Below are 56,709 nucleotides of genomic sequence, written 5' to 3' on the forward strand. Positions count from 1 at the left end.
ACTTACCTGTGTAAGCTCCTACGGTCTCGCTCAGTTGCCGCCTTCCTACAACGCGAAATCTATAGAGTATTCACTCAAATGTTTCACGCTGTAGATGCGTTGGCTTCCTTCACTCGCCGCAGTCACTTACCTATGTAAGCTCCTACGGTCACGATGTAAGCTTACAGTCTCGCTGCGCTCGCCACGTTTCTACAACACCAAATCTATAATGTATAAACCAATAGTAATGGATTAACTAATAGCTATTTTTCTGCGATTTACTCGTCTTGGGTCATTATCTGGAACAGCTCTTCGTCACTTTGCGCACCGCGCAGGCGACGGCATACCGCTTTGTCGGCCAGCTTTTTGGCGACCAAAGAGAGGGTATGTAAATGGGTTTTACATTGATCTGCGGGAACCAGCAAGGCAAAAAGCAGGTCAACCGGCTGATTATCGATAGCGTCGAAAGCGATAGGCTGGTCGAGCTGGATAAATACGCCGACGGCGCGCAGGGTGTCCTCTTCAAGTTTTCCATGAGGGATTGCAATCCCGGCGCCAATTCCGGTGCTGCCCATGCGTTCACGGGTCAAAAGAGCATCGAAAATCACCTGCTGTGACAGGCCAAGCTGGTTGGCTGCCAGTTCGCTAATGATTTCCAGCGCGCGTTTTTTGCTGGCGCAGTGGACGTTGCTTTTCGTGCATTCGGCGTTTAAGACCGAAGTCAGATGCAGTGCGGTATCGTTAATCATCTCATTTTCACTTTGGCGTCTGCCTTAAAGATTTAACGGCTCGCTTTTTACCTTTCGCGCCTGAAATAGTGAATTTCATTAACGTCGAGTAAAAGAACGAGCCGATATAAAAGTCTTTAGGATCAGTGCTGTTTCAGTTTGTCTTTATGTTTGTTCAATTGTCGAGCCAGTTTATCAACCAGCCCATCTATGGCGGCGTACATGTCCTGATGCTCCGAGGTTGCATGCAACTCTCCTCCGTTCACGTGTAGCGTGGCTTCGGCCACCTGCTGCACTCTTTCGACACTCAATATTATGTAAACCTGATTGATCCGGTCAAAGTAATGCTCAAGTTTGGCAAACTTTTCGGTCAAAAATGCTCTCAGGGGTTCAGTAATATCTACGTGATGTCCGGTAATGTTGAGTTGCATAATGTCTTCCTTCTCTGTTGAGGTCAAACCAACTGTTTGCGCTGGTTTGAAGGCGGGATTGACAAAGACTCTCGGTATTTTGCTACAGTGCGTCGCGCCACCATAATGCCTTGATCCGATAGCATAGTGGCTAACTTGCTGTCGCTCAGAGGTTTGACGGGGTTTTCCGCCGCGATTAATTTCCTCACCAGTGCCCGGATAGCCGTGGATGAAGCTTCACCGCCGCTGTCCGTACTCACATGACTGGAGAAGAAATACTTAAGTTCGAAAATGCCCCGTGGGCTGTGCAGAAACTTCTGCGTGGTCACGCGGGAAATCGTCGATTCGTGCATATCCACGGCGCTGGCGATATCGGCCAGTACCATAGGTTTCATATACTCTTCACCGAGATCAAAGAATGCCTGCTGCTGTTCAACAATACAACGCGTGACCTTTAATAAGGTCTCATTGCGACTTTCCAGACTTTTAATCAACCACTTGGCTTCCTGCAGATTACTGCGGATAAACTGTCCGTCGCTATCATTACGCACTGAATTTCCCATCGCAGCATACTGCTGGTTGATCTTCAGGCGTGGAATGCTGTCAGAATTCAGTTCAACCGTCCAGACTTTACCCACTTTTCGCACCAGAACGTCGGGGATCACGTATTCGGATTCGCCGGTATTGATGGACTGGCCAGGTCGGGGATCCAAGGACTGAATCAGCTGCATCGCTCCCTTAAGTGTATCTTCTTTTAAGCGAGTTGAACGCATAAGTGCGCGAAAATCGTGATTGGCGAGCAGATCGAGGTGTTCGCTGACAATCAGGCGCGCATCAGATAAACAGGGAGTTTCGGGAAGATATTGGGAAAGCTGGATGAGCAGGCAGTCGCGCAGATCTTTCGCAGCGACGCCGACGGGGTCGAAACGCTGCACGCGCTTGAGCACGGCCTCGACCTCGTCCATGTTGACCTCTTCATCGCCAATACTTTCGAGAATATCGTCGAGAGAAATCGTCAGATAACCGGTGTCATCGACGGCGTCGACGATAGAGGTAGCGATTGCGCGATCGGTTTCGGTAAACGGCGTGAGCTCAACCTGCCACATCAGATAATCTTGCAGCGTCTGGGTGGTCTCGCCCTGATAAATCGGCAGTTCGTCATCGCTGTAATCATTGCCCGTGCCGGACGGCGTGCCTGCGGTGTAAATTTCATCCCAGGTGGCGTCGAGCGGCAGCTCTTCGGGCATATCTTTCTGCTCGAGCGCTTCGCGGGTGTCTAGCGCTTCGTTTTCGGTGGCTTCTTTGGCGTCTATTTCATCGTGCAGATCGGATTGCTCCAGCAGCGGATTGCTTTCCAGTGCCAATTGTATTTCTTGCTGGAGTTCAAGCGTGGACAGCTGCAGCAGGCGAATTGCCTGCTGGAGTTGCGGTGTCATTGCCAGTTGTTGGCTGAGCCTGAGTTGCAAACCTTGCTTCATATCTTGATTTCAATTCCGTTACGACAAATTAGCGGAGTATCTACTTTTGAAGACCGAAAGCCTCAATTAAAGACGGAAAGCCTCGCCTAGATAGACGCGTTTAACCTGTTCATTTTGCATGACTTCTTCTGGCGTGCCGTGGGCAATCATGTGCCCCTGACTCACGATGTAGGCGCGTTCGCAGACGTCGAGCGTTTCGCGCACGTTGTGGTCGGTAATCAGTACGCCGAGGCCGCTGTCGCGCAGATGCTCGATGATCTTCTTGATGTCGATAACCGAAATCGGGTCGACACCGGCAAACGGTTCATCCAGAAGGATAAATTTCGGATTGGCCGCCAGCGCACGGGCTATCTCCACACGACGGCGCTCACCGCCGGACAGCGACTGCCCGAGGTTGTCGCGCAGGTGCGAGATGTGGAACTCTTCCATTAGCTCGTTGGCGCGGGCCACGCGCTGCTCTTTATTGAGATCGTCACGGATCTCCAGCACGGCCATGAGATTGTTGTAAACGCTCAAACGACGGAAGATGGAGGCTTCCTGCGGCAAATAACCAATGCCGCGACGCGCGCGAGTATGCAGCGGCAGCAGGCTGATGTCTTCATCATCCACAATAATGCGGCCCGCGTCGCGCTGCACGATACCGACGACCATGTAAAACGTTGTGGTTTTACCTGCGCCGTTTGGACCCAAAAGTCCGACGATTTCACCTGACTTGACTGACAGGCTCACGTCTTCGACCACTTTACGGCCCTTGTAGGCTTTAGCCAGATTTTCTGCGATTAACGTTGCCATAGATTATCAGTTACTCTTTTTCTGACCTGCAGCCGCAGGGGTCTTTTGCTGTAGCTGGGAAGGCACCAGCACGGTGGTCACTCGGCTACCTTTGTCGCTGTAAGCCTGCATCTGCTGCTGCTGCACCAGATAAGTAATACGGTCGCCTTTCACGTTGCTGTCGAGCTGCTCGAGATAGGCATCGCCTGTCAGCGTAACCAAGTCCTTCTCAACTTCATAGCGGACTTTTAATGCGTGGCCTTTCAGCGGCTTGCCGTTATCCTGCATCTGCTGGAAGGTGACCGGATTACCAAAGCCTTCAACGATCTCTTTTCCGGACACGCCGTTCGGACGAACAATGGTCGCGCGATCGGCGTGCACCAGAATACTGCCCTGCTTGAGCACCACGTTGCCGGTCAGGGTCACGGTGTTGGTGTTGATGTCCACCGCCTGATTGTCGGACGTAATGGTCATCGGTTTGGTGGTGTCATCTTTCAATGCCAGCGCCGGAAGACTTACCGCGAACAGCGCGCTGGTGATCAGAAGGTTACGGAGATTATTTTTGGTTTTGAATTTCATAATTTGTATTTACCTTTTCGATCAGCTGTGCGGTTTTGTTTCTCAGATTACCACGCATTTTCATGCCATTAGAGGTAAAACCGGTGCCATAAATGTAGACTTCATCGTCTGAGGCTACGTCCTGTGTGACCAGATTAACCTGGGCATTGTCTGTCTTGATTCTTTGCAGCTGCGACGTGGTTGGCGTCAAACTGTCAACCTGCACATGACCATAGAGATAGAGCATCTTGTCATTGGTCAGCTTGGCGCGATCGGAGCGAATGGTCCAGGTCGCGACGCTGGTTTGCGGGTCATACATGGTGACCACCGGATTGGTAAACCAGGTCAGCAGGTCGGTGGTGTAATACTTCACCTCTTCCGACACCAGCTTGTAATTCAGCTTGCCGGTTGGGTCATAGACTACCGTTACCGTGTGCTGGCTCTGATAAGTGGGATCCTGGGTATTCACGGCGGCGTCCGGCGCGGCGTCGGGCGTGTCGGAGATTGTCCAGCCGATCAGGACCAGTACCACTAAACCCAATAACAGTGTTATCCAAAGCTTGGTTTTATTCATATCGACAGCCCTTTGGCGTCCTCCAGCTTGCCCTGCGCCAGCAGAATCAGGTCGCAAATTTCGCGAACCGCGCCGCGTCCGCCTGCAATGCGCGTCACGTAATCTGCCTTCGGCAACAGAATCGGATGGGCGTCCTGCACGGCGACGGAAAGCCCGACTTGCTCCATCACCGGCCAGTCAATCAGGTCATCGCCAATATACGCGACCTGCTCAGGCTGAAGAGACAGTGTATCTAACAGTTCGCGGAAGGCCAAAAGCTTATCGGACTGACCCTGATAAAGATGGCGGATGCCCAGAGTTTCGGCACGATCTTCCAATAATTTAGCCTTGCGCCCCGTAATAATGGCCACTTCAATGTCTGAAGTCAGCAGGCAGCGAATGCCGTAACCGTCGCGAACGTTGAAGCTTTTTAACTCTTCGCCATGATTGCCCATAAAAATCAGGCCATCGGACATGACGCCATCAACGTCGCAAATCAGCAAGCGGACAGCGTTGGCTCGCGCCAGTACATCCTGACTGACGGGACCATAACAGGTATCCACGTTAGCTGCGCTATTACTCATTCCATAAATTCCTTCATTTAAGGCTAAATGTTGTTGCGTCAAGCTGGCTTAAACCACACCGGCTCGCAGCATGTCATGCATATGCACGACACCCATTAACTGATCGCCGTCGGCCACCATCACGCAGGTAATGTGTTTGTCCTGCATCAAATTCAGGGCATCGACGGCCAGCAGAGAAGGGCGAACGCGCACGCCGCCGGTGGTCATGACATCGGTAATTTTAGCGTCGTTGATGTTAACGCCCATATCAAAGATACGGCGTAAATCGCCATCGGTAAAAATGCCTTCGATTTTCATCAGGTCATTGGTGATGACGGTCATGCCGAGATTCTTGCGGGTAATTTCCAGCAGCGCGTCACGCAATGAGGCGTCGCGACTGACCTGCGGGATTTCGCTGCCGGTGTGCATGATATCGCTGACGCGCAGCAGAAGCTTGCGACCCAGTGCGCCGCCCGGATGAGACATGGCAAAATCTTCGGGCGTAAAACCGCGAGCTTCGAGCAGCGCGACGGCCAGCGCATCGCCCATCACCATCACCGCTGTGGTGCTTGACGTTGGCGCGAGGCCCAGCGGGCAGGCTTCTTTCGGCACTTTCACGCAAATATGGACGTCGGCGGCCTTGCCCATCGAGCTGTCAGGATTGGCGGTCAGGCAAATCAGGCGCATATCCAGACGTTTAAGCACGGGAATCAACGCCAGAATTTCGTGCGATTCGCCGGAGTTGGAAATCAGGATCACGATATCCTGCTTCGACACCATGCCCAAATCGCCGTGGCTGGCTTCACCCGGATGCACGAAGAAAGCCGGCGTGCCGGTGCTGGCAAAGGTCGCGGCCATTTTGCGGCCCACGTGGCCCGATTTCCCCATGCCCATCACGATAATCTTGCCGGTGCAGTTGAACATCATTTCGCAGGCGCGGCTAAAATCATGATTTATGTACTGATCGAGCTGTTCCAGACCTTCTCGCTCAGTCTGCAATACCTGCTTGCCGACTTCGATGAAGTTAAAATTTTGGTTCTCAAATGATGTCATCGTCAATTCCTGTGACTTTGTCCGAACTGCGCACGTTGGGCACAGATTCTCTATTCTCTGGATTCTATCAGATCTGCCGGGCCGCGGATCTACAGCGCGGCGCTACCAGGCACCAGAAACAGCACCGCCAGATAGGCAATAAATCCGCATAAAAGCAGGGCGCCTGCGAGATGGCCAATCCGGTGTTTGCGCATGAGGCACAGTCCGGAGAGCACGACGCTGACCACCAGCATCACCCAATAGTCCCGATGAAAGGCGTCGGGATTGAAACTGCCGGGCGCTACCAGCGCGGGAAGGCCGAGCACCAGACACATATTAAAGATGTTCGCGCCGATAATATTGCCGAGAGCGATGTCATCTTCGCCTTTAATCGCGCCCGCTATGAAGGTTGCCAACTCTGGCAAGCTGGTGCCGATAGCGACGACGGTCAGGCCGATAACCAGCTCGCTGACCCCAAAATAACGCGCAATCACGGAGGCGTTGTCGACAATCATATTCGACGCCAGCGGCATGATAATAAACCCCAGCGCCAGCCACAAAAATGCTACTGTGTTGCTGCCGTCCTGCGGTAATTCGGCCATCTGCTCGCTGGTGAGCGTGTCCTGGCCCTTTTGCTGCGACTGTTTGGCGATTCTGACCATAAACAGTAAAAACAGCGCGGCGGCGGCTATCAGTATCACGCCATCCCATCGGTTAAGCTCGCTATCGCTTAACAAAAAGCCGCACAGCACGGTCACCATCAACATTAGCGGCAGTTCGCGGCGCAGGATATCAGAACGCACGGAAAGTGGATGAATTAGCGCAGCGCCACCTAGAATCAAAAGAATATTAGTGATATTCGAGCCAATCACGTTGCCGACGGCCAAATCCAGCTGACCATTCATGGCCGCCGTGGTCGACACCACCAGCTCCGGCAGGGAAATTCCCACGCCAACGATCGTCATACCAATAACAAGTGGGGGAATGCCCACCGAGCTTGCCAAAACGGAAGCGCCGTACACCAGACGATCGGCGGCATAAACAAGCAGAAATAAGCCGACTATCATTAGTACGCTAGCGAGAAGCATGGAAAATCCTTTAATGGGTATAATGCAATGTTCGTAAGTCTGGCAAGGAACCAAAATGAGTTTGATCAATCAGACTTCAGGCAAAGGGCCCGAGCCGATTAAAGAGGGTTCCATAATAGCGATTACCTTGGCTTCTGACTTTCTGTTTTGACACTTTTATTGCTGTCATTTCTGCCTTTAATTCGGCATGTGGCCACAGCAGCTCAATTTTGACCGTCTGGGGCTTAAAAGTAAATCAATGGCAACTTTGGTAACGTAATCGCGGTAAGTTTTTGTAAAATGTTGGGTGTTAGCTGTCTTGTTTAGGTCAAATTATCCTGTTTAGGTAAAAGTTATACGAAGGCGATTACCCTTAAAGAGGATTTTGAGGTGTGTTCGCCCAGAGGAAGAGACAAATGAGTCAGAGCGAAACGAATCTGGTGGAGATTAAAGGCATGAGTTTCATGCGCGGCGATCGTCCCATTTTCGAAGAGATAAACATGACCGTACCGAAAGGCAAAGTCACCGCCATTATGGGGCCTTCCGGTATCGGCAAAACGACCCTGCTGCGACTCATCGGCGGCCAGTTGGCGCCTGACAGCGGGGAAATCTGGTTCGATGGCGAAAACATTCCGACCCTGTCTCGCGGCAAGCTGTACGAAACGCGCAAGAAAATGAGCATGCTGTTTCAGTCTGGCGCGCTGTTTACCGATCTTACCGTTTTTGAAAACGTGGCGTTTCCGCTTCGCGAGCACAGCAAGCTGCCTGAAGAACTCCTGCGCACCACGGTCTTGATGAAACTCGAAGCTGTCGGGCTGCGCGGCGCGGCCGAGCTGATGCCGGCGGAGCTTTCTGGCGGCATGGCGCGTCGTGTGGCACTGGCGCGCGCGATTGCGCTTGACCCCGAACTCATCATGTTTGATGAGCCGTTTGTCGGCCAGGATCCCATCACCATGGGCGTCTTGGTCAAGCTTATCGACGAGCTAAATCACGCGCTGGGCGTTACCTGTATCGTCGTTTCGCACGATGTACCGGAAGTTCTCAGCATCGCCGACTATGCTTATATCGTTGCCGCTCAGCACGTTATCGCTGAAGGAACCACCGAAGAACTGCGCAGCAACCCGGATCCACGTGTTCGCCAGTTCCTCGATGGTATCGCCGATGGACCGGTGCCTTTCCGTTTCCCTGCCGGTGATTACCAGGCCGAGCTGCTTGGATGATGGAGTAGTAAATCAATGTTAATTAGGGCGTTAGCGTCATTGGGTCGCAGCGGATTAGCGACCTGTGCGTCATTTGGACGTGCAGGACAGCTGTTGTTCCGCGCGCTGGTTGGACGACCGCAGTTCGCCAAACAGTGGCCATTATTAATCAAACAGTTGTACAGCGTCGGCGTATTATCGCTGATGATCATCGTGGTGTCGGGCCTGTTTATCGGCATGGTGCTCGGTTTGCAGGGCTACATCGTGCTCACCACTTACAGTGCGGAAGCCAGTCTGGGCATGATGGTCGCGCTCTCTCTGCTTCGCGAACTGGGTCCCGTGGTCACCGCGTTGCTGTTCGCCGGACGCGCCGGTTCTGCCTTGACCGCAGAAATCGGGCTGATGAAGGCCACCGAGCAAATCTCGAGTCTGGAAATGATGGCAATCGACCCGCTGCGTCGCGTGGTTGCTCCCCGTTTTTGGGCCGGTCTTATCAGCATGCCGCTGCTGACGATCATTTTCGTCGCGGTAGGTATCTGGGGCGGATCGCTGGTTGGGGTCAACTGGAAAGGTATCGACAGCGGTTATTTCTGGTCGGCGATGCAAAACGCCATAGAATGGCGTCAGGATTTGCTTAACTGCCTGATTAAAAGCGTTGTTTTTGCTATCACCGTGACCTGGATAGCGCTTTTCAATGGTTATGATGCCATCCCGACTTCGGAAGGGATTAGCCGGGCAACGACCCGTACCGTGGTGCATGCGTCACTGGCGGTGTTGGGATTGGATTTTGTGCTGACAGCACTGATGTTTGGGAATTGAGCCATGCAAAGTAAAAAGAGTGAAGTGTGGGTCGGCGCATTTATGCTGATCGCGTTGTGTGCGGTGATCTTTATCTGCCTGAAAGTGGCCGATATCCGCTCGTTCGGTTCCGCGCCGACTTACCGTATTTATGCCGATTTTGACAATATTGGCGGACTGAAAGCCGATTCTCCTATCAAGATTGGCGGCGTCGTGATTGGTAGAGTCAACAGCATTACGCTGGATAAAAACTATACTCCTCGCGTGGCGATGGATATCGACCAGAAGTACAACGACATTCCAGACACCAGCTCGCTGGCGGTGCGTACTTCGGGCCTGTTGGGCGAGCAGTATCTGGCGCTGAATATCGGTTTCCAGGATCCTGACATGGGCACGACTATCCTTAAAGAGGGCGGCACGTTGCAGGACACCAAATCGGCGATGGTGCTTGAAGACCTGATTGGCCAGTTCCTGTACAAGAGCGGCGGCAAAGATGACGCGTCGAAATCTGGCGATGCTGCGGCCACGCCAGACGAGGTCACGAGTCCTGATGCGGCGTCGACCGATGCAGAACAGCCTTCCGCTTCACCCTCTTCTGCGGCTCCACAATCTTCTGATCAACAAAACAAGCCTGCTCAAGCGTCTCCATCTGCTCCAGCGGCGCAAGGTAATTAAGAGGACTTTTCTATGTTTAAACGTTTAATGGTGGTTGCGTTACTGATGATTGCTCCGCTGGCGGCCAATGCGGCAGCCACGGTGGATAAAACCAATCCTTACAGCGTGATGAACGCTGCGGCAGACGCGACGTTCACTCGCTTGAAAGCTGACCAGCCGAAAATCAAGCAGGATCCTAACTACCTGCGCACCATCGTGCGTGAAGAGCTGCTGCCTTATGTGCAGATCAAATACGCGGGCGCGCTGGTTCTCGGCCGCTACTACAACTCTGCGACCCCTGCGCAGCGCGAAGCCTATTTCAGCGCCTTCAGCGCCTATTTGCAGCAGGCTTACGGTCAGGCTCTGGCGCTTTATACCAACCAGAACTATCAGGTTCAGCCACAGCAGACTATCGCTTCCGGCACTGACATCGTGGCAATCCGCGTGACCATCGTCGATCAGGGCGGTCGTCCGCCGGTACGTCTCGATTTCCAATGGCGTAAAAATAGCCGCACCGGTGAATGGCAGGCGTATGACATGATTGCCGAAGGCGTCAGCATGATCACCACCAAGCAAAACGAGTGGGCAGGTATTCTGCGTCAGCAGGGCATTGATGGCCTGACTGCGCGTCTGAAATCCGCCGCGGCACAGCCAATTACGCTTCAGCAGAACAATAAATGAGTAACGGACTGCACTTTGAATCATTGCAGCAATGCCTGATCCTCAGTGGCTGCCTCGACCGTGAAACGCTGCTCCCTTTGTGGGAGCAGCGCGAAAGTCTGCTTCAAGGTGTGACCTGCATTGACGTGGCGCAGCTTGAGCGCGTCGACTCATCCGGGCTGGCGCTGCTGGTCCACCTGCGTGATTTCGCGGGCCGACGCGGCATCGAGCTGCAAATCTCCGGGATCACCGATCGTCTGCGCACGTTGGTCGAGCTTTACAATCTCAAGGGAATAATTCCTCTGGATTCGGACAGTTAGCGCTACACGAACCCGCGTTTTTCTGCGATAAATCACTAGTCAAAACAGGGCCCCTGTCTGAAACTCTCAAACAGGGGCTTTTTGATGGTTTAAGAGTTGGCCGGATCCCTATAATATGTTCGGCTATTACTTCCCATACGATTAAACAGGTTTTATGGAAACTAGCGAAATTAAAGACGTGCTGATGGCCGCACTGGCCCTCGATGAAGCACACGTAACCGGCGACGGCAGTCATTTTCAGGCTATCGTGGTAGGCGCAATGTTTGACGGCATGAGCCGTGTTAAAAAACAGCAAACCGTGTACGCCCCGCTGATGGAATACATCGCCGACAACCGCATCCACGCCCTTTCTATCAAGGCTTATACCCCTGAAGAGTGGCAGCGCGATCGCAAACTCAACGGTTTTTGAGAATGACGGGCACGCACTGCGGCCGGTTATTTAGCTTTACCTAAAGCATATTGATTACAGATAAGAGAGCAATAATGGATAAGTTTCGTGTACAGGGCGGAACCCGCCTGAGTGGAGAAGTCACGATCTCGGGTGCGAAAAATGCCGCGCTGCCTATTTTGTTCGCCGCATTGCTCGCTGAAGAACCGGTTGAACTGCAGAACGTCCCGCATTTAAAAGATATCGACACCACCATCAAACTTCTGAGCCAGCTCGGCACCAAAATCGAGCGCAACGGGTCTGTTTGGGTCGACGCAAGCGGCGTTAACGAATTCCGCGCGCCTTACGATTTGGTGAAAACCATGCGTGCCTCTATCTGGGCGCTGGGTCCGCTGGTGGCACGTTTTGGCCGTGGCGAAGTTTCCCTGCCGGGCGGCTGCGCAATCGGCGCACGTCCCGTTGACCTGCACATCACGGGTCTTGAGCAGCTTGGCGCGAAAATCGTGCTGGAAGAAGGCTACGTCAAGGCAACCGTCGATGGCCGCCTGAAAGGCGCGCACATCGTGATGGACAAGGTTAGCGTTGGTGCGACCGTCACCATCATGAGCGCGGCGACGTTGGCAGAAGGCACCACGATTATCGAAAACGCGGCGCGTGAGCCGGAAATCGCGGATACCGCGGCCTTCCTGAATGCGATCGGCGCGAAAATCACTGGCGCAGGCACCGACAAAATCACCATCGAAGGCGTTCAACGTCTCGGCGGCGGCGTGCACCGCGTGGTGCCTGACCGTATCGAAACCGGCACCTTCCTGGTAGCGGCGGCGATTTCAGGTGGCAAAGTTATTTGTCGCGAAACTCGTCCTGATACGCTGGATGCCGTACTGGCAAAACTGCGCGAAGCGGGTGCCGATATCGAAACCGGCGAAGACTGGATCAGCCTGGACATGCACGGCAAACGCGCGAAAGCCGTAACCCTGCGTACTGCGCCGCATCCGGGCTTCCCGACCGATATGCAGGCACAGTTCAGCCTGCTGAATCTGGTCGCAGAAGGCACCGGTGTTATCACCGAAACCATCTTCGAAAACCGCTTCATGCACATTCCCGAGCTGATCCGCATGGGCGCGCACGCTGAAATCGAAAGTCATACCCTGATTTGTCACGGCGTTGAAAAACTCTCTGGCGCACAGGTTATGGCAACCGACCTGCGCGCATCGGCAAGCCTTGTGCTGGCCGGTTGTATCGCAGAAGGCGTCACCATCGTTGACCGTATTTATCACATCGATCGCGGCTACGAGCGCATCGAAGATAAACTGCGTCTGCTGGGTGCAAAAATCGAAAGAGTCAGCGGCGCAGAGTAACGCCTCGCCTGACTTTACAAGATGTCTGCTCGATATAGACGCCTTGTAAAACAATAAAAAAAGCCGGAAGGGGAAACCTAACCGGCTTTTTTATTTTCTATTTATTATTTTTATAAATTTTTAATAGTTATATTTTCTAGATAATAATTCATCGGCTGAATATATGGGTCACTAACAGTTTGTCCTAAAAGTAACGATAAGCATCGCCTGCGCGAAAATGCAGTGTTAATGTCGGATGGTTTACTTATTGTCACAGTTAATTATTTTTATTTATTAAAGTTTTATTAAACTGGCATGATATTAATCAAAATATAAAAATGGTGATTAAATGGAATTTATTATTAGCAGCGTGGCCGATCATGATGAAGAACAAACGATTATTAGTAATCTGTGGGAATATAACTCCCATGTAACGCCCGTTGATATCCAACCCTTACGCATTATTGTAAAAAATGAACGTAAAGAAATAATAGGCGGCGTAATAGCCAGAACATGGTGGGGAGGATTAGATATTCAATATCTCTGGGTCGCACAGGCGCATCGTAAAATGGGGATAGGTAAAAAACTGATGCAGTCTGTCCAGCAGGAAGCCTTAACGAGATGCTGCCACATGGCTTACGTAGACACGTTCAGCTTTCAGGCGCTAGGCTTCTACCAACGCCTTGGCTTTAGCAAATACGGAGAACTCGCAGGCTTTGCACACCGCCACACGCGATACTATCTATCAAAATCCTTAACCATCGACGCCTCTTTATTATCACCATTACAAGATCATAATAATGATGGGAAATGATCACGACGTTATTGAAAATATTTAGGGTTAGATGAATTCACGCCATTTTACTTTTTCGATAAATCTTCCTGAAAATAAAAGGTTAAGGTGCTAAATCTATCGCCAAGAAAGAAAGGTTAGCCATAAGCGGTATTAATTATCAAAAGGCATTCAATTCATTTAACCAATAGGTTATCCATGAGCATAATTGAAAATTATCCAACGAGTCGAGTGCCTGCAAATGCAAGACTCTCTTTTTTAAGCGTGACATTAGTGCATGCCGGTATGTTGACCGCTTTGGATCAATTCATGCTGGGCGCGGTACTTGGGCACTCAATGACACTGATTGACGCTTTTTTGGCTATTTTTGCAGGCAGCCTTATCTTTGGCGTGGTGACTTTTGCGATAGGCTTCGCCGGTATGAAAGAGGGGCTTTCCAGCAGCCGTCAACTCGCTGGTCGCGGCGAGCCTTTGCTATGGGTTTGTCGGCTTATTAATCAAAAAAAACGCCGGTAGGATTGCTCCCTCCGGCGTTTAATTTGTCTAGATAGACGGCGTTTTACAAAATCGTTCAGGCAATGAATATCAAAATCAGTGCTCAGGGTATTCCTGGATCGTGACTTGCAGGCTGATTTTCTTGCCGTCGCGATTGATAATCACCGGGATTACCGAGCCCGGACGGATTTCTGCGACCTGGTCCATCGTTTCGATTGCTGAAACGGCCGGCTTGTTATTCACGCTGATAATCACGTCTTTAACCTGAATACCGGCATTGGCCGCCGGACCGTTTGCCGTGACCTCGTTGACCACGATGCCTTGCAGGTGATCGACGTTGGCGGTTGGGCCGTGCAGAGGCGAAACTTCGCGGCCTGCAATGCCGATGTATCCGCGGATCACGCGCCCGTCGCGAATCAGCTTGCCCATGACCTTGGTCGCCAACGCGGTAGGGATAGCAAAACCGATGCCCTCTGGTGCCGGACCATCTTTATTCTGGTCAAACGACAGCGTGTTAATGCCGACCAGCTCGCCGAGCGAGTTAACCAGCGCGCCGCCCGAGTTACCCTGATTAATGGCCGCGTCGGTTTGCAGGAAGTTCTGACGGCCCGAAGGGCTGAGGCCGATACGTCCGGTGGCGCTGATAATGCCCTGCGTCACGGTCTGGCCGATGTTAAACGGGTTACCAATCGCCATCACCACGTCGCCGACGTGTGGCGAACGTTTGGCGTTAATAGGAATGACGGGCAGGTTGGTGGCATCGATTTTCAGCACCGCCAAATCGGTCAGGCTGTCGGAGCCGACCAGCAGCGCGTCGGACACGCGGCCATCCTGCAACGCGACGATAATCTGGTCGGCGTTATTAATGACGTGCTTGTTGGTAAGAATATAACCTTTGTCATTCATGATCACACCCGAACCCAGGGTGCGGATCTGCAATTCGTTTTGGCTCGAATCGCCCATATTACGGTTATAAACGTTGACCACGGCAGGCGCAGCGCGGCGAACTCCCTCGTTATAACTGGCGGGTTGTTCACTTGGCTGAGTAAAGTCGTGTTCGAAAATAGGTTCGACGATGTTTTTGCGCAGCGTCGGGACGGCCACCAGCAGGATGGCAGCAACGACAATACCGATGAGTGCGGATCTCAATAACTTAACAAACATGGGTTTATAAGGGTCGCTAGAAAATGTGCAAGCAGGATAGCATGAGTTTTTAGACGTAGCTTGCGCTACGTCTATTCTCGGAATGAATTGTTATGGCATCAGAAGGTACAGGCTTTGCCCTTTGCGCATCACGCTAAGCGCGATAAGGTCCGGTTTAGACTCCAGAATTTTACGCAAGGCGTCGAGATTATCGATAGGTGCGCGGTTCACACCGACAATAATGTCGCCCTGTTGTAATCCGACCTGATCCGCCGGCGAGCCTTTCACCACTTCGTCAACCTGCACGCCTTTACCGGTTTTGGCATCGACATTACTTAGCGTAACGCCGGTCAGCGCAGGGTTGATTTTGTCGAGCGCGACGGCCACGTCAGGACTGGCGCCCAGCGTAACGTCAACGTCCATCGCCTTGCCTTCGCGCAGCACGCCGAGTTTCATCACTACGCCCGGACCCGCAGTACCAACCTTGGCACGCAGCTCGGCGAAGCTGCTTAATGGCTTGCCGTCGAGGCTTATTACCACGTCGCCCGATTTAATCCCCGCTTTGGCGGCGGCAGAATCAGGCAACACTTCGTTGACGAACGCGCCGCGCTGACTGTCGAGCTTAAAGGCCTTCGCCAGCTCTGGCGTCATTTCGCTGCCGCGAATGCCCAGCAGGCCGCGTTTAACCTGACCCGATTCAATCAGCTGCTTGCTCAGGTTTTTCGCCATATTAATCGGAATGGCAAAACCGATACCCATGCTGCCGCCCTGCGAGGAGAGGATGGCCGTGTTAATGCCGACCAGCTCGCCCTGCAAGTTCAGCAGCGCGCCGCCGGAGTTGCCGCGGTTAATGGAAGCATCGGTTTGAATAAAGTTTTCCAGCCCTTCGAGATTCAGGCCGCTGCGTCCGAGCGCCGAGATAATGCCCGAGGTGACGGTCTGGCCGAGGCCGAACGGATTGCCCACCGCGACGGCGAAATCGCCTACGCGCAGCTTGTCGGAGTCGGCAAACGGGATTTGCGTCAGGTTCTTGGCATCTTTTAGCTGGATAATCGCGATGTCGGACTGATCGTCCTTGCCAATCAGCTTGGCCTCATATTCGCGACCATCGTTAATTTGTACGGTAATTTTGTCGGCATTGTTCACCACGTGATTGTTGGTCATCACGTAGCCTTTGGCGGCGTCGATAATCACGCCTGAACCCAAGCCTTCAAACGGCTGGCCGTCCTGCTTTTGCGTCGGCGCGTCGGGGCCGAAGAAGAATTTAAACTCTGGCGGCACCTGATCCGCCGGCGGCTGCGTGCCTGAAACGCGCACGCCTACCACACCCGGCAACACTTTTTGCAGCATGGGCGCCAGGCTTGGCAAGGCTTGTCCTTCAACGGCGACAGGCAGCGCGGCGCTGGCTACCTGAAAGGAAGAGAGGCTTAATCCAAGGCTGACAGCCAGTACGCTGAGTAAAAATGACGTTTTTTTCATTGGGGTCACTCTCTTTGTTGAATCGAGAACTTAAACCAGATGACAGGCCGGGCTGCGGGCCGAAGGAAGAGCCAGTGACGGATGCCACTGGCTTGAGACGCTTTATTTGCGGCGTGGACGATCTCCGCCGCGCAGCAGGCCTGACGCGCCGTCGGAATAGTCACGCGGCATTTCAACCGGAGCCTGATCGTTATCGGCTTCGGAACCGGTCAAACGGTAGTTGAACGGGTTATCCTGCATAGGCATGTCAGGTAACAGGTTGTTGGAGCTTTTCGCCATGTGCTGATAAAGCTGGCGGTAATCCGTCGCCATGTTATCAAGCAGCTCGGCGCTACGGGCAAAATGCCCGGTCAGTTCCTGGCGATACTCCTCCAGCTCTGCCTTGCTCTTGTCTATCTCATTTTGCATCACTTGCTGATCGCGTAATTTACGATTGCCAAAGCGCATCGCTACCGCACCGATGACGATACCGACCACTAATCCAATGAGCGCATACTCCCAGGTCATAATAACTCCTATTATTGACAACGTTGTCCTGTAGGGCTTTTTGGCGTAACTTTCTCACCAATCTTTTTAAACAAAACTTTTACATGGCAAGCTTTACGTCAAACAGAACACCACTATAACCGTTAACCTTGTGTTAGTGGAATCCTGAGGCAACTTTCGTACCCACGGGTAAGCGAGCTTCTTGCCGGAAGTGCGGTAAATGCCGCGAAATAGTGGAAAAATCTGCGTTAAACGTCATGAAAACTCCGCCATGAATCACTGAAAATATTTTTTCTCAGGGACGTCGTTATGCATACAACTACACCACTCACGGCTTATCAGACTGCACTTGATGCAGGAGAGTTCCAACCTGATGCCGTGCAAAAACAGGCGGTCACGCGTCTTGATGCTATTTATCACGATTTGATCGCCAAAAAACCAGCGGTATTGCCTGAAAGCGGCGGTTGGTTAGGACGTTTGTTCAAGAAGAGTTCGGCCAAGACCGCCGAGCGTCCGGTGCAGGGCCTCTACATGTGGGGCGGCGTGGGGCGTGGGAAAACCTGGCTGATGGACATGTTTTATCACAGCCTGCCCGGCGACCGTAAAATGCGCCTGCACTTTCACCGCTTTATGCTGCGCGTTCATGAAGAGCTGACGCAGCTGCAGGGCCAGTCCGATCCGCTCGAAGTGATCGCCGATCGTTTCAAGCAGGAGACCGACGTGCTGTGCTTCGACGAGTTTTTCGTCTCCGATATTACCGATGCAATGCTGCTCGCCACGCTGTTGCAGGCGCTGTTTGCACGCGGGATCACGCTGGTCGCCACCTCGAATATTCCGCCCGACAATCTCTATCGCAACGGCTTGCAGCGCGCACGCTTCCTGCCTGCGATCGCGCTTATCAATCAATATTGCGACGTGATGAATGTCGATGCGGGTATCGATTATCGTCTGCGCACCTTAACGCAGGCGAATCTGTGGTTAACGCCGGAAGCGGGGCAGACGGCGAAAGATCTCGACCCGGCGATGCAGCAGATGTTTGGCAAGCTGGCGGGGAAGACGGGCGACAAAGCGCCGGTATTGCAGATTAATCATCGTCCGCTGCAGGCGATTGCCTCGGCGGAAGGCGTACTGGCGGTGGAGTTCCACACGCTGTGCGAAGAGGCGCGCAGCCAGCTCGACTATATTGCGCTGTCCAAAATCTATCACAGCGTGCTGCTGCACAATGTGCCGGTGATGAAGGCGGATCAGGAAAACGCCGCGCGTCGTTTTCTGGCGCTGGTGGATGAATTCTACGAGCGTCACGTCAAGCTGGTTATCTCCGCGCAGGCGCCGATGTATGAAATTTATCGCGGCGACAGGCTGAAATTTGAATACCAGCGTTGTCTTTCGCGCTTGCAGGAGATGCAGAGCGAAGAGTATCTTGCGCGCGAGCATTTGCCGTAACGTTTGCCATGACATTTGCCAAAAACGGGCAATCTGTACTGCAAATAGGATTTTTAGTCCGTAATCAGTGAATGTGTGGCGGCAAACCGCTGTATAGCGACTGTACAAAAGCTGCGCGATTGCTGCGCAGCGTCGCGATAGGGCGTGCGGGAAGAAAATCTTCACTTTTTTCGAAAAAGGGTTCGATTTTTTTTGGGGACTTCTCTATAATCTTGCGACCCCACGTTACAACAAAGTTTTTTTCCCGAAACTTTATAGTGCCGGCAATGGCTATTCGAAGGGGTAGGTTTGCTGGACTGATGGTCGTGTGAACCTCCAATACTATTTTTGTAAACTGTGTTTGAAAAAATGTAGTTTATAAAAACATATAGGCGTTTGGGTGTTCGCCAACGTGTAACTTAAATTGGGTAAGCTTTTAATGAAAACTTTTACAGCTAAACCGGAAACAGTACAGCGTGACTGGTTCGTAGTTGACGCAAACGGTAAGACCTTGGGTCGCCTGGCTACTGAGCTGGCTCGCCGTCTGCGTGGCAAGCATAAAGCGGAATACACTCCGCACGTTGATACTGGTGATTACATCATCGTTCTGAACGCAGAAAAAGTTGCTGTAACCGGCAAAAAGCGTACAGACAAGATTTATTACCATCACACTGGCCACATCGGTGGTATCAAACAAGCGACCTTTGAAGAGATGATTGCTCGCCGTCCTGAGCGTGTGATTGAGCTCGCGGTTAAAGGCATGCTGCCGAAGGGTCCGTTGGGTCGTGCAATGTACCGTAAACTGAAAGTTTACGCGGGCAATGAGCACACTCATGCGGCACAGCAACCGCAAGTTCTTGACATTTAATCGGGATTATAGGCAATGGCTGAAAATCAATACTACGGCACTGGTCGCCGCAAAAGCTCTGCTGCTCGCGTTTTCATCAAACCGGGTAGTGGTAACATCGTAATTAACCAGCGTAGCCTGGAACAGTACTTTGGTCGTGAAACTGCCCGCATGGTAGTTCGTCAACCTCTGGAACTGGTCGACATGGTTGAGAAATTTGACCTGTACATCACTGTTAAAGGTGGTGGTATTTCTGGTCAAGCTGGTGCTATCCGTCACGGTATCACCCGTGCACTGATGGAATATGACGAAAATCTGCGTGGCGAACTGCGTAAAGCAGGCTTCGTTACTCGCGATGCTCGTCAGGTTGAACGTAAGAAAGTCGGTCTGCGTAAAGCACGTCGTCGTCCTCAGTTCTCCAAGCGTTAATTTGCCTCCTGCTTCGGCAGTGGTATGGAACTTCGGTTTCATCCTGGCACAACGCAACAAAAACCCGGTCTTGTACCGGGTTTTTTTTCGCCTGTAGCTCGGTGAAATAAAAAACGTGTCCTGTTAAAACGGAAAATTTTGGCGCAAAGGCCTTGTTTTCTGCCGCAAATTGCCCCCTGAAACACATTTCAACCTTAAATCGCATCCTTCATCCCCCCAGAAGCAGCAAAATCTGGTAAACTATCACACACTTTTGCGCCTGTTCGCCAAGCAGTGAACCTTGCTGAACTTGCTGGCTATGTTCCCCCGCTTTGGCTTATCTACGAAACTGTGGGTTACAGGTGAGATGTGCCCGAACTACGATGGGCATGATTATTCAGGATAGCAGCCTGATAGTGGCTATTCGCAGTATAATTCTAGATAAACTTGGAGGTTTTCATGGCTGTCGCTGCCAACAAACGTTCGGTAATGACGCTGTTTTCTGGCCCGACCGACATTTTTAGCCATCAAGTACGTATCGTACTGGCGGAAAAAGGTGTCAGTGTCGAGATAGAGCAGGTAGAAATGGGTAACCTGCCACAGGATCTTATTGACCTCAACCCGTACCGCACTGTGCCTACGCTGGTCGATCGTGAGCTGACCCTTTTCGAATCCCGCATCATCATGGAATACCTTGATGAGCGTTTCCCGCACCCACCTCTGATGCCGGTTTATCCGGTAGCCCGTGGTGAAAGCCGTCTGATGATGCACCGCATCGAAAACGACTGGTATTCGCTGCTGACTAAAATCGAGCAGGGTTCTGCCGCAGAAGCTGACGCCGCGCGCAAGCAGCTGCGTGAAGAACTGCTGGCTATCGCGCCAATCTTCTCCTACATGCCTTACTTCAAAAGCGAAGAGTTCAGCCTGGTCGATTGCTACCTGGCTCCGCTGCTGTGGCGCTTGACTGAACTGGGTATCGAGCTGTCAGGTGCGGGCTCCAAAGAGCTGAAAGGTTACATGCAGCGCGTCTTCGAACGTGATGCATTCCTGGCGTCTCTGACTGAGCCAGAGCGCGAAATGCGTCTGAACGGTGCTCGGGGTTAAGTTATGGAGATGACTGACATGTCTCCTCGCCGTCCCTTCCTGCTGCGTGCGTTTTACGACTGGCTGCTCGACAACCAGCTGACGCCGCATCTGGTCGTCGACGTGACCCAGCCGGGCGTTAGCGTGCCAATGGAGTTCGCGCGTGACGGTCAAATCGTGCTTAATATTGCGCCGCGTGCGGTAGGCAGTCTTGAGCTCGGTAATGCCGACGTGCGATTCAACGCGCGCTTCGGTGGCATTCCGCGCGAAGTCTTCGTGCCGATGGCCGCCGTGCTGGCTATTTATGCCCGTGAAAACGGCGCAGGCACCATGTTCGAACCTGAGCCGGGTCTTGACGGTGAAGCTGCCTTCGAAGCGCTTGAAGAGCAGAATCCTGAACCGACCATGTCAGTGATTGACGGCGATCTGCCCGACCACGCTGAAGACGGTGATGACGACGAACCGCCAACGCCGCCACGCGGTGGGCGTCCGTCACTGCGCGTCGTGAAGTAAATTCACCCCTACATCTGGGGCGTTTCCTTCATCCCACATGTAGACGTTGCAGGCATTGATGTTGCAAACGTAACGTTGCAGACATAAAAAAAGAGACCGCATTGCGGTCTCTTTTCACATCTGGCGTTTAAGCAAGCCTGTTTGAGGGCTTAAACTTCCATTGAGGGGCTTAAACTTCCAGGAAGCACATAATGCCGTCTGCGGCTTTACGTCCTTCGGCAATCGCGGTCACAACCAAGTCCGAACCGCGCACCGCATCGCCACCGGCGAAGATTTTCGGGTTGCTGGTCTGGAACGCGTTGTCTTTGCTTTCCGGCGCAACAATACGGCCCTGATTGTCCAGCTCGACGTCGTGAGCGGCCAACCATTCCATCTTGTGCGGACGGAAACCAAACGCCATGACCACGGCATCGGCGTCCATTACGTGCTCGGAACCCGGCACGATTTCTGCGCGACGACGGCCCGCGGCATCAGGTGCGCCCAGCTCGGTACGCGCCATACGCACGCCTTTCACGCGCCCTGAATCGTTCAGCTCGATGCTCAGCGGTTGCAGGTTGAATTTGAAATCCACACCTTCTTCGCGCGCATTCTTCACTTCACGACGTGAGCCCGGCATGTTCTCTTCGTCACGACGATAAGCACAGGTTACCGCGCTCGCGCCCTGACGAATGGAAGTGCGCACGCAGTCCATCGCGGTATCACCGCCGCCCAGCACCACGACACGTTTGTGTTCCATGGTGATGTAAGGCTCGTCCTGCTGCGCTTCGAAGCCCATCAGCTGCTTGGTGTTGGCAATCAGGAACGGCAGGGCATCGTACACGCCCGGCGCTTCTTCGTTTTCCAAACCACCGCGCATTGACTGATAGGTGCCCACGCCGAGGAATACGGCGTCATATTCGGCCAGCAGCGCGTCCATGGTCACATCTTTACCGACTTCGGTATTGAGTTGGAACTCGATACCCATTTCGGTGAAGATTTCGCGACGCTTGGTCATCACGGATTTTTCCAGCTTAAAGGAAGGAATGCCGAAGGTCAGCAGGCCACCGATTTCTGGATGACGGTCAAACACCACCGCTTTCACGCCGTTACGGGTCAGCACGTCGGCACAGGCCAAACCTGCCGGGCCCGCGCCGATAATCGCCACGCGCTTGCCGGTAGGGTGGACGTGGGACATGTTCGGACGCCAGCCCATTTCGATCGCTTTATCATTGATATAGCGCTCGATGTTACCGATGGTGACAGCACCGAATTCGTCGTTCAGCGTACAGGAACCTTCGCACAGGCGATCCTGCGGGCAAACGCGCCCACAGACTTCCGGCAGACTGTTGGTCTGGTGCGCCAAATCAGCGGCTTCCATAATACGCCCTTCGTTGGCCAGCTTCAGCCAGTTCGGGATGTAGTTATGGACCGGACATTTCCATTCGCAATACGGGTTACCACAGGACAGACAACGGTCTGCCTGTGACGCAGCCTGAGTGGCCGAGAACGGCTCGTAAATTTCTACAAACTCAATTTTACGGATCTTCAGCGGCTTCTTTGGCGGATCAACGCGCTGTAAGTCGACAAATTGATAAACGTTTTGACTCATCTTAACCTCTTACTGCGCTTGTACCCGCAGCTCGGCTGCGGAACGACTACGGTGACCCAACAATGCTTTAACATCACTGGACTTCGGTTTAACCAGGGCAAATTTAGGCGCCCACAAAGGCCAGTTCGCCAAAATCTCTTCACCACGGGTCGACGCGGTCAACTGTACGTGTTCGGTAATCAATCCACGCAGATGCTCTTCATGAATCGCTAAATCTGCCACCTCGAGCACTTCGACCAGCTCAGGGTTGACGCGCTTGCGGAACTCGCCGTCTTCGTCGAGCACGTAGGCGAAACCGCCGGTCATGCCTGCGCCGAAGTTGACGCCGGTGCGACCCAGAACACAAACGATGCCGCCGGTCATGTATTCACAGCCGTTGTCGCCGATGCCTTCAACCACGGTGATAGCCCCAGAGTTACGCACCGCGAAACGCTCGCCCGCACGGCCCGCAGCAAACATCTTGCCGCCGGTTGCGCCGTAGAGGCAGGTGTTGCCTGCGATCACGGCTTCGTGGCTGCGATATGCCGAACCGATTGGCGGACGAATCGCAATTCGGCCACCGGCCATTCCTTTACCGACGTAGTCGTTGGCATCGCCGGTCAGCATCAAGTCGACGCCGCCTGCGTTCCACACGCCGAAGCTCTGGCCTGCGGTGCCGTTAAAGTTGATACGCACCGGATCGGCTGACATGCCCTGATCGCCATGCTTCTCGGCAATCGCACCCGACAACAGCGCGCCGACGGAGCGGTCGGTGTTGCGGATATCGAAGTAAAACGCCTTGCTCTGCTTCGATTCGATATGTGGCGCGGCCTGCTCCAGAATATCTTTGTTCAGCTGACCCTTATCGAACGACGGGTTGCTCTCGGTGCAGTAAACGGCTTTGCCCGGATGTGGCGTAGCAGTAACCAGCAGCGGAGAGAGATCCAGCTTGTTCTGTTTCGCCGTGAAACCGTCGAGCTCGACCAGCAGATCGGTTCTGCCAATCAGGTCGGTCAACTGACGAATACCCAACTCGGCCATGATCTCGCGCGTTTCCTGCGTGATGAACTTGAAGTAGTTGGTCACGCGCTCCGGCAAACCGTGGTAGTGGTTGCGACGCAGCTTTTCGTCTTGGGTTGCAACACCGGTTGCGCAGTTGTTCAGGTGGCAAATACGCAGGTATTTACAACCCAGCGCGACCATTGGACCCGTACCGAAACCAAAGCTTTCCGCACCCAGAATCGCGGCTTTAATAATGTCGACGCCGGTTTTCAGACCGCCATCCACCTGCAGACGAATCTTGTGACGCAGGCCGTTGGCAACCAGCGCCTGCTGTGTTTCAACCAGACCCAATTCCCACGGGCTGCCGGCGTATTTCACGGAGGTCAGCGGGCTTGCGCCGGTGCCGCCGTCGTAGCCGGAAATGGTGATCAGGTCGGCATAGGCTTTCGCCACGCCGGTTGCGATGGTGCCAACGCCCGGTTCGGAGACCAGCTTGACGGAAATCATCGCCTTCGGATTCACCTGTTTCAGGTCGAAAATCAGCTGCGCCAAGTCTTCGATTGAATAGATGTCGTGGTGCGGCGGAGGTGAAATCAGCGTCACGCCCGGCACGGAATAACGCAGCTTGGCGATGTACGGCGTCACTTTGTCACCCGGCAGCTGGCCGCCTTCGCCCGGTTTTGCACCTTGCGCGACTTTAATCTGAATAACGTCGGCGTTGACCAGATACGCTGGCGTCACGCCAAAGCGGCCAGAAGCAACCTGCTTGATACGCGACACTTTATTGGTGCCGTAACGCGCAGGATCTTCACCGCCTTCGCCGGAGTTCGAACGTCCGCCGATGCTGTTCATCGCTTCGGCCAGAGATTCGTGTGCCTCCGGGCTCAATGCGCCGATAGACATCGCCGCCGAGTCGAAACGGGTAAACAGGCCTTCGGCTGGCTCAACCTGATCGACAGGAATTGGCTCGCCGTTCGGGGTGATTTTCAGCATGTCGCGCAGCATGGAAGCAGGGCGCTCGTTCACCAGTTTGGCGTACTTCTGGTAATCGGCATAATCGCCGCTGTTCACTGCCGCCTGAAGGGTTTGCACCACATCAGGGTTGTAGGCGTGATATTCGCCGTCGTGCATGTATTTCAGCAGGCCGCCGTTGTCCAGCGTCTTGCGTTTCAGCCAGGCGCGTTTGGACAGGTTTTGCAGATCCTGCTGGAAGTCGCTGTAGCTTGCGCCACCAATGCGGCTCACCACGCCCGGGAAGCAGACGTTGCTCAACGTTTTATGCAAACCGACGGCTTCGAACAAGCGGGCGCAGCGGTAAGAGGCAATAGTCGAGATGCCCATTTTGGACATGATCTTGTACAGGCCTTTGTTGATGCCGTTACGGTAGTTCAGCATCACTTCGCGGTAATCTTTGTCGATGACGCGCGCGTCGACCAGTTTGGCCAGCGTTTCGTAGGCCAGATACGGGTAAACGGCGGTTGCACCGAAGCCCAGCAGCACGGCAAAGTGGTGCGGGTCGCGGGCGCTGGCGGTTTCAACGATGATGTTGGCGTCGCAACGCAGGCTCTTCTCGACCAGACGATATTGCAGCGCTCCGACCGCCATTGGCGCAGGCAGCGGCAAACGGTTTGGCGCGATATTGCGGTCAGACAGCACCAGCAACACGGCGCCTTCACGCACTTTGCGCTCGCCTTCGTCACACAGCTGCTGAACGAACTGCTCCATATCCATCTCGGACGGATCGAAAGTCAGGTCCAGCGTCTCGGCGCGATAGTGCTTGCTGTCGAGCGTGGTCAGCTGGGTAAAGTCGGAGTAGAGCAAAATCGGCGATTTAAAGCTCAGACGGTGTGCCTGACCTTCGGCTTCACAGAACACGTTCATTTCACGGCCAATGCTGGTCGCCAGTGACATCACGTGGGCTTCGCGCAGCGGATCGATTGGCGGGTTGGTGACCTGCGCAAACTGCTGGCGGAAGTAGTCATAAATGATGCGCGGACGGCTGGAAAGCACGGCAAACGGGGTATCGTCGCCCATTGAACCGACCGCCTCCTGACCGTTTTCACCCAGCACGCGGATGATCTGATCCAGCTCTTCGCTGCTGTAGCCAAACTGCTTCTGATAGGTTTCGAGCAGCGTGTCATCGAGCTCGCGCTGTCCAACCTGATCGGCCGGCAAGTCTTCGAACGGCACCAGACGCTGAACGTTTTTCTCCATCCACTCTCTGTAAGGGTGGCGGCTTTTCAGATCGTTATCCGTTTCGCCAGAGTGGTGAATCTTGCCGCTGCGGGTGTCGATAACCATCAGCTCGCCCGGACCGACGCGGCCTTTTTCGACCACTTCATCAGGCTGGTAATCCCAGATCCCGACTTCGGACGCGCAGGTGATCAGCTTGTCTTTGGTAATGACGTAGCGCGCAGGGCGCAGGCCGTTACGGTCAAGGTTACAGGCAGCGTAACGACCATCGGACATGACGATGCCCGCCGGGCCGTCCCACGGCTCCATGTGCATGGAGTTAAAGTCGAAGAACGAACGCAGGTCCTGATCCATGTCCGGGTTCTGCTGCCAGGCCGGTGGTACCAGCAAACGCATGGCGCGCAGCAGGTCCATACCGCCCGCCAGGAACAGCTCGAGCATGTTGTCCAGCGAGCTGGAGTCGGAACCGGTTTCGTTCACAAACGGTGAAGCATCCTGCAGATCGGGGATCAGCGGGGTCTTGAATTTGTAGGCACGTGCGCGCGCCCACTGGCGGTTACCGGTGATGGTGTTGATTTCACCGTTGTGCGCCAGATAGCGGAACGGCTGCGCCAGCGGCCAGCGTGGCACGGTGTTGGTAGAGAAGCGCTGGTGGAACAGGCAAATGGCCGATTCCAGACGCAGGTCTGCCAGATCCAGATAAAAACGTGGCAAATCTATCGGCATACACAGGCCTTTATAGATGTTTACCGCGTTGGAGAAGCTACAGACGTAGAACTCTTTATCCGGGTTTTCACACTCGCTGATGCGTTTTTCAATGCGGCGGCGCGCCATATACAGGCGGCGCTCCATATCACGCGGACGCCAACCGGCAGGCGCGTTGATAAAAATCTGTTCGATGCGCGGCATGGAGGAGAGCGCAATCTCACCGAGAACGTCAGGATTGGTCGGAACTTCACGCCAGCCGACAACGGACAGCGTTTCGTTCAGGATCTCCTCTTCGATGATGCGGCGGCTTTCAGCGGCCAGCTGTTCATCTTTATTGAGGAAAATCATGCCTACCGCATAGTTTTTCGCCAGGCGCCAGTTGCGCTCTTCAGCGACCATACGGAAGAAACGGTCAGGTTTTTGCAACGACAGACCGCAACCGTCGCCCGTCTTGCCGTCAGCAAGAATGGCACCACGGTGTTGCATACGCGCCAATCCGTGAATGGCCGTACGAACAACTTTATGGCTAGGTTCGCCTTCAATATGGGCTATCAGGCCAAAACCACAGTTGTCCTTCTCATGGGATGCATCATACAACATAACGGGAACCTCCCCAGGCTCTGCGAGACTCTCACACCTACTGCGAGGAGGCGATTCACGAGGATTCAGCATTTGACGCACTCTTATGGTGCGATTGTTGGCTGACATCCTCCGTCGGTCGCCCCTCTCGTGACGGTTCTCACAAGTGGAAAATGACTTGTTTTAATGAGGGAGTCTTCAATTACTGCATAAATATGACGAGTTGTTCGCTCATCGATTTTTAACTGATAAAGAGTGCTTCCAGCGGACTTCCAACTTAGCGAGAAAGCGGATGTAGGTCAAATATCCATTGGCTCACTGTCATAAAGGGCATTTTTCTATTTAATTTACTGATAAATATAATAAAAATGCTTTTTTAGAAGCCATATTAACTGTGTGGAGCACTGTGTGAAGTGTGAGCTGTCTCACTGTACCGTAAGCTCAATAACTGTGCACCGTGCTAGGGAGAGGGGGTTTGCCAGCGTTTTATGCTGGGAAAATCGGCGGAGGGATGCTTTATTACTGTTTTTAATCATCCCGTAATAATGTGCTAATAGAGGCCGGATAATAAGAAATATTCATAGTGTAAGGAATGACTTTATTTGCAGTAATACTGAATAGTTATTCTTTCTATTTGGGGTGGCGGATAAGTATTGCTAATAAGGAAGAGAGAAAAGTCTTTACAGGCTTGGCCTTGGCGATTCAAGGCGGGGCGCTATTTATAATCCGCCGTCTGTTATTAGTCAATAAACACCATTTAAGTGCGCGACGGCAGAGATTGCCCCATTACTGCGCGCGGGCGAAAAATTGCCGCGTAAAAGCTCATCCGTAGCGGAATTGCGGTATCATTTCGCTCTACTTTATTCCAAACAGATTTGGCGTATCGACGAATTCTTTTCAAGGAAAGGCTATGAAGCAAATCAGATTACTTGCCCAGTACTACGTTGACCTGATGGTTAAACTCGGGCTGGTGCGTTTCTCGCTGTTGCTGGCTTCGGCGCTGGTGGTGCTGGCGATGATCGTGCAGATGGCCGTGACCATGCTGCTGCGCGGGCAGGTAGAGAGTATCGACGTGGTAAGGTCGATATTTTTCGGTCTGATTATCACCCCTTGGGCGGTCTATTTCCTGTCAGTGGTGGTCGAGCAGTTGGAGGAGTCGCGCCAGCGCCTGACACGGCTGGTCGACAAACTTGAAGAGATGCGTCATCGCGATTTAACCTTGAACGAGCAGCTGACCGAAAATATTTCCCAACTTAATCAGGAAATTACCGATCGTATTAAAGCTGAAGAGGCGCGTCTGGCGGTGGTCGACAAGCTGAAACTCGAGATGCATCATCGCGAACAGGCGCAAATCGAGCTGAGCCAGCAGTCTGCGCTGCTGCGTTCCTTCCTCGATGCGTCACCCGATCTGGTCTATTACCGTAATGAAGACAAAGAGTTTTCAGGCTGCAACCGCGCCATGGAGCTGCTGACCGGCCTAAGCGAAAAACAGCTCATTGGCCTGACGCCAAATGACGTCTACTCCCCCGATATTGCAGAGAAAGTCATCGAAACCGATGAAAAAGTCTTCCGCCACAACGTTGCATTAACTTACGAGCAGTGGCTGGTTTATCCCGACGGTCGCAAAGCCTGCTTCGAGCTGCGCAAAGTACCTTTCTACGACAGAATCGGTAAACGCCACGGGCTGATGGGTTTTGGCCGCGATATTACCGAGCGTAAGCGCTATCAGGACGCGCTCGAGAATGCTAGCCGTGAGAAGACCACCTTTATTTCAACGATCAGCCACGAGCTGCGTACGCCGCTTAATGGCATTGTGGGCCTGAGCCGTATTCTGCTCGATACCGATTTAAACGACGAACAGCATAATTATCTCAAGACCATTCACGTCAGCGCCATTACCTTGGGCAATATCTTCAACGACATCATCGAGATGGACAAACTCGAGCGTCGCAAGGTGCAGCTCGACAACAATCCGCTGAATTTCACCGATTTCCTCTCCGAGCTTGAGAATCTGACCGGCCTGCTGGTGCAGCCGAAAGGGTTGAAATTCGTGATGCAGCCTGACATTCCGCTGCCGCACACCATCATTACCGACGGCACGCGCCTGCGCCAAATTCTGTGGAATCTGATTGGCAACGCCGTGAAATTTACCCATAAGGGCGAAATCGTGGTGCGCGTTCATCACGACGAGGGCGATCGTCTATGCTTCGAAGTGCAGGATTCCGGCATGGGAATTCCGCAGGACGAGCAGGATAAAATCTTCGCCATGTATTATCAGGTGAAGGATCAGAACGGCGGTAAACCGGCGACCGGTACCGGCATCGGGTTGGCCGTGTCGAAACGGCTGGCGCAAAGCATGGGCGGCGACATTCTGGTGAGCAGCGAGCTGGGCAAAGGGTCCTGTTTCACCCTGACCGTGGCGGCACCGTCGCTGGACGAGCCTGAAAAAGAGCTCGACGAAGACGAAATCATGCCGCTGCCCGCGCTGAATATTCTGCTGGTGGAAGATATCGAGCTTAACGTGATTGTCGCCCGTTCGGTGCTGGAGAAGCTGGGCAGCAGCGTTGAGGTGGCGATGACCGGCCACGAGGCGTTGGAGATGTTTGACCCTTACGAGTTTGATCTGGTGCTGCTGGATATTCAGCTGCCGGATATGACGGGGCTGGATGTCGCGCGTATTCTGCGTGAGAAATATGCGGGGCAAGATTTACCGCCGCTGGTGGCATTGACCGCCAACGTGCTGAAAGACAAGAAAGAGTACCTGGAAGCGGGCATCGACGATGTCCTGAGCAAACCGCTCTCTGTTCCGGCGCTTACCGCGATGATCCAGCAGTATTGGGATCGCCCGCCGGTGCAGGAGCCTTCATCAGAGGAAGCCAAGCCAATGAAAACCAATGAAGCGCTGCTCGATATTCCGATGCTTGAGCAATATATGGAGCTGGTCGGATCCGGCCTTATCCATCAAAGCGCCGACATGTTCGAGCAAATGATGCCGGGTTATCTCGAGGTGCTGGACTCAAACATGACTGCCCGTGACCAGCACGGCATTGCCGAAGAGGCGCATAAAATTAAAGGTGCGGCGGGGTCGGTCGGACTTAAACATCTGCAACAGCTAGCACAGCAGATTCAGACGCCCTCGCTGCCAGCGTGGTGGGACAACGTGCAGGATTGGGTCGACGAGTTAAAACTGGAATGGCGTAATGACGTGCAGACGTTGCGAGACTGGACCAAAGAAGCAGAATCTGGAAAAAAATAACCCCAGCCGAGGCCGGGGTGCGCGAATACTGCGCCAACACCAGGGAAAAAGGTAACCCGCGTATTGTTCTACTAAGGGTTTCGTTCGCAGGTCTTGGTTAATTAGATTTACAAGTGTAATACAACTTTCAAGACTCAACATAACAAATATCAACGAACCTGTTACGAGAATCATTAAAAACTGTGATGTAGATTAATCTTTGTCTATACAAAAGTTCAAGCGTTAATATTAGTTAATTTTTAATAAGGCTAGCAGAGTGCATTGGCGGGCTACCCTAAGAGAGGTAGAAGAAAGGCGCTTCCTGAAGTTCAGGACGCTTTCTTCGCCCGCTTTCGCTGATAAAACAGGCTGAAAAAGCATAATGTATCGCCAGTGTTAATATGCAAAGTATTGTAATGACTGAATTATTAAGTAAACCGGTTGCTGAATCGGGTCAACCGGCTTTGAGCAGAGAAAAATTCAACGACCGTGAAATAATTTCACTTTAGTCAAGTGGGTGGGATTGGTTCCATTTTGATTGATTCGCTTGGTCAAAACGAGAATAAATAGCAAAGCGGTGAAGAGAGACCCTGAAGCGATGTTTATCTAATCCGCATTATTTGCTAAACCAGTACGTGCCAATATATAAGAAACGTAAATGTTTTTGCTGGCAAAATGAGCTTTAGATTTTAAACTTTTAGTTAACAAATGCATAACATTAGAGTGAGCAAAAATCTGTTGAAAATGAACGAGCTTGTTAAAGCGCTCGGCGCAGGATCGATAATTTAGGCCATTATTTGTTCGATCTTCGGAGATGATAGCCACATTGTTAGCAGTCGAAAGGCATTATTTGCTAGCGCCATAAATGGGGTTATTGTGGGTATTGATAAGTCGACCGGATGTGTCAGGGATTGTATTAATGAGCAAATCTTCAAAAAAGTCGCCTTTTTATCGGCCAATTCAGTGGCTAAAGCGCGGCGTAATATCGTTATTAGGCATATGGTTAGCAGGCATTGTAATCTTTGCATTTCTGCCGGTGCCTTTCTCTGCCGTGATGGTTGAAAGGCAGATCACCGCGTGGGCCACGGGCAATTTTGGCTACGTGTCACACTCCGATTGGGTGCCGATGAATGAAATTTCATCGCCTATGGCGCTAGCAGTGATGGCAGCAGAGGATCAAAAATTCCCGGAACACTGGGGATTCGACGTTGGTGCCATTCAGTCGGCGCTGTCAAATAATGAAAAAGAGGACGCGCGGATCCGCGGTGCCTCAACGCTTTCTCAGCAAACGGCCAAAAATCTGTTCTTGTGGGACGGCCGCAGCTGGGTGCGAAAAGGGCTGGAGGCGGGCCTGACGGTCGGCATTGAAACGGTGTGGACCAAGCGCCGCATTCTTACCGTCTATTTAAATATCGTGGAGTTTGGCGACGGCGTCTTTGGCGTTGAAGAGGCCGCGCAGCACTTTTTCCATAAACCGGCGAGCCGTTTAACCGCCTCGCAGGCCGCGTTGCTGGCCGCCGTGCTGCCCAATCCGCACCAGTTTAAGGTTAACGCGCCGTCGGCCTACGTGCTTCGTCGTCAGCAGTGGATCCTAAGACAGATGAGCCAGCTGGGCGGCGAGAGTTTCCTTACGGCCCACAAGCTGCATTGATAGTCAGCCCGATCGGCAGTAAATCAAAAAAAGAAAGGACAGCCGAGGCTGTCCTTTTTGCTTTTCTTCTAGCGCGTTCAAAATGTTACGGCACGTCGGTCATTATTTTACGTAGCTAAACGCCGTGGTGACGTGCTTGACGCCGCTGACGCCCGCCGCAATTTTAGCAGCCGACTGGCCTTCTTCCTGAGTGACGAGACCCAGCAGGAAGACTTCGCCGTTTTCGGTAGTGACCTTAACGTTGGAAGATTTCACCTGATCGCTGGTCAACAGCTGTGAACGAACCTTGGTGGTTATCCAGGTATCCATCGAGGCGGTGCCGAGACTGATTGGCGAGCCGGTGCGGATTTCGTTGTAAACATCCGTCGCGCCGTCGACTTTCAGGGCAATCTGCTTCGCCGTCACTGCCATATCTGGCGTTGGAGCCTGACCGGTCAGCAACACTCTACCCGAATAGGCCGTGGAGACGATTCGCGCCTTGTCTTTCAGATCCTTGTTACCCTTGATGGCGTTGGCAACGCGCGCCTCCAGTGTGGTGTCATCAACCTGCGTTCCCACGGTGCGAGGGTCGGTTCCGGTCTTCGTTGCCACGCCGGCAACACCGACAACCGCGGCGGCCACACAACCTTGTAGCAAGAGGGCGCTAAGCACTACAGCAAAGAGGTAGTTTGCCTTCATTGGTTCTCCTTAATCGTCCTGGTGTGGAAATAGCGTGTTATCTATCAAGTCACAGAGGCAATTAACGGTGAGCATGTGCATTTCCTGAATGCGGGCGCTGCGATGAGAAGGAATACGAATCTCAACGTCATGCGTGCCCAGCAATCCTGCCAGCTCGCCGCCGTCATAACCGGTAAGGGCGACAATGGTCATATCCCGTGTCACTGCTGCCTCTACCGCCTTGACGATATCACGACTGTTACCACGCGTCGAAATCGCCAGTAATACGTCGCCAGCCTGACCTAACGCCCGGACCTGCTTGGCATAAATCTCTTCATGCAGGCGATCGTTGGCGATAGCAGTCAAAACCACGTTATCTGCAGAGAGTGAGATTGCAGGAAGGCTCGGACGTTCAGTCTCGAAGCGATTTATCAGACAAGCGGCAAAATGCTGAGCGTTTGCAGCCGAGGTTCCGTTCCCACAGCAAAGGATCTTGTTGCCGTTCAGCAGCGATTGGACCAGCGTCATCGCGGCTCGTGATATCGCATCAGGCAGAGCTTCTGCTGCGGCTATCTGAGTTTGGATACTTTCGGTAAAGCAGGCTTTGATTCTTTCCAGCACGTTGTTTTCTCGTCAGTCAAATGTGTGGCACGCAGGGTAAATTTCGCCGCGTGTCCGTCAGTCTTGAAACTATTCTTGCGCATTGAAGGCATCTGGCAACCATTCTAGCTGGCTACCCGTGATGGCTAAAACATCAAAACGGCAAGCTGATGTGTCAAGGCTCGCATTGTGTTGCGCAAGCCAGAAGGCGGCCGCGCGTAACAAACGCTGCCGTTTGGAATGCGTGACGCTGGCCGCCGCGCCACCAAAATTGGCGTTGCGACGGTAGCGGACTTCGACAAACACCCAGGTGTTTTGGTCGCGCATGATCAGGTCGATTTCACCGGCGCGACAGCCGACGTTGGCGGCGACAAATGTTAACCCCGCGCGCTCGAGGTAGCGGCGGGCGAGGCTTTCATAATTTGCGCCGACTGTGCGGCTGTCTGCTTTCATGGCGTTTACGTCCCTGTGAGTCCATCACATCCAGTTAAAGGATTATGAGGATACCGGAACGAGGCTGCCCTGACGGTATTGTAACCAAGGTAGCTGGCGATGTATCACACAATTGCTGTTTGCAGACAGATTACCGGTGGTTCCTGACAGCTGGAAGCCCGGCACCTGACGGATTTGCGTAAAGTGATTGGCCAGATTATAGGCATCGATACCCATCGCATACAGACGCACCAGCGAATAATCGTTTCTAAACTGGCTGCTGGCCTGCTGCATCAGCGCAGGATTGGTGCCCGCCAACAGCGGAATATCGCTGAACTGCAAGCCTTCCATTTCCAGACGATAATCCGGACCCGCACCCGCCTGATAGCTGCGCGAGCTGGCATAGATTGACGGTTTCACTCGCGTATTGATAGACAAATCAATCATCGGCTTCATCAGCGCCATTTCGTCCTGCGTGGCGACAATATAAATCGCATCGACGTTGCCCCCGCTTTCGGCAGACGCGCCCGTGACCTGTGCATCGGTTGGTGGCGAAGGAATGGTGATGCCGCCGATTGTCACACCCGCAGGCTGCGCCGCCGGGGCCGTATTGACTGGCGTGCCGGTGAGACGCAAACCACCGCCGCGACTCACCTGAGCTTTCAGGTCAGCGTAAGATCCCATGCTTTGTTTCAACACGGTTTGGCCGCCTTCTTTTTGCCATTCATCGGCGAAAGCTTGCGCAACGCGATCGCCTAAATCACCGCGCGGCACCATCAACAGCGGCATCTGCTTTTGCTGGGCGCGGATATGGCGCGCAGCGTCACGCGCTTCATCTTCTGGTGACAGCGCGAAATAGCAGATATTCGGGCTATTTGGCGTGGCGTTTTGCGGCTGGTTAAGCGCCAGTACGTTAAGCGAAGTTTGCTCGGTAGAGAGCGCGGTGACCTGATCTTTCAGCAGCGGACCCACAACCACCGTCGCGCCATCCTGCTGCGCCTGCGCCAGCAACGCCGGGATCGGCTGGCTGCTGGTATCGTAAACTTTTATCTGCACGTTAGCGGGAGCGGGAGTTGAGGCCGCAACCGCTGGCGTTGCAGATGCAGCAGGTGTAGCAGGCGAAGAAGTCGATGCAGCATTGGCATCCTGCGTCGGCGCTGAAGGACTCACAGCGGCGTTAGGATCAACAGGCGCGGTGCTAGTCGCAGAAGCCGTTTGCGGGGCGGCGACGGGCTGTGCTGGCGTCGGCGCATTCGCCTGACCGTTGGCTGCGGCGTTAAAACCCTGCTGGATAGCATTGCCGTAAACCTGCGCCGCGCCGCTCATTGGCAACAGCAGCGCGACTTTCTCAATCGAACCCGGTTTGAAATTGATCACGTTATTCAGCGCGGTCGGCAACGTTTTGGACGCTGGATTATAAGGATAACGCTGTTGCCAATCCTGAATCGCGGCTTTCAACCGGTCAGGATCCTGCTTGCTGCTCTGCCACAGGTTTAGCAAATCAAGCCAGCCCTGCAATACGTTTTCGTTGGCGTTAATCGCGATGCCGCCGACCTGCTGTGGCGTCAGCTGGGTCAGTGCAAGCCAGGTGGCGTCGAGATTATCCTGATGCGCCTTGCCCTGTAGCAGCGGCTCCTGCGCAATATAGGCGCGCAGCAGCGGCAGGCTGGCCTTGCCCTGACTGGCGGTAATCAGCGCCTGATAGTAACGGGATTTCTGTTCCGCCGAGAAGTTTTCGGCATCCAGCTTGCTCAACGCGGTATTGGCCGCCGGATAGTTTTTCTGCGCCACCAGCAGTTCGCTATTCAGCAACTGCTGTTCCATAAACTGACTGTTGTTCAGCCCTTGTTGCGGCAATTGGCCCAGCTGCGTGGCGGCTTCGGAAACGCGGTTTTCACGTAACAGGGCATGAATCGCAAGTAATTGCCAGTTAGCCTTGTTATCATCACTGCTCTGCTGCGCCTGTTTCAAATAGTAGTCGGCGCTGCCGGTGCCCGCATCCTGTACGCTCTCTTTCGGCGACTGCGGAGCCTGGCTCGAACAGCTGGCAAGTAACATCGCCACGATAATTGCAGGGATCAAACGCCCCGTGCGGGTACGAAAAGTAGTTGAGGAAGGCATGCTGTTTCCAGTGATGTTTTTTTCAAGATGCTCAATATTAAATCGGCAATCCGGATGAAACAATGAATCAACACGATCAAGCAGATATTTCTGCATCAACGCTTTACGTGGTACCGACGCCAATCGGCAATTTGGGAGACATCACGCAGCGCGCCCTGGCCGTTTTGAGCCGTGTCGATTTGATTGCCGCCGAGGACACACGCCACACCGGATTGCTGCTTCAGCACTTTGCCATCAGCGCCAAAATGTATCCTTTGCACGACCATAACGAGCAGCAAAAAGCCGAACATCTTTTGACAAAACTTCAAGAAGGTCAAAGCATTGCGCTGGTTTCAGATGCTGGAACGCCGCTGATCAACGACCCCGGATATCATCTGGTACGTCGCTGTCGCGAAGCCGGGATCCGCGTCGTTCCCTTGCCGGGTGCCTGTGCCGCTATCACCGCCCTGAGCGCCGCCGGACTGCCTTCCGATCGCTTCACTTACGAAGGTTTTTTACCGGCTAAAACTAAATCGCGAAAAGATACCCTTCAGGCGCTGATTGAAGAGCCGCGCACGATGATTTTCTATGAATCTACCCATCGCCTGCTCGAAAGCCTGCAAGATATGGTCACCGTTTGGGGACCCGATCGCTACGTGGTGCTGGCGCGCGAAATCACCAAAACGTGGGAATCGATTACCGGCAAGCCGGTGGGCGAGCTGCTGGCGTGGGTAAAAGAGGACGAAACGCGTAAGCGCGGCGAGATGGTATTGATTGTCGAAGGGCACACCCACGACAGCGAAGCCTTGCCTGCCGAGGCGCTGCGTACTTTTGCGCTGTTACAGAAAGAGCTGCCTTTGAAGAAGGCGGCGGCGCTGGCGGCGGAAATCCACGGCGTGAAGAAAAACGCGTTGTATCGCTATGCGCTGGATCAGCAAGGCGATGAAAGCCAAGAAGAAAGTGACGAAGACGAGTAAGGTTTGCGCGATGCTACGGCGTTAAGTGACATCTACCCTATACATCGGCGCCTGAACCCCCTATAATTCGCGCCGGAGTTGACCAGACAGTCGCCGCTTCGTTGCCGTCCCTTTCGGGGGAGACAGATGGAGGGGAGGAAAGTCCGGGCTCCATAGGGCAGGGTGCCAGGTAACGCCTGGGAGGCGCGAGCCTACGACAAGTGCAACAGAGAGCAAACCGCCGATGGCCCGCGCAAGTGGGATCAGGTAAGGGTGAAAGGGTGCGGTAAGAGCGCACCGCGCGGCTGGCAACAGTCCGTGGCATGGTAAACTCCACCCGGAGCAAGGCCAAATAGGGGTTCACATGGTACGGCCCGTACTGAACCCGGGTAGGCTGCTTGAGCCAGTGAGCGATTGCTGGCCTAGAGGAATGACTGTCCACGACAGAACCCGGCTTAACGGTCAACTCCAACTCATTCCGCAACAAACCCCGCTTCGGCGGGGTTTGTTGTTTCTGGCGCATGGAAAAGAGGAATGACTGTCCACGACGCTTTTTATAAGGGCAGCGGCTTGACGGTCAACGCCAACTCATTGCGCAACAAACCTCGCTTCGGCGGGGTTTTTTGTTTTCAGACGCATGGAAAAGAGGAATGACTGTCCACGACGCTCTTTATAAGGGCGGCGGCTTGACGGTCAACGCCAACTCATTCCGCACAAAACCTCGCTTCGGCGGGGTTTTTTGTTTCTGAAAGACTTAACTAAACAGGCAAATCGATGAGCAGCGCTTGCAACGGCGAACAGGCTTTTACGGTCAACGTGTTTTCCTGATGGATAAAGGCGCCATCGCCACACACCAGCTGTTGTTCAACGTGCGTTTCACCGCCCTTAACGTGGGCCTGACCATGGACTGACTGCAAATAGGCGCGCGGTCCGTGAATGGTAAACTCAAGCTGCTCGCCCGCCGCAAGATTTATATGATGGATCCACACCTGCTGACGAAGTTGCAGACTGCCACCGTCGCCATCGGGCGAGGCCAGCAAACATTGAGTTTCGTCACCAATAACGACTTTCTGAAGCAGCGGGTTTTCCTGGGTGGGGCAAGCATCGAGCCACAGCTGCATTCTCGTCAGTGGTTCAGTTTGGCTAACATTATGCTCACTGTAGCTCACATTGGGCTGGGTAGAGAGTAGCGCCGCTTCGCCCGTGTTAACCAGCACGCTGTGGCCTTCGCTGTCGCGATATTCGGCTTCACCCTGCAACACGAGGTTAAGCACGTCGACGCGAGGATAAGTGCGGGGCTGTAAGCTTGCGCCGGGGGCTAAAATCTCCTGATTTAACACCCGTAGCGAGGCGTAACCCATTAATGTTGGGTCGAAATAGTGCCCAAAGGAAAAGGTATAACGCGCTTTGAGCCAACCAAAGTCGGCTTTTCCGCATTCTTCTGCTGTTCTGCTTTTAATCATGGCCGTGGCTCAGTCAAAATAATCGATAGATTAATGGTAAGCGTCTAGACGCACGATTGTTAGCCAGTTAATCTGGTCGCTATATTCAAATTTCCTGACAGAGAAAAAAATGGCCAAGGACCGAGCGCTAACTCTTGAAGCATTGAGAGTTATGGATGCGATTGATCGGCGCGGAAGCTTTGCCGCTGCGGCGGATGAACTGGGGCGCGTGCCTTCGGCGTTAAGTTACACCATGCAAAAGCTCGAGGAAGAACTCGACGTGGTGCTTTTCGATCGCTCAGGACATCGCACAAAATTCACCAATGTCGGACGTATGCTGCTCGAACGCGGCCGTGTTCTTCTTGAAGCCGCAGATAAACTGACCGTTGACGCCGAAGCTCTGGCGCGAGGTTGGGAAACGCACATTACTATCGTTTGTGAAGCATTGGCTCCGGCTGCGCAGCTGTTTCCGCTAATCGACAAGCTGGCGCTCAAAGCCAACACGCAGGTTTCGTTGATTACCGAAGTGTTGGCCGGCGCGTGGGAAAGATTAGAAAACGGCCGCGCCGATATCGTTATCGCGCCCGATATGCATTTTCGTTCGTCATCCGAAATCAACAGCCGCAAGCTCTATAGAATAATGAGCGTGTACGTTGCCGCGCCGGAGCATCCGATTCATCTTGAAGCCGAACCACTTTCTGAGGTGAGTCGCGTGAAATACCGCGGGATTGCCGTCGCCGATACGGCACGTGAACGTCCGGTTTTGACCGTGCAACTTCTTGATAAGCAACAACGTTTAACGGTGAGCAGCCTGCAGGAAAAACGTCAGGCGCTGATCGCTGGTTTGGGTGTCGCGACGATGCCTTACCCAATGGTAGAGCAGGATATCGCCGAAGGTCGTTTGCGGGTAGTGAGTGCCGAATACAATCGCGAAGCCGATATTATTATGGCGTGGCGTCGCGACAGTATGGGTGAAGCGAAAGCCTGGTTTCTGCGCGAAATCCCTAAACTGTTTCATTCGCGCTAGGTCAGCAAAACGACTCCTCCACCAAAATGCGCGAGGAGTCGATTTTACTCAGCCAAATCGCGTGTCGCGGCCGTGAGGCGAATCCAAATCCTGCGCGGGCCCGATCGAAATAATGCCGTAAGGATTAATCGTCGCGTGACTGCGGTAATAGTGATTACGGATGTGTGCCAAATCGACCGTTTCCGAAATTCCCTCTAACTGATAGATATCTCTCAAGAAACCGTACAGATTGGGATAATCGCTGATGCGATGTCTGTCGCATTTGAAATGCGTCACGTAAACCGGATCAAAACGAACCAGCGTCGTCCAAAGGCGTAAATCGGCCTCTGTTAACGTATTTCCCGTCAGATAACGGCGTTTTTCCAGAATAGTTTCAACCTTATCCAACGCGGCAAACACGCCGTTAACGGCCTCATCGTAAGCTTCCTGCGTGGTCGCAAAACCGGATTTATAGACGCCATTATTAATTTCTGGATAAATCCATTCATTAAGCGCGTCGATTTCCGTGCGTAACGTTTTCGGATAAAAATCACCGGCTCTTGCCCCAACGGCATCAAATGCGCTATTGAAAATGCGCATGATGTCAGCCGATTCATTACTGACAATCGTTTGCTGCTTTTTGTCCCACAGGATAGGCACGGTGACACGGCCGGTATAATCATCTTGCGCGCGCAGATAAATTTCATAGGCAAAATCATGATGATAAAGCGTGTCGCCCGTCGCGCCCGGAAAATCAGTAGCGAAGGTCCAGCCATTTTCCAACATCAGCGGATGCACTACGGAAACGGAAATCAGATGCTCAAGACCCTTCAACGAGCGCATGATCAGCGTGCGATGCGCCCACGGGCAGGCGAGTGAAACATACAGATGATAGCGATCTTTCTCGGCGGTAAAACCCCCCACGCCGTGCGGACCGGGCTCACCGTCGGGCGTTATCCAGTTGCGGAACTGTGATTCGGAACGCTTAAAACGTCCGCCGGTAGACTTGGTGTCGTACCACGTGTCCTGCCACTTACCTTCAACCAGTTGTCCCATGATGAATTTCCTTTTTGTCCCGCGCCAAACTCCGGCGGGTAAGACATTGAATGTAATAAAAGAAAAGGGCGACGTGATTAATCACCTCGCCCTTACTGTTTTATCGATGATTCACTGCATTAAGTATAGCGCGTCATCGTGGTCATCGAAGTTGGGTAAGAACGTCGGCTTACCAGTTCTTTTTCAACAAACGGTCGATGCTGAAAGCGCCCGGGCCTGAAGCAAACAGCACCAGGAAACCGCCTGCGATTGACAGGTTTTTCATAAACATCATCTGGTTAACGGCAACGCTGAAATCAACGTGGAAGATAACCGCCGTCAAGATAGTGAAGATGGCGGTAATCAGCGCCGTGGTGCGCGTCAGGAAACCAAACAGAATCGCCAGACCGCCGCCGAACTCCAGCAAAATAGTTAATGGCAGGAAGAAGCCTGGCACACCCGCAGAAGCCATGTAACCGGCCGTCGCGGTGTAAGCATGCATTTTGCCCCAGCCTGCAACGATGAAAAGAATTGGCATCAGAATACGGGCTACTAGCAAGGCTGCGTCATGGACTTTGTTCATTTTCTTTGACTCCGATAAGAAAGCACCAAAAAATTTGGCTTTATATTTATGTTTTGATTTTGGATGCATCGGGCCTGTATCCCCCGTCACAGCCTTGTCTCTGTTGATGGAGCTGATAATAGGGGGAAATTTCACAGTTTGTTAGCAAGTAAAACTGTCGTAATTCATCAAAAAAACTGAATTACGCACAAAAGGGTAAGAAAGGTCATGGGAAGAGGTTTTAAGGCAGGGGTTTTGCGATGAAATTATTCGCGGCGGATAGCCTTTACGCTATTCGCCGTGAAGGGGAAAATGTACAAGAGATGGGTCGAACAGAAACGGGAATGGATTAAAAGAACGCGTTTGGGAATTAGTTTTTGCTTAAGGTCTTACGGAACAGGCGAACCGTCCCCCAAATGCTGAAAGCGCGTTTTGACCAGCGGATAAGGCGGCTCGGATGGCGAATGCTGTAAACGGCAACCGCGCTCGAAGCGACGACCAAATACTTACGCATATCAACAACCTTGAGCCACGTTTGATCCAGCTTGGTGGTCGAGGTCAGCCATTCCTGTTTCGCGACCACAAGATCGGCGCGTTCGCGCTCGATCTTGCGGAGTAAACGGACTTTTTCGATAACCGGAGAAGGCTTAGGCGCTTTCGAATGATTACTCATCGTGATCAACATCCTTATCCAACAAGGCTCGGTCAATCTTCAGCTGGCGGCGCGAGGCACTCAACAAGGTTGAACGTCTAGCTTTACCCAGCGTCCAGGCACCCAAAATAACCGCCAATAGCAGAAGCACCGCTGTGGTGGTCGCCATGGCTGTCAAACGATAGGCCGGATCGATAGCGAAAAATAGCACGACCAACAGGCTCATTAATCCGAAAGCCGTAAAAATCAGCGTGATGCAAGCCATCAGTAACAGCTGGAAAAGATTAGCTTTTTCTTCTTCCAGCTCGACGACTACTAATCTTAAACGGGTTTCAACCATCCCCACCATAATGGTGACGATGCGTTGTGCGCTGTCGATAATGCCTCTTCCTGGCCCGTGTGCGGGAGTTCTCGGAGTCTCAGCCATAATATCAACGACGGGCTAGAAGAACGCCGATAACCACGCCGATGGCGGCACCGATACCTACGCCAGTCCAAGGTTTGTCGTGGACATAATCGTCGGCTTTGCTGGCGATCTCTTTGGTTTGGCTAGCAATTTTATCACCGGTGTCGCTAAGGCTAGCACGGGTGTCTTTCAACAGACCTTCGGCTTTCACGCGCAGGTTGTCGAGTTCGGCTTTCGACTTATCCGTGGAGGTTTGGAGCACTTCTTCAAGCGTATCGGCCAAAGATTTCAGTTCGGCACGCAGGTTCTCAGACGTTGGGGTAGTAGCCATTATTCGTCACTCCATAACTTTATGATAAGAATATTAAACATAGCGGATTTTAACGGCAGTGCAAATGCGATTTCTCTGGGTCACGGGCATTGCCGGCAATCTGCTTTAAAAGTAGGCGTCAGCGCTTATCGAGTAGAGACTTCGTTCAGCTCGTGCAAGGCTTCATCGAGCTTTTTCTGCTGCTTGGCAATTTTGCTTTTATTGCCTGTAGCCTGGGCTTTTTTCAATTCTCTTGTCCGTTCGTTCACTTTTTCCTGCTTTTCGGCAATTTTTTGCTGTTGAGCGGACTTAAGTCCCGTTTCCGTACAGTGGGCCTGACTTTCGGCCAGCGCTTTCTGTAAACCCGCGATCTGTTCTTTATTATTGTGCTGGTGGGCATATTCAAGCTGTTGCTTGATGTCCTGCTGCTTGGTTGCGCAGGTTTCAACTTTCGGCGCAGCAAAGGCTGAAGAGGCGAGGGCCATAGCTGGAATAAACAGCAGCGTTGCGACAGTTTTGTTCATGATTTTCTATCCTGTTAATCACTGTTTCAGAAAACACTCGCTCGAGGCGCGAACTCCTTGCGCGCTCTAACGAATTGCTTGGCACGTAACGTTTAGAACGTAATGTTTAGAACGTAATGTTTGGAACGTCATGTTAGGCAGTTAGGCAACTATCTATCGATGCAATAACTATAGTGAGGAGGGGGCAGGTTGGCTATTAAGCGGACTCTTAAAGCACTTAAAACAGAAGAAAATGTGCGCTCAGCCCACTTTTGGGCGATCTTGAGCGAACTTGCTGGCCCATTCGTGAGAAGGCTCGGGACTATAAGGCTGGACGGTGTAATGCCCGGGCAGCAAGGCTTTCAGCGTTTCGAGCGCCAAATGTTGCTGGCCTGAAGAGTGCAGGCGAACCACCAGACTGCCATTGGCGGGAGTGATGCTGTCGATTTGCACGCCGTGCTGGCTGAGGCTTTGATAGAGCGTAAAGCCGTCGGGCAAGTCATCGCCTTTTTGTATCACGCTGATTTTCAACGCATCGCTCGTTTCGGGCATTTTAGGCAGCGCGATAACGCCGACGGTGGTCAGCATCAACAGCAAGACAATGGCGGCAGGCCAGAGGATCAGGCTTTTGGAAAACGCGAGTTTCGACATCAGCAAGGTCCTGCCAGAGAGGAAAGTTTTTCAGCTTTTACTTCATAAATGCGGCGCTTCATGCATTTTTACCTTTCGCCAAACGATCGGCCTTTTTCTTTTTCCATAACACCACCAGCGAGCCTACCAGCCCAATAACCAGCAACAGCAGCGGCAAAATCATCAGGCAGAGCATCAGCTGGTCTTCATACTTTCTGAAGATCGGCGTTTTGCCAAGCACGTAACCCAAGCTGGTAAGAATGACTATCCATAAAAAGGCGCTGATCCAGTTGAAGAACTGGAAACGGGCGTTGCTTAAACCGGAGAGTCCGGCAATGGTCGGCAATAAGGTGCGAACAAAGGCCAGAAAACGTCCGACTAACAGCGCCGAAAGGCCGTGACGATGGAAAAGCTGGTGCGCACGTTCATGATATTGCACGGGAAGATGACCCAACCAGCCCTGAACCACGCGGGTGTTACCGAGCCATTTACCTTGAATGTAACTTAACCAACAGCCTAGACTGGCGGCGATGGTTAACAGCGTGATCGTCAGCGGAAAATTCATCGCGCCTTTTGCAATCAGCACACCCACAAGAATCAGCAGACTGTCGCCCGGCAAAAAGGCGGCAGGGAGCAAACCATTCTCAAGGAAAATAATCACGAACAGCACGATATACAGCGTCCAAATCAGCGAAGGATTGGCCAGCGTTTCGTAATCCTGCTGCCAAAGGGCATGCATAAGTGAGCTGATAATTTCCATGTGGCTTTAGAAACTCCATTAAATTCATTTGGTAAGAGATCAATCCACGGAGAAACAGCCTCAACGCCGATGGCTTACCGAGTGGGTGAGTTTTCCGTTATGCATCATGCACAAAGCCCGCGAAGTAATGATGAGACATCCGCAAGAAGGCCGTAAGAAAACTGGTCTAACTGTAACAAAGTATCAATCGGCGAAACAGTCCATTCTTCCGATAACTCACCTCATAAGGGCAGTAAAGAGAGCTTTTTACATTGGCTGACATTACTGGACGCGTCATGACAGAAGTGAAGATGTTAAATAGGTAAAAGCCTATATTTCTTTAAATTTACATTTTTAACATCACAGTCACATTGTCAGCGAATCGCAATCTCGATAGGATAGCGAACCAAATGGTTAACTATGCAATTTAACCTCTCGCTTTCTGCCAACGGCTCCCAGATTCGGAACTCGAGCAGAAGGTCTCGTTTCGCACTGGGATATTTCATCATGTCGCTTTACTGGTTCGCGCAGGGGATTGGTTTACTGGCCTTTTGTGTCGGTATTACCATGTTTTTCAGCCGCAGCGATCGCCGTTTTAAACAGCAGCTTTCTGCTTACAGCGCCATTATCGGCGTGCATTTTCTATTGATGGGGGCCAACTCGGCGGGCAGCGCGGCGTTGCTAAACTCCGTGCGCACCCAGCTTGCTCTGCGTACGCGCAGCGTGTGGGTGATGATGGCGTTTATTATTCTTACGCTAAGTTTCGGATTGGGTAAGGCCAAACATTTGATGGAGCTGCTGCCGGTTATCGGCACGGTCGCCAGCACGTGGGCACTGTTTCGCACCAGCGGCTTGAAAACGCGGGTTATTATGTGGTTTTCGACCTGTGGTTGGGTGGCACACAATATCTGGCTGGGTTCTATCGGCGGCACGCTAATCGAAAGCAGCTTTCTGATTATGAACGGTTTTAACATCATTCGTTTTTATCGAATGCAGCAGCGCGGTATTGATCCTTTTGCGATCGAAACGCAAATGGAAAAGAAAGAGGCGCAGGTAGAAACAGAACCGGCACCCTTGTAGCAAACGCAAACGCAAACGTAAATAAAAACGAAAGCGCTATTTTTCCAGTTTCAGCGGCGGTAACTGACCGAAAATGCTCAACAACCCTTCGCCCCAACCTTTGCGGATCATCGCGAAATACGGGTGATCTTCGGTAATTCGATGCTGCTGGCTGGCGCTGAAACTTTCTTTCGGGTAGATCATCACATCCAGCGGTAATCCGACCGACAGATTGCTGCGCAACGTCGAATCCATAGAAATCAGCGCGCACTGCATCGCCTGTTCCAGCGGCGTATCGTAAGTCAGTACGCGATCGATAATCGGTTTGCCATATTTGCTTTCGCCGACCTGAAAATAGGGCGTGTCGTGGGTCGCTTCGATAAAGTTTCCCTGCGGGTAAACGTGGAACAGCCGCATTCCCTCGCCCTTAATCTGACCGCCCAACAACAGGTTACAGCTAAAATCGGTCATACCGCCCTGATTATCGCCACTGTCGCGAGCAATCACTTCCCGCACCGTTTCCCCCAGCAGGCTCGCTGCGTCATACATCGATTCGACATTGAGCAGGCTAGGGCTCGCCGCATCTAAACAGCGGCGGTGCAACAGGCTGAGAATGCTCTGTGTGGTCGCTAAATTGCCGGCACTCTGAATTACCAGCATGCGTTCATCACTCTGATGAAAAACATGCAGTTTGCGGAAAGTGGAAATGTGATCCACCCCGGCATTGGTTCGTGAGTCCGAAACAAACACCAGGCCAGAGGACAATCGCATGGCCACACAGTAAGTCATACTCGTTACCCGTTATAAAGAAAGAGATTAATGGAAAATGGCGCTACTGCGGAACGTCCAGCATCTGGACCGCCGCGACAGTATGCATGTCTTCACACCCGCCGCCCAGCCGAATGCCGCGCACCGGACAGGCATCAAGATAATCTATCCCGATAGCGAGTTTCAAATGCTGATTGGGCTGACAGGTATTGTTTGTCACATCGAAACTCTGCCAGCGATCGTCTATCCACGCTTCGGCCCAGGCGTGGGTCGCCACGTGTTCCGTATCCTGGCTGTAAAGATAGCCGCTGACATAGCGCGCCGGAATGCCCAGACTGCGGCAACAGGCCAGAAAAACGTGGGTATGATCCTGACAGACGCCCTGCTGCGCGCTAAACGCCTGCGCCGCGCTGTCTTTTACGGTCGTGGTGCCCGGACTGTAAGGCATTTTCAGCAACAGCTCGCCCATCAGCTTGCACAGACTTTCGTGTTGCGTTTGCGAACGATAATAGCGCGAGGCGAAATCGCGAATCGCGCCATCGGCGTGCGTCAGCGGACTGGCGCGTAAAAATACCAGCGGCGAAAGATGGCCAAAGTTGTCATCTTCGACGTTATCTTCAATTTCCACCACGCCGTTGGCTTCGATAGTGATCGCCTGATGCGGCTGGTCGAGGGTTAACACGTGCAGCACGTTGCCGTAGGCATCAATGGTGCGCGTCGCGTATTCGGGCAGGCTCAGCTCCCAGGTCAGGATTTTCTGATGGCTGGAATTTTGCGGCGTCAAACGCAAATACTGGGTGCTGCGTTTAACCTGCTGCGCATAGGTGTAATGCGTTTGATGACTGACATTCAGTTTCATTGTGCCTCCAAATAAGTTTGGTGAACGCTTTCGGCAATCGCATTGGTCTGGCTGAGAAAATCATTCAGCCAGTCGCTGAGGCCGATCTCCTGAATTTCTGCGAGGGTCGAGAAGCGTAGCTGGGCATGCAAAGTGTGGGCGCGACGGCGTGGCAGATTGCCCGCGCTGCCGCCAATCAGTTCGAGCTGCTCGGTAATCACCTCAACGCAGGCCAGCAGCGAGCGCGGCAATTCACGACGCAGGATCAGCAAGTCGGCGATGGTTTCACGGCTAAGCTGCTGTTTATAAAGACTATGGAACGCTTCTCGAGCGCTTACCGCGCGCAGCAGCGTGTCCATTCGATAGTATTCGCGGACCGGATCTTCGTCGGCATCCAGCAGCTGATTTTTGGCTTCAAGCAGGCGCGCGGTGCTGTCGGCGCGCTCAAGCATGGTGCCGAGACGAATAAAATAGAGCGCGTCACTGCGTAACAACGTGCCGAACATGGCGCCGCGAAACAGGTGCGAACGCTCTTTTACCCAATCGAAAAAGCTGTCTGCGCCGGCGGATCCCACTCCCTGACGGCGGATGATTTTCATTTCAATCCACGAAGCGTTAATGCTCTCCCAGACTTCCGAAGAGAGGCTGCCGCGCACCGCGTGAGCATTGTTCCACGCCATTTGCATGCAACTGATAATGCTGCTGTGATTGTTACTATCGATAGCGAAAAAGTGCAGCAGGTTATTCATCGTGACCTGCTGATAGGTTTCGTTAAACAAATTTTGCGTGCCGGTCAGCAGCAGCGGCACCAGCAAGTCATGATTACTGTCACGAATCGACATCATCGACAGCTTGTTGGTGACGTCCATCAAGCGGGCGATGTTTTCGGCGCGCTCGAGATAGCGGGCCATCCAATAGAGTTCACTGGCTGTTCTGCTTAGCATGCGTCATCCTCCAAAACCCAGGTGTCTTTAGTCCCGCCGCCCTGCGACGAGTTGACCACCAGCGACCCTTCGGCCAGCGCCACGCGGGTTAAGCCGCCGGGCACCAAACGAATTTCGGCGCCGGTGAGGGCAAAGGGGCGCAGGTCGATATGGCGCGGCGCGAGGCCGTCGTCGACAAAAGTGGGGCACGTCGAAAGCGCCAGCGTTTCCTGCGCGATGTAGTTTTGCGGCCGCGCTTTGAGCAACTCGCGGAAGGTTTCGATTTGCGCCTGCGTTGACTGCGGACCAATTAGCATGCCGTAACCGCCCGCGCCGTGAACCTCTTTCACCACCATTTTCTCGAGATTGGCGAGCACGTAAGAGAGATCCGTCTCTTTACGACACTGCCAGGTGGGCACGTTATTAAGGATAGGATCTTCGCCGAGATAGTAGCGGATCATTTCCGGAACGTAAGGATAGATCGACTTGTCGTCGGCGACGCCCGTGCCGATCGCGTTGGCCAGCACCACATTTCCGGTGCGATAAACTGACAGCAGGCCGGGCACGCCGAGCATCGAATCGGCGCGGAAGGCCAGCGGGTCGAGAAACGCATCGTCGAGACGGCGATAAATCACGTCAACTTTGCAAGGTCCGGCGGTAGTACGCATAAATACCGCGCCGTCTTTCACAAACAGATCCACGCTTTCGACCAGCTCGACGCCCATCTGCTGCGCAAGGAAACTGTGTTCGAAATAGGCGCTGTTAAAACGGCCCGGCGTAAGCACCACAACGGTCGGATCGTTGACCGGCGTGCTTTCGCGCAGCGTTTGCAGCAGGTGAGAAGGGTAGCGAGAAACCGGCGCGATGCGCTGCTCGCTGAACAGTTCGGGATACAACCGCATCATCATTTTGCGGTTTTCGAGCATATAAGAGACGCCCGACGGCGTGCGCAGGTTGTCTTCCAGCACGTAATATTCGCCGTCACCGCCGCGCACCATGTCGGTACCGGCAATGTGCGCATAAGTATCGCGATGTAAATCAACGCCCTGCATGCAAGGTTGATACTGATCGTTTGCAAGCACCTGCTCAGCGGGAACGATCCCTGCCTTGAGGATTCGCTGGTCGTGATAAATATCATGCAGAAAACAGTTCAACGCCTGCACCCGCTGACGAATACCGCTGTCCAGCATCTGCCACTCTTTGGCCGGAATAATGCGCGGCACGCTGTCGAAAGGGATCAGCCGCTCTGCGCCGTCATCATCCCCGTAAACGTTAAAGGTAATTCCCACCCGATGAAATAACAGCGCGGCTTCTTCTTTCTTGCGCTGAATGGCCTGTTTATCGGCCTGCTGTAACCATTGCCAGTAGGCTTGATAATGGCCGCGATGCTGCCCTTGTGCCATTAACATTTCATCAAAAAAGGGCGAATCGAAAAGGTCTTTATTAATCATCATCACCTCACTGACATAACAGGCTAGGGTTTTTGCATACCTAAAATTCGACTACGCAGAGTGGATCAGGCATAAAGTGTGCCATCGTGCAGGATCTCGAAAAAAATGACCTAAACAGTGAGGGATCGCGCATTTTAAGTGCGCGTTGCGGCGCTCGACGCCAAAAAATGAGCTAAAAAAGTGCGTCCAAACGATCGTTGAGACTCTTTATGAGCAGTAATGGGGCAGGCAATGGATTGCGATAGGGAACGGATTGCGAAAGTGAATGGGATAAAACAAAAAAGGCCAGCGCGTGGCTGACCCTTTGCAGAAGAAAGAAGAGTTAGCGACGAACCGCGATAGCTTCAATCTCGATTTTCACATCTTTTGGCAGACGGGCGACTTCAACGCAAGAACGCGCCGGGAAAGGGGCGTTGTGCTCGGTGAAGAAGGCTTCGTAAGTAGCGTTCACGGTCGCGAAGTCGTTAAGGTCTTTAACGAAAACGGTGGTTTTCACAATGTCAGCCACTTTCAGGCCGGCCGCTTCAACGATAGCCTGCACGTTTTCGAGTGACTGACGCGCCTGCGCGGCAACGTCGTCGGCCACAGCGCCGGTTTTCGGATCAACAGGGATCTGGCCGGAAGTGATAATCATGCTGCCAAGATCAACGCCCTGCACATAGGGACCGATAGCAGACGGAGCGTTTTCTGTACTGATTTCGCGAGACATACTCGTTCCTTGTAAATAGTGAGCCTGAGGCTTAAAGACCATTTTCAAATGAAAAGAGTCACTTTTAATAAATCTTTCGTCGCCACAGTATAGGGAGCGGGGCGCAAGAAATCATCCCCGGAATCTCCCGCGTCGGCCACTAGTCGTTATTCAATACAACCTGATGCTCAAACTCTTTTTCACAGTACTTACACTGCAAATGCACGTCGTTGTGGCGATTTTTGACTGCAAAACTGGAGTTGACCGGCTCGAAGCGGCTAATGCAGTTGCCGTTCGGGCAGCGTAAAACGCCTTCGATGCGATCGGGCAACGTCGGTTGCAGCTTTTTGACCACCACGTAATCGTCGATGCGATTCACCGTCGCATTGGGCGCATAAACCGCCAGCTGATTGACCTGCGGCTCGGTCAAAAAGGTATTTTCGATTTTGATAATGTCTTTGCGGCCCAGCTCGTTCGACGGCAGATTCAGGCCGATAGTAATGCGCTGGTCGGTTTCGGTCAGTTTAAACAGCGACAGCAGCTTAAAGCCAACGTGCGCCGGAATGTGGTCGATAACGGTGCCGCATTTAATGGCTTCAACCTGGAGTTTGTTATCTTGAGTCATGGGGCGCTCCTTATTCGGCGGTGTCTGCGTTTAAAACCAGTGCCAGCAAGGCTTGGCGTGCGTAAATCCCGTTACCGGCCTGCTGGAAATACCAGGCGTAAGGGGTGCTGTCGACGTCGGTGGTAATTTCGTCGATGCGCGGCAGCGGGTGCAACACTTTCAAATGGGGTTGCGCATCGGTCAGGTCGGCGGCGCGCAGAATAAACTGGGCTTTGACGTTGGCATATTCGGACGGGTCCAGACGCTCTTTCTGCACGCGCGTCATGTAGAGAATATCCAGCTCCGGCACCACTTCATCGATGCTTTCATGCAGGCTGTATTCGATGCCTTTCTCTTCCAGCAGGTTCAGAATATATTCCGGCATCGCCAGCGCATCCGGGGCGATAAAGTAGAAACGGTTGCCGTTAAATTTCGCCAGCGCCTGCGCCAGACTGTGTACCGTGCGGCCATATTTCAGGTCGCCGACCATCGCGATTTTAATGTTGTCGAGACGGCCTTGCGTTTCGCGAATGGTGAACAGGTCAAGCAGGGTTTGCGTTGGATGCTGGTTGGCACCGTCACCCGCGTTGAGAATCGGAATACCGCCCGAAAATTCGGTTGCGAGGCGCGCCGCGCCTTCCTGCGGGTGGCGCATCACAATGGCGTCAACGTAGGTGCCAATCACGGAAATGGTGTCGGCCAGCGTTTCGCCCTTCTTGCCGAGCGACGTGTTGCTGCCGTCGGCAAAACCCACGACCTGCGCGCCTAAACGATGAATCGCGGTTTCGAATGAAAGTCGTGTACGCGTGGAGGCTTCAAAAAAGCAGCTGGCGATCACTTTATGTTTCAACAGCTCAGGCTGCGGATTGGCTTTGAGGCTTGCGGCGGTGTCCAGCACCAGCTCAAGCTCTTCCCGGCTGAGATCGTTAATTGAAATAATGTGTTTTTGATACAGCGGATTAGCCATTGTCGCTCTCCTCTACGATGACAGACAAAAAAAAGCCCCTCAATGAGGGGCTTTAGCGATCGAATTCTTTTTAATAACAGCGGGATCAATAACTGATAGATCAATAACAACGCTGAAAGACAACGGCTGGACGCCGCCAGCAGGCACTGGGTTCGGTGAAGCGTCGAAGCGCAATGTAGCGATATTTTTCATGTCAGTCTCCCGGCAAATTGTGGCGCATTATACGCGCACGAATCCTGCCTGCAAGGGGGTGAACTCACCTTTTTGCTTTCCCCCATTTACCTTTGAGCAATCGGTTGGCCTTCGACCTTTTCAGCGAGATCATGACTTTTCTTCGCCAGCGACGCATGCCGCTCATTCGCTCAGGCTCTTTCTGTTTATGTTCTATCCACACTACCTGCCAAGGCTGCAAACGCATTTGTCCGGTAAAGGTTTCGCCACCAATCAGGTCCTGACCTTCGATCGAAAGTTTGAAGGTTTGCGGCTGACTGCTGATGTTCGAAATGCAGCTGATTCGGTTATCGGTTTTCGGATCAAAACGTTCGATCGCAAACAGTTTGTCGCCTAATTCGAAAACGCGCTGACCGGCCTGCGGCGAGAAAGCGGGGCGGGATCGACGGATCGCGATCAGCTTTTTCAACCCGTTGAACACCTCCGATCGCAGCGATCCTGTAGTGTCGAGCTCTTTCTCCAGCTCGTCGAGCTTGAGCTTTTTACGGTTAATCCGTCGACTGATACCCGACTGATGCATGCCATCAAGGTCATTTTCGCTGCCAAGCAGGGAGTGAATATAGAGCGCGGGCACGCCGAGAAACGATAGCAGCAGCGCCTGTGCGGCCAAAAACTTGCGGGTTTTCAGCTCGGTGCTGTCGTTAGCTTCGGTAATGGCGCTGAGATAATTAATATTCAATTCATAAGGCGAATGGGTGCCGTCGCCATTGTCTTTATAAGAAACGCGTCCCTCTTTGCGCTGCGTCTCCTGCGCCATGTATTTTCGTTCGTCATCGTCAAGGAAGGTTTCGGTAGGACGCAGCCCGATGCCGTCGTGACTCGACAGGAAATTGAAGTAAGTGGTTTTCGGATAGTGCGCTTCGGCGTTCAGCCCCTGCGCCCACTGGGTCAGCTTGCGGGTATCTTCGCGCAGGAAAGCGTGCAACGTCAGCGGCGGCAGCGCGAACTGATAAACCATGTGCGCCTCATCGCCTTCACCAAAATAGCTTATGTTTTCATGATGCGGCACGTTGGTTTCGGTAATGATCCGCGTGCCCGGGATCACTTCGTCGAGGATCGTGCGCCACAGTTTGATGATGTTGTGCGCCTGCGGACGGTGAATACAGGTGGTGCCCATCTCCTTCCAGATATAGCCGATCGCGTCGAGGCGAATCGACTGTCCGCCGCTGGCCGCGTATTGCAGCAGCACGTCGATACTTTCAAGTAAAACCTTGGGATTTTTGAAGTTAATGTCGATCTGATCTTCGCTGAAGGTGGTCCACAGGTAGAGCTGGTCACCGTCCGCTTTAATAAACGGCGTGAGCAACGGCGACGCGCGCGGGCGCACCACGCGGCTGTAGTCCAGCTCGGGCTTGGCTTCGATGAAATAGTCGCGATATTCGGGCTCGTCGTTGATATAACCTTTGAGCCAGGCACTCGAGCGCGAGATGTGATTGATTACGCAGTCGAACATCATGTTGAAATGGCTCGAAAGCTGCTGAATGTCGCTCCAGCTGCCGAGATGTTCGTCAATGCGCCGATAATCGATCACGCTGAAGCCATCGTCCGAGCTGTACGGATACATCGGCAGAATATGAATGTCGCTGATGCTCTCTTTCAGATGTTTTTGCGCGAAATTGTTTAAGGTCGCGAGCGGCGCCTGGTCGGGCTGGGAGATCGTGTCGCCATAGGTAATCAGGTAAACGTTGGTGCCGTCGACCCATTCAGACGAACGGTGCGCGCCGTGCCGCCATTTGTCGCTGAGACGAAGAATCTTCTTTATCAGATCGCCAATATGTTCTTTAGGATAAACCCTGCTTAACAAGCTTTCTAAACGCAGCACAAACTCGGGATTTACGGCGCCCATAACACTTCCCTTTTCTGTTCACATGGTCAAAGGTTAGTAGAAAAAGTACGCAGTGGACGAGTAAAGGCGCGTAAAGAGGGGTAAGCGAGAGGAGAAGACGAGCAGTAAAAAGCCTGAAAAGTCAGCCCAACAGATGCTGTGGGCTGACTTGATCAATTTGTGCTTATAGCGAGCCGAGGGTCGCGACCATTACCGCTTTGATAGTGTGCATGCGGTTTTCAGCCTGATCGAAAACCACGCTGTGGGCGGATTCGAAAACCTCATTGGAAACTTCCATGCCGCCTTTCAAATGATACTCTTCGGCCATCTGACGGCCCAACGTGGTCTGATCGTCATGGAAAGCTGGCAGGCAGTGCAGGAATTTTACCTGCGGATTGCCGGTTTTGGCGATCATCGCCATATTCACCTGATAGTCACGCAGCAGGTTGATACGCTCTTTCCAGACTTCTTTCGGTTCGCCCATCGACACCCACACGTCGGTGTAGAGGAAGTCGGCACCTTTTACGCCCGCGTCGATATCTTCGGTCAGAGTGATGGAGCCGCCATTTTCCTCTGCCAACTGCTGACAGCTGGCGACCAAATCGGCATCCGGCCAGCAGGCAGAAGGCGCAACCAGACGCAGGTCCAGCCCGCACAGCGCCGCGGCTTCGAGCAACGAGTTGCCCATGTTATTGCGCGCGTCGCCGAGATAGGCGAGGGACATCTGCGACAGCGCCTTGCCCGGCAGCTGCTCCTGCATAGTCAGCAGGTCGGCCAGCAGTTGCGTCGGGTGGAATTCATCGGTCAAACCGTTCCACACCGGCACGCCCGCGTGTTCGGCCAGCGTTTCAACATTCGCCTGACCAAAACCGCGATACTGAATACCGTCGAACATTCTACCCAGCACGCGCGCGGTATCTTTCATCGACTCTTTATGGCCAATCTGGCTGCCACTCGGGCCGAGATAAGTGACCTGCGCGCCCTGATCGTAAGCGGCAACTTCGAAAGAGCATCGCGTACGCGTCGAGTCTTTTTCGAAGATGAGCGCAATGTTCTTGCCCTTCAGGTAAGGCTTCTCGCTGCCATTCTTCTTGGCAGTTTTTAGATCAGCAGACAGCTTCAGCAGGGTTGCGATTTCTGACGGGGTAAAATCCAGCAGCCTAAGAAAATGGCGTTTGTTTAACAGACTCATGTGCCTATCTCCGAAACATTTATAATGAATTAAAATTCAATTTATATGTATGAATATGCAAATACAACCCCAAAGTATAAAACTTTGTCGTTTATAGTGGAGGAGAGCCGTCTGCTGTGTGAAAATAGCGTCTAAACGTCATATTGATTGAGGACTGAGGCATGGCAAACCGTGAATTGCTGGACGAACAACGTGAAGAGACCCGCTTAATCATCGAAGAGCTGTTGGAAGACGGCAGCGATCCTGACGCGCTTTACACTATTGAGCATCATTTCTCCTGCGAGAAATTCGAAGTTTTAGAGCGAGCAGCCGTAGAAGCTTTCAAGCTGGGCTATGAAGTGACCGACGCTGAAGAGCTGGAAGTTGAAGACGGCTCAATGGTGATGTGCTGCGATATCATCAGCGAAGTCGCGCTGAATGCAGAGATCATCGACAAGCAGGTCGAGCAGCTGGTGGAGCTGGCCGAGAAAAGCGGCGTGAACTACGACGGTTGGGGCACCTATTTTGAAGACCCTAACGGCGAAGACGGCGATGATGAAGACGAGTACGAAGACGACGAAGAAGAAGATGAAAACGTCGCCGAGAAGAAGTCTGTTGATAAAGATGACGACGGCAAACGCCATTAATCACCGTTAATCGGCTGCGCGTTGATGATACGGCGTTGGAAGCAGGCTCAAAAATGCTCATTTACCCGCGTAAACTGCGCTTTTTTCGCCTACTTCCGCCTTGTCTCCCCTTAGCTCGCCGGATTAACATCTTTGTTATCTCGAATAAAATTAGTTATCTCGAATAAAATTTGTTATCTCGAATAAAAAAAGCCGACAATTGTCGGCTTTTTATTTGCTTAAACAGAAAGTTACAGCGTTTTTAGCATCGTGACTTCGCAGTCGACGTGGCCGGTGCTGCCAAGCGCGCCGTCGATGTGCTCGAAACCAAGATGCTCATACAGCGCGATAGCCTGAGTCAGGCTGGCGGTGGTTTCGAGGTAACAGCGGGCAAAACCCTGCTCTTTGGCGAAGGCCATCGCCTGCTGTGCCAACCGTTTTGCCAGACCTTTACCGCGCAGGCTGGACATAAAATACATCTTTTGCAGTTCACATAAATCGTCGTCGCCGCCAACGAGTGGCGCTACGCCGCCGCCGCCCGCTATCTCGCCATTCAGCTCAACCACCCAGTATGCGCTGCGCGGCTGGTTGTAGATCTCGCATAAAATATCCAGATTCGGATCGGCTACGGTATAGCCTTTGTCGGCGGTCAGGCCAAATTCGGCCGAAACCGCGCGGATCACTTTCGCGATCGCGGCATTGTCGTCGCAGGTTATACGACGCACTGAAACCGTAGCTTGTTCTTCTAACACTGCTGTAGTCATCACTCGCAACCTTTCATATAAAACACGGGGGGTTGATTGATTTAAATTTCTTATAGGGTGATTGCATGATTCTCTGCATGCTTCTTTGCAACTAATAGCGCGTGCAGCGGCATTTTGCAATTGTAAAAAAAAACGGCAGAGCTTTCACTCCACCGTTTTTAACACAGTTTTTAGCATCGTTGTAGCCGCTGAAAATTACAGCGCCGCGATGGTAACCTGCTGTTCCTGAATCTTGACCTTCGCTTCGGCACAGGCTTGCAGACGTTCGCGCTCTTTCGCGACCACGGCTTCTGGCGCACGCGCCACAAAACCTTCGTTCGACAGCTTGGCTTCAATGCGCTCAACTTCGGCATCCAGCTTGGCTATCTCTTTGGTCAGACGCTCCAGCTCGGCTTCTTTATCGACCAGACCGGCCATCGGGATCAGCAGCTCGGCACCTTCCACCAATTTGGTGACAGAAACCGGACCTTTGTCGCCCGCAGCCAGCACGGTAATCGACTCGAGACGCGCCAGAGACTTGATAAAGCTCAGGTTCTGCTCGACACGACGCTGAGCATCGGCGCTTGCGCCACGCAGCAGCAGTTCGAGCGGTTTACCCGGCGCGATGTTCATCTCGGCACGAATATTACGAATCGCGATAATCGCCTGTTTGATCCACTCGAGAT

General features: G+C 52.9%; 58 protein-coding genes, 1 other RNA gene and 1 pseudogene (1 of these 60 only partly in view). 21 read left to right on the plus strand and 39 right to left on the minus strand.

The genetic code is table 11. From position 1 onward, the window contains the following. Positions 1-257: 257 nt before the first annotated feature. The 9 genes from ptsN to SC206_RS05120 all read right to left on the minus strand — a co-directional run bounded on the left by ptsN (position 258) and on the right by SC206_RS05120 (position 7,160). Positions 258-728 carry a PTS IIA-like nitrogen regulatory protein PtsN gene (gene ptsN / locus SC206_RS05080; RefSeq protein WP_332734818.1) on the minus strand — a complete coding sequence of 157 codons (471 nt, stop codon included), beginning with the start codon at positions 726-728 and terminating at the stop codon, positions 258-260. A gap of 122 nt (positions 729-850) precedes the next feature. Further along, the gene (hpf, locus tag SC206_RS05085; RefSeq protein ID WP_332734820.1) at positions 851-1,138 is read right to left on the minus strand and encodes a ribosome hibernation promoting factor; all 288 of its coding nucleotides are present in this window, start codon (positions 1,136-1,138) and stop codon (positions 851-853) included. A 23-nt stretch (positions 1,139-1,161) separates the two neighbouring features. Beyond that, positions 1,162-2,595, minus strand: coding sequence for an RNA polymerase factor sigma-54 (gene rpoN, locus SC206_RS05090; RefSeq protein ID WP_332734822.1), 1,434 nt, complete (start codon positions 2,593-2,595; stop codon positions 1,162-1,164). 66 nt (positions 2,596-2,661) lie between these two features. Next, on the minus strand, positions 2,662-3,387 hold the full coding sequence (gene lptB, locus SC206_RS05095) for an LPS export ABC transporter ATP-binding protein (protein ID WP_332734824.1): 726 nt from the start codon (positions 3,385-3,387) through the stop codon (positions 2,662-2,664). A 6-nt stretch (positions 3,388-3,393) separates the two neighbouring features. Beyond that, positions 3,394-3,945, minus strand: coding sequence for a lipopolysaccharide ABC transporter substrate-binding protein LptA (gene lptA, locus SC206_RS05100; protein WP_332734826.1), 552 nt, complete (start codon positions 3,943-3,945; stop codon positions 3,394-3,396). Beyond that, entirely contained in the window at positions 3,923-4,498 is a 576-nt protein-coding gene (gene lptC / locus SC206_RS05105; protein WP_332734828.1) for an LPS export ABC transporter periplasmic protein LptC, read from the minus strand. Before lptC ends, lptA begins: the two co-directional genes overlap by 23 nt. Continuing rightward, complete coding sequence (gene kdsC, locus SC206_RS05110; RefSeq protein WP_332734830.1) at positions 4,495-5,061, minus strand: 3-deoxy-manno-octulosonate-8-phosphatase KdsC; 567 nt, start codon at positions 5,059-5,061, stop codon at positions 4,495-4,497. Before kdsC ends, lptC begins: the two co-directional genes overlap by 4 nt. Positions 5,062-5,109: 48 nt before the next feature. Continuing rightward, positions 5,110-6,093: an arabinose-5-phosphate isomerase KdsD gene (gene kdsD, locus SC206_RS05115; RefSeq protein WP_332734832.1), complete on the minus strand. Its 984-nt coding sequence runs from the start codon at positions 6,091-6,093 to the stop codon at positions 5,110-5,112. A gap of 89 nt (positions 6,094-6,182) precedes the next feature. After that, on the minus strand, positions 6,183-7,160 hold the full coding sequence (locus tag SC206_RS05120; protein WP_332734834.1) for a calcium/sodium antiporter: 978 nt from the start codon (positions 7,158-7,160) through the stop codon (positions 6,183-6,185). A gap of 395 nt (positions 7,161-7,555) precedes the next feature. On the opposite strand from SC206_RS05120, the gene mlaF reads away from it, so the two are divergent. From mlaF to SC206_RS05165, 9 genes and pseudogenes are all read left to right on the plus strand, one after another. Then, complete coding sequence (gene mlaF / locus SC206_RS05125) at positions 7,556-8,359, plus strand: phospholipid ABC transporter ATP-binding protein MlaF (protein WP_332734836.1); 804 nt, start codon at positions 7,556-7,558, stop codon at positions 8,357-8,359. Positions 8,360-8,374: 15 nt separating this feature from the next. Next, a complete protein-coding gene (gene mlaE / locus SC206_RS05130) occupies positions 8,375-9,157 on the plus strand; it encodes a lipid asymmetry maintenance ABC transporter permease subunit MlaE (RefSeq protein ID WP_332734838.1) in 783 nt (260 codons plus the stop codon). Between the two features lie 3 nt (positions 9,158-9,160). Next, the gene (gene mlaD / locus SC206_RS05135; protein WP_332734840.1) at positions 9,161-9,811 is read left to right on the plus strand and encodes an outer membrane lipid asymmetry maintenance protein MlaD; all 651 of its coding nucleotides are present in this window, start codon (positions 9,161-9,163) and stop codon (positions 9,809-9,811) included. A 12-nt stretch (positions 9,812-9,823) separates the two neighbouring features. Beyond that, on the plus strand, positions 9,824-10,471 hold the full coding sequence (gene mlaC / locus SC206_RS05140; protein WP_332734842.1) for a phospholipid-binding protein MlaC: 648 nt from the start codon (positions 9,824-9,826) through the stop codon (positions 10,469-10,471). Further along, complete coding sequence (gene mlaB / locus SC206_RS05145; RefSeq protein WP_332734843.1) at positions 10,468-10,770, plus strand: lipid asymmetry maintenance protein MlaB; 303 nt, start codon at positions 10,468-10,470, stop codon at positions 10,768-10,770. The genes mlaC and mlaB overlap by 4 nt, the downstream gene beginning before the upstream one ends. A gap of 154 nt (positions 10,771-10,924) precedes the next feature. Next, entirely contained in the window at positions 10,925-11,179 is a 255-nt protein-coding gene (gene ibaG / locus SC206_RS05150; protein ID WP_045048356.1) for a BolA family iron metabolism protein IbaG, read from the plus strand. A gap of 74 nt (positions 11,180-11,253) precedes the next feature. Then, positions 11,254-12,516 carry a UDP-N-acetylglucosamine 1-carboxyvinyltransferase gene (gene murA, locus SC206_RS05155; protein WP_332734846.1) on the plus strand — a complete coding sequence of 421 codons (1,263 nt, stop codon included), beginning with the start codon at positions 11,254-11,256 and terminating at the stop codon, positions 12,514-12,516. A gap of 328 nt (positions 12,517-12,844) precedes the next feature. After that, complete coding sequence (locus SC206_RS05160) at positions 12,845-13,309, plus strand: GNAT family N-acetyltransferase (RefSeq protein ID WP_332734848.1); 465 nt, start codon at positions 12,845-12,847, stop codon at positions 13,307-13,309. A 177-nt stretch (positions 13,310-13,486) separates the two neighbouring features. After that, positions 13,487-13,732, plus strand: a pseudogene (locus SC206_RS05165) (cytosine permease); the annotation flags it as partial. A gap of 147 nt (positions 13,733-13,879) precedes the next feature. On the opposite strand, the gene degS reads toward SC206_RS05165, so the two are convergent. The 3 genes from degS to zapG form a co-directional block, all read right to left on the minus strand. Then, positions 13,880-14,947, minus strand: a complete 1,068-nt coding sequence (degS, locus tag SC206_RS05170; RefSeq protein ID WP_332734850.1) for an outer membrane-stress sensor serine endopeptidase DegS — start codon at positions 14,945-14,947, stop codon at positions 13,880-13,882. A gap of 90 nt (positions 14,948-15,037) precedes the next feature. Further along, a complete protein-coding gene (locus tag SC206_RS05175) occupies positions 15,038-16,405 on the minus strand; it encodes a Do family serine endopeptidase (protein WP_332734851.1) in 1,368 nt (455 codons plus the stop codon). A gap of 102 nt (positions 16,406-16,507) precedes the next feature. After that, the gene (gene zapG / locus SC206_RS05180) at positions 16,508-16,912 is read right to left on the minus strand and encodes a Z-ring associated protein ZapG (RefSeq protein WP_332734853.1); all 405 of its coding nucleotides are present in this window, start codon (positions 16,910-16,912) and stop codon (positions 16,508-16,510) included. A gap of 288 nt (positions 16,913-17,200) precedes the next feature. Here zapG and zapE point away from each other — a divergent pair, with 288 nt between their 5' ends. The 5 genes from zapE to sspB all read left to right on the plus strand — a co-directional run bounded on the left by zapE (position 17,201) and on the right by sspB (position 21,164). Beyond that, on the plus strand, positions 17,201-18,334 hold the full coding sequence (gene zapE / locus SC206_RS05185; protein WP_332734856.1) for a cell division protein ZapE: 1,134 nt from the start codon (positions 17,201-17,203) through the stop codon (positions 18,332-18,334). A gap of 418 nt (positions 18,335-18,752) precedes the next feature. Then, positions 18,753-19,181 carry a 50S ribosomal protein L13 gene (gene rplM / locus SC206_RS05190; RefSeq protein WP_332734858.1) on the plus strand — a complete coding sequence of 143 codons (429 nt, stop codon included), beginning with the start codon at positions 18,753-18,755 and terminating at the stop codon, positions 19,179-19,181. A gap of 15 nt (positions 19,182-19,196) precedes the next feature. Then, the gene (gene rpsI, locus SC206_RS05195; protein WP_013577238.1) at positions 19,197-19,589 is read left to right on the plus strand and encodes a 30S ribosomal protein S9; all 393 of its coding nucleotides are present in this window, start codon (positions 19,197-19,199) and stop codon (positions 19,587-19,589) included. 438 nt (positions 19,590-20,027) lie between these two features. Then, positions 20,028-20,672 carry a stringent starvation protein SspA gene (sspA, locus tag SC206_RS05200; protein ID WP_332734871.1) on the plus strand — a complete coding sequence of 215 codons (645 nt, stop codon included), beginning with the start codon at positions 20,028-20,030 and terminating at the stop codon, positions 20,670-20,672. 3 nt (positions 20,673-20,675) lie between these two features. Then, positions 20,676-21,164, plus strand: a complete 489-nt coding sequence (gene sspB / locus SC206_RS05205) for a ClpXP protease specificity-enhancing factor (protein WP_332734873.1) — start codon at positions 20,676-20,678, stop codon at positions 21,162-21,164. 169 nt (positions 21,165-21,333) lie between these two features. Here sspB and SC206_RS05210 read toward each other — a convergent pair whose 3' ends face one another. Continuing rightward, positions 21,334-22,752, minus strand: a complete 1,419-nt coding sequence (locus SC206_RS05210) for a glutamate synthase small subunit (RefSeq protein WP_332734875.1) — start codon at positions 22,750-22,752, stop codon at positions 21,334-21,336. 9 nt (positions 22,753-22,761) lie between these two features. Then, positions 22,762-27,234 (minus strand): glutamate synthase large subunit, encoded by a 4,473-nt coding sequence (gene gltB / locus SC206_RS05215; RefSeq protein WP_332734877.1) that lies wholly within the window; start codon positions 27,232-27,234, stop codon positions 22,762-22,764. Positions 27,235-28,123: 889 nt separating this feature from the next. On the opposite strand from gltB, the gene arcB reads away from it, so the two are divergent. After that, positions 28,124-30,469: an aerobic respiration two-component sensor histidine kinase ArcB gene (arcB, locus tag SC206_RS05220; protein WP_332734879.1), complete on the plus strand. Its 2,346-nt coding sequence runs from the start codon at positions 28,124-28,126 to the stop codon at positions 30,467-30,469. 898 nt (positions 30,470-31,367) lie between these two features. Next, positions 31,368-32,099 carry a monofunctional biosynthetic peptidoglycan transglycosylase gene (gene mtgA / locus SC206_RS05225; protein ID WP_332734880.1) on the plus strand — a complete coding sequence of 244 codons (732 nt, stop codon included), beginning with the start codon at positions 31,368-31,370 and terminating at the stop codon, positions 32,097-32,099. Positions 32,100-32,201: 102 nt separating this feature from the next. Here mtgA and dolP read toward each other — a convergent pair whose 3' ends face one another. The 4 genes from dolP to SC206_RS05245 all read right to left on the minus strand — a co-directional run bounded on the left by dolP (position 32,202) and on the right by SC206_RS05245 (position 35,909). Next, positions 32,202-32,777 (minus strand): division/outer membrane stress-associated lipid-binding lipoprotein, encoded by a 576-nt coding sequence (dolP, locus tag SC206_RS05230; protein WP_332734882.1) that lies wholly within the window; start codon positions 32,775-32,777, stop codon positions 32,202-32,204. Between the two features lie 9 nt (positions 32,778-32,786). Next, the gene (gene diaA / locus SC206_RS05235) at positions 32,787-33,377 is read right to left on the minus strand and encodes a DnaA initiator-associating protein DiaA (RefSeq protein ID WP_026110499.1); all 591 of its coding nucleotides are present in this window, start codon (positions 33,375-33,377) and stop codon (positions 32,787-32,789) included. Positions 33,378-33,446: 69 nt separating this feature from the next. Then, positions 33,447-33,809, minus strand: a complete 363-nt coding sequence (locus tag SC206_RS05240) for a YraN family protein (protein ID WP_332734887.1) — start codon at positions 33,807-33,809, stop codon at positions 33,447-33,449. 42 nt (positions 33,810-33,851) lie between these two features. Then, the gene (locus SC206_RS05245; RefSeq protein ID WP_332734889.1) at positions 33,852-35,909 is read right to left on the minus strand and encodes a penicillin-binding protein activator; all 2,058 of its coding nucleotides are present in this window, start codon (positions 35,907-35,909) and stop codon (positions 33,852-33,854) included. 62 nt (positions 35,910-35,971) lie between these two features. Between SC206_RS05245 and rsmI the strand changes: the two genes are divergently transcribed. Together rsmI and rnpB are read left to right on the plus strand one after the other, a co-directional pair. Further along, positions 35,972-36,865, plus strand: coding sequence for a 16S rRNA (cytidine(1402)-2'-O)-methyltransferase (rsmI, locus tag SC206_RS05250; protein WP_332734891.1), 894 nt, complete (start codon positions 35,972-35,974; stop codon positions 36,863-36,865). A 74-nt stretch (positions 36,866-36,939) separates the two neighbouring features. Further along, positions 36,940-37,318: RNase P RNA component class A (gene rnpB / locus SC206_RS05255), an RNA gene on the plus strand. Between the two features lie 284 nt (positions 37,319-37,602). On the opposite strand, the gene SC206_RS05260 is transcribed toward rnpB, so the two are convergent. After that, complete coding sequence (locus tag SC206_RS05260) at positions 37,603-38,307, minus strand: pirin family protein (protein WP_332734892.1); 705 nt, start codon at positions 38,305-38,307, stop codon at positions 37,603-37,605. A 109-nt stretch (positions 38,308-38,416) separates the two neighbouring features. Between SC206_RS05260 and SC206_RS05265 the strand changes: the two genes are divergently transcribed. Further along, a complete protein-coding gene (locus tag SC206_RS05265; protein ID WP_332734893.1) occupies positions 38,417-39,313 on the plus strand; it encodes a LysR family transcriptional regulator in 897 nt (298 codons plus the stop codon). Positions 39,314-39,361: 48 nt separating this feature from the next. Here the strand turns inward: SC206_RS05265 and SC206_RS05270 are convergent, their stop codons facing one another. The 8 genes from SC206_RS05270 to SC206_RS05305 form a co-directional block, all read right to left on the minus strand. Then, positions 39,362-40,348, minus strand: a complete 987-nt coding sequence (locus SC206_RS05270; RefSeq protein WP_332734894.1) for a glutathione S-transferase family protein — start codon at positions 40,346-40,348, stop codon at positions 39,362-39,364. A gap of 169 nt (positions 40,349-40,517) precedes the next feature. Next, positions 40,518-40,910, minus strand: coding sequence for a DoxX family protein (locus SC206_RS05275; RefSeq protein ID WP_332734895.1), 393 nt, complete (start codon positions 40,908-40,910; stop codon positions 40,518-40,520). Positions 40,911-41,259: 349 nt separating this feature from the next. Then, positions 41,260-41,562, minus strand: coding sequence for a YqjK-like family protein (locus SC206_RS05280; protein WP_332734896.1), 303 nt, complete (start codon positions 41,560-41,562; stop codon positions 41,260-41,262). Then, complete coding sequence (locus tag SC206_RS05285) at positions 41,555-41,968, minus strand: phage holin family protein (RefSeq protein WP_332734897.1); 414 nt, start codon at positions 41,966-41,968, stop codon at positions 41,555-41,557. Before SC206_RS05285 ends, SC206_RS05280 begins: the two co-directional genes overlap by 8 nt. A 4-nt stretch (positions 41,969-41,972) precedes the next feature. Then, positions 41,973-42,278: a DUF883 family protein gene (locus SC206_RS05290; RefSeq protein ID WP_332734899.1), complete on the minus strand. Its 306-nt coding sequence runs from the start codon at positions 42,276-42,278 to the stop codon at positions 41,973-41,975. Positions 42,279-42,403: 125 nt separating this feature from the next. Further along, entirely contained in the window at positions 42,404-42,781 is a 378-nt protein-coding gene (locus SC206_RS05295; RefSeq protein WP_332734900.1) for a DUF1090 domain-containing protein, read from the minus strand. 240 nt (positions 42,782-43,021) lie between these two features. Then, positions 43,022-43,411, minus strand: a complete 390-nt coding sequence (gene mzrA, locus SC206_RS05300; RefSeq protein ID WP_332734902.1) for an EnvZ/OmpR regulon moderator MzrA — start codon at positions 43,409-43,411, stop codon at positions 43,022-43,024. 58 nt (positions 43,412-43,469) lie between these two features. Next, the gene (locus tag SC206_RS05305) at positions 43,470-44,150 is read right to left on the minus strand and encodes a DedA family protein (protein ID WP_332734904.1); all 681 of its coding nucleotides are present in this window, start codon (positions 44,148-44,150) and stop codon (positions 43,470-43,472) included. 486 nt (positions 44,151-44,636) lie between these two features. On the opposite strand from SC206_RS05305, the gene SC206_RS05310 reads away from it, so the two are divergent. Further along, positions 44,637-45,209 (plus strand): YgjV family protein, encoded by a 573-nt coding sequence (locus SC206_RS05310; RefSeq protein ID WP_332734906.1) that lies wholly within the window; start codon positions 44,637-44,639, stop codon positions 45,207-45,209. A gap of 36 nt (positions 45,210-45,245) precedes the next feature. Here the strand turns inward: SC206_RS05310 and SC206_RS05315 are convergent, their stop codons facing one another. From SC206_RS05315 to argF, 10 genes are all read right to left on the minus strand, one after another. Beyond that, positions 45,246-45,977: a proteasome-type protease gene (locus SC206_RS05315; protein WP_332734908.1), complete on the minus strand. Its 732-nt coding sequence runs from the start codon at positions 45,975-45,977 to the stop codon at positions 45,246-45,248. 43 nt (positions 45,978-46,020) lie between these two features. Next, the gene (locus SC206_RS05320; protein ID WP_332734910.1) at positions 46,021-46,815 is read right to left on the minus strand and encodes a transglutaminase family protein; all 795 of its coding nucleotides are present in this window, start codon (positions 46,813-46,815) and stop codon (positions 46,021-46,023) included. Next, positions 46,812-47,738, minus strand: coding sequence for an alpha-E domain-containing protein (locus SC206_RS05325; protein WP_332734912.1), 927 nt, complete (start codon positions 47,736-47,738; stop codon positions 46,812-46,814). The genes SC206_RS05320 and SC206_RS05325 overlap by 4 nt, the downstream gene beginning before the upstream one ends. Beyond that, entirely contained in the window at positions 47,732-49,168 is a 1,437-nt protein-coding gene (locus SC206_RS05330; protein WP_332734984.1) for a circularly permuted type 2 ATP-grasp protein, read from the minus strand. The genes SC206_RS05325 and SC206_RS05330 overlap by 7 nt, the downstream gene beginning before the upstream one ends. A gap of 322 nt (positions 49,169-49,490) precedes the next feature. Continuing rightward, entirely contained in the window at positions 49,491-49,877 is a 387-nt protein-coding gene (gene ridA / locus SC206_RS05335; RefSeq protein WP_332734914.1) for a 2-iminobutanoate/2-iminopropanoate deaminase, read from the minus strand. Between the two features lie 139 nt (positions 49,878-50,016). Beyond that, positions 50,017-50,481, minus strand: a complete 465-nt coding sequence (pyrI, locus tag SC206_RS05340; protein WP_332734916.1) for an aspartate carbamoyltransferase regulatory subunit — start codon at positions 50,479-50,481, stop codon at positions 50,017-50,019. Positions 50,482-50,491: 10 nt separating this feature from the next. After that, positions 50,492-51,427: an aspartate carbamoyltransferase gene (gene pyrB / locus SC206_RS05345; RefSeq protein ID WP_332734918.1), complete on the minus strand. Its 936-nt coding sequence runs from the start codon at positions 51,425-51,427 to the stop codon at positions 50,492-50,494. A gap of 39 nt (positions 51,428-51,466) precedes the next feature. After that, positions 51,467-51,619, minus strand: coding sequence for a hypothetical protein (locus SC206_RS05350; protein ID WP_332734920.1), 153 nt, complete (start codon positions 51,617-51,619; stop codon positions 51,467-51,469). Positions 51,620-51,683: 64 nt separating this feature from the next. Beyond that, complete coding sequence (locus SC206_RS05355) at positions 51,684-53,504, minus strand: alpha-amylase family glycosyl hydrolase (RefSeq protein ID WP_332734922.1); 1,821 nt, start codon at positions 53,502-53,504, stop codon at positions 51,684-51,686. A gap of 163 nt (positions 53,505-53,667) precedes the next feature. Continuing rightward, the gene (gene argF, locus SC206_RS05360; protein ID WP_332734924.1) at positions 53,668-54,675 is read right to left on the minus strand and encodes an ornithine carbamoyltransferase; all 1,008 of its coding nucleotides are present in this window, start codon (positions 54,673-54,675) and stop codon (positions 53,668-53,670) included. Positions 54,676-54,836: 161 nt separating this feature from the next. On the opposite strand from argF, the gene rraB reads away from it, so the two are divergent. Then, positions 54,837-55,301, plus strand: coding sequence for a ribonuclease E inhibitor RraB (gene rraB / locus SC206_RS05365; protein WP_332734926.1), 465 nt, complete (start codon positions 54,837-54,839; stop codon positions 55,299-55,301). Positions 55,302-55,531: 230 nt separating this feature from the next. On the opposite strand, the gene SC206_RS05370 is transcribed toward rraB, so the two are convergent. Continuing rightward, on the minus strand, positions 55,532-56,044 hold the full coding sequence (locus tag SC206_RS05370; protein ID WP_332734928.1) for a GNAT family N-acetyltransferase: 513 nt from the start codon (positions 56,042-56,044) through the stop codon (positions 55,532-55,534). A gap of 195 nt (positions 56,045-56,239) precedes the next feature. Then, positions 56,240-56,709, minus strand: partial view of a valine--tRNA ligase gene (locus SC206_RS05375; RefSeq protein WP_332734930.1) — the 3' portion only. Its footprint extends 2,386 nt past the window's final position; the window shows 470 of its 2,856 coding nt (coding positions 2,387-2,856); its start codon lies beyond the right edge, outside the window; its stop codon occupies positions 56,240-56,242.

Source organism: Rouxiella sp. T17 (genome assembly GCF_036663475.1).
Lineage (GTDB): Bacteria > Pseudomonadota > Gammaproteobacteria > Enterobacterales > Enterobacteriaceae > Rouxiella.

Coding starts and splice junctions, on each gene's coding strand:
- ptsN (WP_332734818.1), bottom strand. CDS start 728: ATGATTAACGATACCGCACTGCATCTGACTTCGGTCTTAAACGCCGAA.
- hpf (WP_332734820.1), bottom strand. CDS start 1,138: ATGCAACTCAACATTACCGGACATCACGTAGATATTACTGAACCCCTG.
- rpoN (WP_332734822.1), bottom strand. CDS start 2,595: ATGAAGCAAGGTTTGCAACTCAGGCTCAGCCAACAACTGGCAATGACA.
- lptB (WP_332734824.1), bottom strand. CDS start 3,387: ATGGCAACGTTAATCGCAGAAAATCTGGCTAAAGCCTACAAGGGCCGT.
- lptA (WP_332734826.1), bottom strand. CDS start 3,945: ATGAAATTCAAAACCAAAAATAATCTCCGTAACCTTCTGATCACCAGC.
- lptC (WP_332734828.1), bottom strand. CDS start 4,498: ATGAATAAAACCAAGCTTTGGATAACACTGTTATTGGGTTTAGTGGTA.
- kdsC (WP_332734830.1), bottom strand. CDS start 5,061: ATGAGTAATAGCGCAGCTAACGTGGATACCTGTTATGGTCCCGTCAGT.
- kdsD (WP_332734832.1), bottom strand. CDS start 6,093: ATGACATCATTTGAGAACCAAAATTTTAACTTCATCGAAGTCGGCAAG.
- SC206_RS05120 (WP_332734834.1), bottom strand. CDS start 7,160: ATGCTTCTCGCTAGCGTACTAATGATAGTCGGCTTATTTCTGCTTGTT.
- mlaF (WP_332734836.1), top strand. CDS start 7,556: ATGAGTCAGAGCGAAACGAATCTGGTGGAGATTAAAGGCATGAGTTTC.
- mlaE (WP_332734838.1), top strand. CDS start 8,375: ATGTTAATTAGGGCGTTAGCGTCATTGGGTCGCAGCGGATTAGCGACC.
- mlaD (WP_332734840.1), top strand. CDS start 9,161: ATGCAAAGTAAAAAGAGTGAAGTGTGGGTCGGCGCATTTATGCTGATC.
- mlaC (WP_332734842.1), top strand. CDS start 9,824: ATGTTTAAACGTTTAATGGTGGTTGCGTTACTGATGATTGCTCCGCTG.
- mlaB (WP_332734843.1), top strand. CDS start 10,468: ATGAGTAACGGACTGCACTTTGAATCATTGCAGCAATGCCTGATCCTC.
- ibaG (WP_045048356.1), top strand. CDS start 10,925: ATGGAAACTAGCGAAATTAAAGACGTGCTGATGGCCGCACTGGCCCTC.
- murA (WP_332734846.1), top strand. CDS start 11,254: ATGGATAAGTTTCGTGTACAGGGCGGAACCCGCCTGAGTGGAGAAGTC.
- SC206_RS05160 (WP_332734848.1), top strand. CDS start 12,845: ATGGAATTTATTATTAGCAGCGTGGCCGATCATGATGAAGAACAAACG.
- degS (WP_332734850.1), bottom strand. CDS start 14,947: ATGTTTGTTAAGTTATTGAGATCCGCACTCATCGGTATTGTCGTTGCT.
- SC206_RS05175 (WP_332734851.1), bottom strand. CDS start 16,405: ATGAAAAAAACGTCATTTTTACTCAGCGTACTGGCTGTCAGCCTTGGA.
- zapG (WP_332734853.1), bottom strand. CDS start 16,912: ATGACCTGGGAGTATGCGCTCATTGGATTAGTGGTCGGTATCGTCATC.
- zapE (WP_332734856.1), top strand. CDS start 17,201: ATGCATACAACTACACCACTCACGGCTTATCAGACTGCACTTGATGCA.
- rplM (WP_332734858.1), top strand. CDS start 18,753: ATGAAAACTTTTACAGCTAAACCGGAAACAGTACAGCGTGACTGGTTC.
- rpsI (WP_013577238.1), top strand. CDS start 19,197: ATGGCTGAAAATCAATACTACGGCACTGGTCGCCGCAAAAGCTCTGCT.
- sspA (WP_332734871.1), top strand. CDS start 20,028: ATGGCTGTCGCTGCCAACAAACGTTCGGTAATGACGCTGTTTTCTGGC.
- sspB (WP_332734873.1), top strand. CDS start 20,676: ATGGAGATGACTGACATGTCTCCTCGCCGTCCCTTCCTGCTGCGTGCG.
- SC206_RS05210 (WP_332734875.1), bottom strand. CDS start 22,752: ATGAGTCAAAACGTTTATCAATTTGTCGACTTACAGCGCGTTGATCCG.
- gltB (WP_332734877.1), bottom strand. CDS start 27,234: ATGTTGTATGATGCATCCCATGAGAAGGACAACTGTGGTTTTGGCCTG.
- arcB (WP_332734879.1), top strand. CDS start 28,124: ATGAAGCAAATCAGATTACTTGCCCAGTACTACGTTGACCTGATGGTT.
- mtgA (WP_332734880.1), top strand. CDS start 31,368: ATGAGCAAATCTTCAAAAAAGTCGCCTTTTTATCGGCCAATTCAGTGG.
- dolP (WP_332734882.1), bottom strand. CDS start 32,777: ATGAAGGCAAACTACCTCTTTGCTGTAGTGCTTAGCGCCCTCTTGCTA.
- SC206_RS05240 (WP_332734887.1), bottom strand. CDS start 33,809: ATGAAAGCAGACAGCCGCACAGTCGGCGCAAATTATGAAAGCCTCGCC.
- SC206_RS05245 (WP_332734889.1), bottom strand. CDS start 35,909: ATGCCTTCCTCAACTACTTTTCGTACCCGCACGGGGCGTTTGATCCCT.
- rsmI (WP_332734891.1), top strand. CDS start 35,972: ATGAATCAACACGATCAAGCAGATATTTCTGCATCAACGCTTTACGTG.
- SC206_RS05260 (WP_332734892.1), bottom strand. CDS start 38,307: ATGATTAAAAGCAGAACAGCAGAAGAATGCGGAAAAGCCGACTTTGGT.
- SC206_RS05265 (WP_332734893.1), top strand. CDS start 38,417: ATGGCCAAGGACCGAGCGCTAACTCTTGAAGCATTGAGAGTTATGGAT.
- SC206_RS05270 (WP_332734894.1), bottom strand. CDS start 40,348: ATGGGACAACTGGTTGAAGGTAAGTGGCAGGACACGTGGTACGACACC.
- SC206_RS05275 (WP_332734895.1), bottom strand. CDS start 40,910: ATGAACAAAGTCCATGACGCAGCCTTGCTAGTAGCCCGTATTCTGATG.
- SC206_RS05280 (WP_332734896.1), bottom strand. CDS start 41,562: ATGAGTAATCATTCGAAAGCGCCTAAGCCTTCTCCGGTTATCGAAAAA.
- SC206_RS05285 (WP_332734897.1), bottom strand. CDS start 41,968: ATGGCTGAGACTCCGAGAACTCCCGCACACGGGCCAGGAAGAGGCATT.
- SC206_RS05290 (WP_332734899.1), bottom strand. CDS start 42,278: ATGGCTACTACCCCAACGTCTGAGAACCTGCGTGCCGAACTGAAATCT.
- SC206_RS05295 (WP_332734900.1), bottom strand. CDS start 42,781: ATGAACAAAACTGTCGCAACGCTGCTGTTTATTCCAGCTATGGCCCTC.
- mzrA (WP_332734902.1), bottom strand. CDS start 43,411: ATGTCGAAACTCGCGTTTTCCAAAAGCCTGATCCTCTGGCCTGCCGCC.
- SC206_RS05305 (WP_332734904.1), bottom strand. CDS start 44,150: ATGGAAATTATCAGCTCACTTATGCATGCCCTTTGGCAGCAGGATTAC.
- SC206_RS05310 (WP_332734906.1), top strand. CDS start 44,637: ATGTCGCTTTACTGGTTCGCGCAGGGGATTGGTTTACTGGCCTTTTGT.
- SC206_RS05315 (WP_332734908.1), bottom strand. CDS start 45,977: ATGACTTACTGTGTGGCCATGCGATTGTCCTCTGGCCTGGTGTTTGTT.
- SC206_RS05320 (WP_332734910.1), bottom strand. CDS start 46,815: ATGAAACTGAATGTCAGTCATCAAACGCATTACACCTATGCGCAGCAG.
- SC206_RS05325 (WP_332734912.1), bottom strand. CDS start 47,738: ATGCTAAGCAGAACAGCCAGTGAACTCTATTGGATGGCCCGCTATCTC.
- SC206_RS05330 (WP_332734984.1), bottom strand. CDS start 49,168: ATGATTAATAAAGACCTTTTCGATTCGCCCTTTTTTGATGAAATGTTA.
- ridA (WP_332734914.1), bottom strand. CDS start 49,877: ATGTCTCGCGAAATCAGTACAGAAAACGCTCCGTCTGCTATCGGTCCC.
- pyrI (WP_332734916.1), bottom strand. CDS start 50,481: ATGACTCAAGATAACAAACTCCAGGTTGAAGCCATTAAATGCGGCACC.
- pyrB (WP_332734918.1), bottom strand. CDS start 51,427: ATGGCTAATCCGCTGTATCAAAAACACATTATTTCAATTAACGATCTC.
- SC206_RS05350 (WP_332734920.1), bottom strand. CDS start 51,619: ATGAAAAATATCGCTACATTGCGCTTCGACGCTTCACCGAACCCAGTG.
- SC206_RS05355 (WP_332734922.1), bottom strand. CDS start 53,504: ATGGGCGCCGTAAATCCCGAGTTTGTGCTGCGTTTAGAAAGCTTGTTA.
- argF (WP_332734924.1), bottom strand. CDS start 54,675: ATGAGTCTGTTAAACAAACGCCATTTTCTTAGGCTGCTGGATTTTACC.
- rraB (WP_332734926.1), top strand. CDS start 54,837: ATGGCAAACCGTGAATTGCTGGACGAACAACGTGAAGAGACCCGCTTA.
- SC206_RS05370 (WP_332734928.1), bottom strand. CDS start 56,044: ATGACTACAGCAGTGTTAGAAGAACAAGCTACGGTTTCAGTGCGTCGT.